The sequence below is a fragment of the Gilliamella sp. Fer1-1 genome, assembly GCF_001690825.1.
Classification (GTDB): Bacteria; Pseudomonadota; Gammaproteobacteria; order Enterobacterales; family Orbaceae; genus Gilliamella; species Gilliamella apicola_C.
This window is the reverse complement of the sequence record NZ_LZGX01000104.1, coordinates 1-57,671: the sequence shown is the minus strand read 5'-3', so window position 1 is coordinate 57,671 and position 57,671 is coordinate 1. Positions and strand designations below refer to the sequence as shown.

Sequence of the window (57,671 nt, the reverse complement as noted above, 5' to 3'; positions counted from 1 at the left end):
ATTGAAATGTGATTGGTCGGCAAATAAGTTCACCTATTAATAGGTATTTAGTTTTTCCGATAATAGCTGAATATCGTCAGAGCAATATGAAAAGCAATATTACCTTAATGCCAAATTGATTGAGGCGATTACTATCTAATATTTTGGCGAAGATCAAAACCTACTTGATGGTTAAAATTAAGTTTTCTTATCTCTTTTCAACCAAACTTTTAGCGTGTCAATATAGTTGTCAAAATAATTAACTTATTAATATTAAAAGCATTTACATTGGTAAATAGAAAGTTTATTGGATAATGTTATATACATTACTTCAATAATCTGTTGAGATAGAAAAACAATCATATATAATTCATAATCATTTTGTAAATAACATCACTAAAAGTTTTAATAAGTTGCATTTAAAGGAGAGAAAACGCCATGGAAAACAAGCTTAATCGCCTGCTAGGTCAATTAGGTGAAGGATTAATGGGTGGATTACTTGATAGTTTAGGGGGCGTTAGCCATAATCGCTATACCTTAACCGTTGACGGGCTGACCGCACCGATTTCAGTTTTGCATGTTGACGGTGATGAGCAGTTAAATCAACCTTGGCATTATGTGGTTACCTTTACCAGCCCTGACAAAACCTTATCGCCCGATGCGTTCCTTAATCAAAAATCGACTTTCTGCTTTAATCCTGTTATTAACAAACCATTAACTTCCGCTATTCGTTCACTAAGCGACTTGCCGGCCGTGACGAATAAACGCACCTTGCATGGGGTCATCACTGAATTTAGCCAGCTATCAGTCAATAAAGATGAAGCTCATTACCAAGTTGTGTTATCTTCGTGCTTAGCACGGCTGGCTGTGGGGAAAAATAGTGCCCTATTTCAAAATCAAAGCGTGGTCAGTGTGGTTGAAGAAGTGCTACGCAGTCACGGTTTTACCGGCATTGATTACCGGTTAGCGCTCAAAGATAGTTATCCTGAACGGGAGTTTATCACCCAGTGGCAAGAAAGCGACCTGGAATTTATTCAACGCTTATTGGCCGATGTCGGTATCTGGTTTCGCTTTGAAACCCATGCCGAGCATGATTGTGATGTGATGGTGTTAAGTGATTATGAACAAGGCTATGTACAGGTGGCCAATATCGACTATAAACCGCCGAGTGGCATGGCCGATACGGGCATAGAAAGTGTTTGGGATATCACCTTACATAGCGAAGTGGTACCCGCCTCAGTGACCGTTCAAGACTATAACTACCGTGATGCCAAAGCCGATTTACTCACCGATATCAACACCCAACCGAAAACCTCCACCACGCAAGGCACTGATTACCGTTACGAAGAGCATTATAAAAGCGGGCAAGGTCAGCAGAGTAAGCCAAATGATAAAGCCGTTAACTCCAACCAACCACAAACCGCTAACCTGTCACCGCAAGATGACGGTATTGAACAAGATAACGGCATTGAAAGCGGTCAATGGTATGCCAAAATCCGCCATGAACAGGCGATTAGCCAGCAAATTATCATTAAAGGTAAGAGTAATCGCTATAACCTTGCTCCCGGTCAATGGATTAATATCAACGGCAGTCCGCTAACGAATATTAATGACGGTATCCTCATTTTAAGTGTACAAGGGCAAGGTAACCGTACTGATGCCTATGCACTCACCTTTACCGCCATTCCCTATCAAGCCTTAAAACCCTATCGCCCCGCGCCCATACGTTGGCCACAAGTCAGTGGCACCTTACCCGCACGGGTCACTAGCCCTGATAATGACACCTATGGCTATATTGACACTCACGGGCGCTACCGAGTTAAATTTAACTTTGACTTAAAAGCGTGGAAAAAGGGCACTGAAAGCCTATGGGTACGCTTAGCCAAACCTTATTCGGGTAACACTTATGGTTTTCACTTCCCGTTAATTGACGGCACGGAAGTGGCGATTGCCTTTATGAATGGTAATCCAGATAGGCCGTATATCGCCCATGCCATGCACGACAGCGCCCACCCTGACCATGTGACTACGGTAAACAAACACCGCAATGTCATTCGCACCCCCGCCAACAACAAACTGCGCATGGATGATAAACGCGGGCAAGAGCATATCAAACTCGCCACCGAATACGGCAAAAGCCAACTTAACCTTGGTCACCTTGTTAACGAAAAAAAAGCACAACGCGGTGAAGGCTTTGAACTGCGCACGGATGAATGGGGCGCAATTGCTGCCAACAAAGGTTTATACTTAACCACCCAAACCGAGCCGAAAGCCCAAGGCAAACAACTGGATATGCAAGCGGCAATAAACCAACTTGAAAATGCCTTATCGATTGCCAAAGCCCTACAAAATGCCGCTACCCAGTCCGACGCACACAGCGCAGATACCGACAGTCAAGACCAGCTTAAAGCCAACTTAAGCGAGCTAACTCAAAGTGGCCTACTGGCCTATGCGCAAGAAGGCATTGCCTTAACCAGCCCAGAAAACATCCAACTGACAACAGGCAATAGCTTAACCCTAACCAGCGAAAACCAAACCGATATCACCGCATTAAAAAACATCACCGTATCATCTGGCGACGCAATAGGGCTATTTGCCCATAAATCAGGCATGAAGCTATTTGCTAACCAAGGCGATATTGAGGTTCAAGCCCAAAATGCCAACCTCAATATGGCGGCTAAGCAAGATATAAAAATAGACAGTGTTGATGGTGAAACACAGATAACAGCTACTAAAGCGCTGACCCTAATCTGTGGCGGCTCTTATATCAAAATCAGCAGTGCAGGCATTGAACTGGGTACACAAGATAATATTTATCTTAAATGTAATGTCATGCAAAAGATGGGGGCACATAATATGTCAATCACAAATAATTTAGCCGACGAAGTAAAATGCCAAAATACGCAAAATCAACAGGCTAACGATCAGCAAGCTACAATCGATATCGAATAAAAAGGTCAAAGTATGTTGAGATGTGGACAAACAACCATTGATTTAAATAAATTATCGGATAATGCCTTGGCAATAACACGAATACTTGTTGATGAGTCGCAGGTTTATAAAAACCGTTGTTTAGCACTGCTTGATCCATTTTTAACTCCAATTGATGAGCCCTTTATGAAATACTTTCATAATCAACTTCGATTATATAAAGTACCCATAAGCCATCCATCAGTATTAAAAACAAAGTGTCCATGGCTAATAGAACTGGATCTTAGAGACAAATACGAGCAAGCCGTATTAAGTTTTATGCTTGATCGAGCACTCAAACAGCTAGCTCCGCAATCGATTGCTGTAGGGACAGGTCAGCAATATTGTGCTTGGTTATTTACCCATAAAAAAACCGAAAGTATAGCCAAAGATTTAGGGTTACGCACAATCCAAAAACGAGGGAGAGATAAAAATATACTGCTACGATACTACGATCCCGCTGTCTTTTTTCAGCTAATGAGTATATTAGACAGCAAACAACAAAACAAACTATTAGGCAATATTGAAAAATGGGCAATGCTAACTCGACAAGGTACCCTTAATATTAAACAGCAGATCGAACCCGTACAATTCTCCTTAATGGGTAGTTTATGGATCACAACCGATCAACATCAAAAATTGGATTGTATTGGAATTAATAATCAAATTATTCGTTCAGAACAAATAAAACATCCAGCAAAAAATATTGATGAAATTCAATCATTACAAAAAATTACTCCTTGTTTAATTCGTTTAATGAATAACAATATTCACGAAAAAGAATTAAAACTTGAATGGGCAAAATTGGCATTAAAATGGGGGCATGATTTTGATTGTCACCCCAAAATTGAAAGTAAAATCAAGCAATGTACGGATCTTGGTAAATATTATCGACTTTTGGGCGAATTGAATAAAATAAGATCAGATAATTGGCAAATATATTTACAAGAACTGAATGAAAAATAAGGGATTGATGAGGATTAGACATGAGTGAACAAAGCGAAAAAAAACAGTGTGATTGCCAAAGAGAAGGACTGGCTATTTTTCCTACCCGTTATACGGTAGTTCCTACTTATATTAAAAGTGCTTGTCCAACATGGGCAAAGTTAGACGGAGTAACCACTGTTTCCTTAAATAAGGATTACCAGTATCATGTTCGCCGAATTAGAGCTGGGTTTATTTATATTTATTTACCTTCAGACGCAGACGGTTCTAATGAAGACAGTTCTAATGAAGACGCTAGCTCACAAAGTGAATCCGCACAAGAGGAGTTAGAAAACCGTTATTGGTTAATTTATAGTGTTGATGATGAAGGTCGGTTTACTAAATTAAATGGCATGCAGTCGACAAAATCGGTTGATGTGAACGAAAACGGATCCTACCACTGCCCAAACTTATTAAGTAACCCTACGTTAAATGCTTTTCTTACTATACCGAACCCTTCGCGTTACAGTAAAGTTTATATTGCTTATAGTGAGTTTCCTTGGACTGTTGAAGCGATGCAAGAATATCGCAAAACACCAACCCCACGTATGCAAGAATTAGATATTGAGGCTTGGCAAAATAAAAACTATAACCAAGAAAGTGCCACTATTGCCTCAGGACGATCAATTACTGATATTTTAGATTTTAATTTTGATTTTATCCAAAAAAATGCCTTGCCTGATACAAAACATGAATTTTATCAAAGTGCCCAATCAGTCAATGCTATGCAAGGGCCACTGTGGCTGTATGATAAAAAATCAATTTTATTAAATAACGATTATCAAAAAATCACCCAAATTAACACAACTGAACAACCGTGGGCGATTTTTAAAGCCAATACCAATGAATCGGAGGAACAGCTTTCAGCTGAAATGCACGATTCATATGTACAAAAATTACATAGCACGATGCAAAGTTATAGCGGTGATCATGGGCAACCAATGTTGCTAGCATTGGATGATGCAATAGGGGTAGCGCTCGATCTCAACAACTACTATACCGATATTTTTGGTCACTTGGGTCAATTTAACAAAGAAGCCGATATGGAATTAGATGTTAAAGAGATGATGAAAGTGGTGGAAACCTATTCCGAATATCAAGTAGCGCAAGAAGATTTCAAGTTTTCCCCTACAAATGACGAACTCTATTTAGCGACAGCAAATGGTAAAAGGTTAGCAGATATTGATTACCAAGAAGCATTTTCATTATCACAATTAAAAGATATAAGCGATAAAGAATATGAAAGTATTTCGCAATATAACAAACATAAAATAGGAGGTAAATTTAAAGTAAGGGGTATTATTGATAATATGAATAAGATATATGGTACGCCTAAAGCTGAAGATGGACTTAAGGCACCTATAAATCGTAATTATTATCAATTAGTCAAATCATACATTTTATTGGTTAAAGAGTATTTTTATGGCAAACCGCTTGGGCATGAATACTATTACCGATTTATGAAATTTTTAAAATTGAATTATTTTGGTGAAGGTCCTTCAATATATGAAAGCCCCTGGTATAGCGATCAACTAATTAACGGAGAATACCTAAAAAACAGCATTTATGCTAAAGCTATAAAATATTCCTTGTTTAGTTATGAAGCCCCAATTGAAGAAATTAAGCAAGATGCCAAATTATTGGATAAAGTTTATGAAGCATTGATTAAAGAGTATTGTGACAAAGCAAAAGAACATCAATCACTTCTTTATAGAAAAACACAAAATGAGTTTAAAAAATATAAACGGTGCTTGATTTCTCACCATTTTGAAAATGTGGAAAAAAAATTTAACCAACATATTAAGCAAATTGCCAGTGAACGAGCCAAGCAGCTTATTAATTGGATTAAAGAAAGCCATTATTTAACCTTTGTGAATGATCTATCGTACGAACGTAATATTGAGCTCGACAACAACAGTGCGGTATGGGGTAAATGCCAAACAAAAATAAAAGAAGAATTGAAAAAGGCAATAGAATCGAAAGAAATAGAAGATTATCAAGAAAAAGAGTTATTAAAAATTAACCTTAATGGTTATTATTTTACCGCAGTGGTTAACCGCACTTTTGAAGGGTTAGAACAAACCGAAGAAGGCAATGCCTTTATTGAACAGCTGTTAGATATCCAGCAATTTAGTATTGAAGGCGAAACCTATATCCATATTAGAACCTCGATTGCGGCATTATTATGGCGTACAATCAGCTATGACTGGCAGTTAACTTGGGACGTATTGAAAGAAATATATAACGCAGTAGATGCTAATAAAAAAGAAAAATATGCTGAAGATGCGCTTACAGAAGCAATTAAATCCAACATATCAACCTATATCGTTAATTTACGCAAAGCCAACTTAGTGCTAGAACATATCATGGAGTTAAAGAAACTGCAAAATAAACAGGGGCTAACTACTATTGCGATTGACACCAGCTTTGGTAAACATAACATTATTACCCGTTGGTTTAGCAATTACGACAACCCAGGTACCATGAATAATTACACGTTAAAACTGTATGATAAACTGGTGGCAATGTGTAAACCGATTAACACCTGTTTATACAGCTTAGGGGCAATGATTGCCGAAACCGCTGCCTTGGCGCTGTCCGGCGTTGTTTGGAAAACGGCTGTCACTTATGCGCATATGAAATATCAAATTATGGCGACTTATAAAACCTTTAAAGCGCAAAGCTTTGTGGGGGTGCCTGTGGGGGGGGGCTTGCATGTTTTGCTTAGCACTTACCCTGCTCAAGTAAAAAAAACCTTAAAAGAACTGCGTGACAGTTTAAACAGCGCCATTAAACAGCTTGATAAACGCTTTACCGAACAATTTGTTGAGCTCGATCACCTATTTAAAAAGCAAGTTAATGTGGTGTTTAAAATTTTTTCTGAACAGGCAACTCAACAATTAACCACTAATCAAATTCATCTGCGTAGCGCAAGGTTAGGTTTTTTAGTAGGGGCGTTTGAAGCCTATAACTGGCGATACATTATGAATAAAGAGCCTTCACTATTTGCTAACGATACCGACATTTTATTAGAAAAAGCCATGGCAACTAGTTCGTTAGCAGCCGCTGTTGCCGACACCGTAGCATCAACCATTTTAGCACGTAACCCAAGGGCAATAAAAGGCTTTCGGTATGCTAAAACAGGCTTTGGCGTGTTTACCGCATTAACTTATTTTATCTCTGCGGTTGAAATGGGGATAGGCGCTAAGGACAACTACAAATATGGCAATTCATATGCCACTTGGTCGGGAGGGTTAGCGTGTGGACTAAACACGACGGCTGGTGGATTATATGTGTTATATGGGTTATCGTACCGTTATGAATGGGTACAAACCCTGTTCCGTGTAAAAATTCAGAAACTAATCTTGCGCAAAGGGCTTCAACAAGCCTTTAATTTAGGCGCCTGCCGATTATTACTATTCCGTGTTGCTGGAGCGGTTGGAGGGTTAGCGGCACTATTAACATGGATTTATGAAATTTGTAAAGATAACGATATTCAAATTCATCTTAAATTTTCAGCACTAGGCAAAAAAAGAGATGAGCAAAAATTTACCAATGCCGCGCAACAGGCTAACCATTTTACAGCCATTGCTGAATTAAAAGGTTTTTTTGACGATGCGATCTTTTCCACTCAACAAGCAAATAGTGCGCCGCAAACGCACCCTAAAACCGAAGATCAAAGCGATCAAGATCAATTGCAACACCCCGCCATTATGTTACAAATTGAGCAGGAAGTATTAAAATGGTTGGATTAATGGTTGCACAAGGTGATTTATCATCGCTTTATTAATAAAAAGCGGGTATAGCCCCCGCTTTTAATGCATTCTTAGTTCATCTTCTTCTATCGGTGGGTACCCTGACCATTCATTAGGGTGATTAACCGCCCCCATTTTTAACGCATATTTACGCCATAACTGCGCACGGGGAATATCTTGCTCTTCGCGTTTATAATAGTAACTTAACGACGTTATGATAATGTGGTTGCCTTGAATGGCTTTTTTGATTAAATAACGCTCTTTTAATGTTGATTGTTCGCCAACCGTATTGCCTAGTAATATATCAAAGGTGTCTCTTGGCCAAAGTGTAAAAGCGATAATTCGTGAACCATAGAGCATATTTAAATTGTAAAAATCTTTCAGGTAAAAGAAATTATCATAGATCAAATCTTCATCCCTCACCTTTTCACGAGCACTATTATATTGGGAACGATATTTTATTGTTTGATGTTTTAATTGTGTTCTAAATTTATATTGATTAGACATTATAACTCTAAGGGTATGCCATAAGTTATCATCGGGTTGCAATTGATAGGCTTGCTCAAGTAAGGTAAAGGCTTTATATTCATCGACTTTGGTACCTAAGCCTTGCATATACATAAACGCTAATGTCCTTATTGCTGGGACAAACTGTTGGTTTGCTGCTTGTTCATAAAGCGTAAAGGCATGATTTTCATTTTTATCAACCCCAATACCAAATAGATAAAAATAAGCCAAATTGGTTTGCGCTAAAGCATGCCCTTGGTTGGCGGCTTTTTGGTACCATTCAATGGCTTTTTGTAAATCAGGCTCGACCCCTTGGCCATATTCACTCAAGGGGTAAACTCCACGGGGATAATACTCAATGGGTAAGCTCATTTTGTCGAATCGGGCAAATTGTGCTTCGATTTTAGGTAGTTCAGGGTCGATATTGTTGCCATTTTCGTCAAAAATATACAATCGAGGCGCTTTACCGCCTGATGCGTTTTCGTAAATATAACCAATACTATTTTGAGCATCGGCATTGCCTTGAGCAGCCGCTTTTTCAAACCAACTTAAAGCAATCGGAAAGTTGTTTAACTCATCACGGTACATTGAGCCTAAGTTATATTGTGCTTTAGCCAGTCCCTGAGCGGCCGCTTTTTCAAATAATAGCCGTGCTTTAGTGTGATCCCCTTTTTGGTAAAGCAAATTATCGCCGTAAAAAATTTCGCCCAAGGTGTTTTGGGCAATGGCATCACCACTTTCAGCCAGTTCAGTGCACAATTTAATGTTTGCTTCATCACGTGAAAGTTGGCAAGTGGGTTGCTCCGAGGCGCTAGGCATCAAGCGAGTTTGGGTCGCATTGGTATGATGATTGCCCTTGGCAAAAGCCGACATCGCAAATAAGGCAACACCAAACCCCAATACCGCATAAGGGATTTTTTTCATTTTCATTCCATTTATAACGATTTTTGATGAATTTTAATATGGTTAACCGCGCTAATTGTATAGCAAAAATTGGTGGTAACAAATTAAAAAACAAACAATAAATACCTTAAAAAATCGAAGATCAAAGCGATCAAGATCAATCGCAACACCTTGCAATCATGTTACAAAAACAATTAAAAGCGAATATGATCCGCTTTTAATGCATTCTTAGTTCATCTTCTTCTATCGGTGGGTACCCAGACCATTCATTAGGGTGATTAACCGCCCCCATTTTTAACGCGTATTTACGCCATAACTGCGCACGGGGAATATCTTGCTCTTCGCGTTTATAATAATGACTTAACGACGTTATGATAATGTGGTTGCCTTGAATGGCTTCTTTGGTTAAATAATGCTCTTTTAGCTTTGACAGTTCGCCAACTGTATTGCCCAGTAATACATCAAAGGTGTTTCTTGGCCATTTTGCATAAATGTGTATTTCCCACCCTTTCTGCATATTTAGGTTATAAAACCCATTAAGAAAATGAAAGCGATCATAGATCCAATCTTCATCGCATACCTTTTCACGAGCACTATATTGGGAACGATATTTTATTGTTTGATGTTTTAATTGTGTTCTAAATTTATATTGATTAGACATTATAACCCTAAGGGTATGCCATAAGTTATCATCAGGGTGCAATTGATAGGCTTGCTCAAGTAAGGTAAAGGCTTTATATTCATCGACTTTGGTGCCTAAGCCTTGCATATACATAAACGCTAATGTCCTTATTGCTGGGACAAACTGTTGGTTTGCTGCTTGTTCATAAAGCGTAAAGGCATGATTTTCATTTTTATCAACCCCAATACCAAACAGATAAAAATAAGCCAAATTGGTTTGCGCTAGGGCATGCCCTTGGTTGGCGGCTTTTTGGTACCATTCAATGGCTTTTTGTAAATCAGGCTCGACCCCTTGGCCATATTCACTCAAGGGGTAAACTCCACGGGGATAATATTCAATGGGTAAGCTCATTTTGTCGAATCGGGCAAATTGTGCTTCGATTTTAGGTAGTTCAGGGTCGATATTGTTGCCATTTTCGTCAAAAATATACAATCGAGGCGCTTTACCGCCTGATGCGTTTTCGTAAATATAACCAATACTATTTTGAGCATCGGCATTGCCTTGAGCAGCCGCTTTTTCAAACCAACTTAAAGCAATCGGAAAGTTGTTTAACTCATCACGGTACATTGAGCCTAAGTTATATTGTGCTTTAGCCAGTCCCTGAGCGGCCGCTTTTTCAAATAATAGCCGTGCTTTAGTGTGATCCCCTTTTTGGTAAAGCAAATTATCGCCGTAAAAAATTTCGCCCAAGGTGTTTTGGGCAATGGCATCACCACTTTCAGCCAGTTCAGTGCACAATTTAATGTTTGCTTCATCACGTGAAAGTTGGCAAGTGGGTTGCTCCGAGGCGCTAGGCATCAAGCGAGTTTGGGGCGCATTGGTATGATGATTGCCCTTGGCAAAAGCCGACATCGCAAATAAGGCAACACCAAACCCCAATACCGCATAAGGGATTTTTTTCATTTTCATTCCATTTATAACGATTTTTGATGAATTTTAATATGGTTAACCGCGCTAATTGTATAGCAAAAACCGTAGTAACAAATTAAAAAACAAACAATAAATACCTTAAAAAACCGAAGATCAAAGCAAGCAAGATCAATCGCAACACCTTGCAATCATGTTACAAAAACAATTAAAAGCGGATATGATCCGCTTTTAATGCATTCTTAGTTCATCTTCTTCTATCGGTGGGTATCCTGACCATTCGCTAGGGTGATTGGACGCTCCCATTTTTAACGCGTATTTACGCCATAATTGCGCACGGGGAATATCTTGCTCTTCGCGTTTATAATAGTGACTTAACGACGTTATGATAATGTGATTGCCTTGAATGGCTTCTTTGGTCAATATGCGCTCTTTTAATGTTGATTGTTCGCCAACTGTATTGCCCAGTAATATATCAAAGGTGTCTCTTGGCCAAAGCGTAAAAGAGATAATTCGTGAACCATAGATCATATTTAAATTGTAAAAATCTTTTAGATAAAAAAATTTATTGCAAATCAAATCTTCATCACTGGCGTGTTTTTTATCACTAATTTTGGAACGATATTTTCTTTCTTGATGTTTTAATTCGGTGTTAAAGTCATATCGATTAGACATTATTACATCAATCAATTGCCATAAGTTATCATCAGGTTGCAATTGATAAGCTTGCTCAAGTAAGGTAAAGGCTTTATATTCATCGACTTTGGTACCTAAGCCTTGCATATACATAAACGCTAATGTCCTTATTGCTGGGACAAACTGTTGCTTAGCGGCTTGTTCATAAAGCGTAAAGGCATGATTTTCATTTTTATCAACCCCAATACCAAATAGATAAAAATAAGCCAAATTGGTTTGCGCTAAAGCATGCCCTTGGTTGGCGGCTTTTTGGTACCATTCAATGGCTTTTTGTAAATCAGGCTCGACCCCTTGGCCATATTCACTCAAAGGGTAAACTCCACGGGGATAATATTCAATGGGTAAGCTCATTTTGTCGAATCGGGCAAATTGTGCTTCGATTTTAGGTAGCTCAGGATCGATATTGTTGCCATTTTCGTCAAAAATATACAATCGAGGCGCTTTACCGCCTGATGCGTTTTCGTAAATATAACCAATACTATTTTGAGCATCGACATTGCCTTGAGCGGCGGCTTTTTCAAACCAACTTAAAGCAACTGGAAAGTTGTTTAACTCATCACGGTACATTGAGCCTAAGTTATATTGTGCTTTAGCCAGTCCCTGAGCGGCCGCTTTTTCAAATAATAGTCGAGCTTTAGTGTGATCCCCTTTTTGGTAAAGCAAATTATCGCCGTAAAAAATTTCGCCCAAGGTGTTTTGGGCAATGGCATCACCACTTTCAGCCAGTTCAGTGCACAGTTTCATGTTTGCTTCATCACGTGAAAGTTGGCAAGTGGGTTGCTCCGAGGCGCTAGACATTAAGCGAGTTTGGGGCGCATTGGTATGATGATTGCCCTTGGCAAAAGCCGACATCGCAAATAAGGCAACACCAAACCCCAATACCGCATAAGGGATTTTTTTCATTTTCATTCCATTTATAACGATTTTTGATGAATTTTAATATGGTTAACCACGCTAATTGTATAGCAAAAATCGGTGGTAACAAATTAAAAAACAAACAATAAATACCTTAAAAAAACCGAAGTTCAAAGCAAGCAAGAACAATCAAAACACCTTGCAATCATATTACAAAAACAATTAAAAGCGGATATGATCCGCTTTTAATGCATTCTTAGTTCATCTTCTTCTATCGGTGGGTATCCTGACCATTCGCTAGGGTGATTGGACGCTCCCATTTTTAACGCGTATTTACGCCATAATTGCGCACGGGGAATATCTTGCTCTTCGCGTTTATAATAGTAACTTAACGACGTTATTATAATGTGATTACCTTGAATGGCTTCTTTGGTTAAATAACGCTCTTTTAGCTTTGACAGTTCGCCAACTGTATTGCCCAGTAATACATCAAAGGTGTTTCTTGGCCATTTTGCATAAATGTGTATTTCCCACCCTTCCTGCATATTTAGGTTATAAAACCCATTAAGAAAATGAAAGCGATCATAGATCCAATCTTCATCGCATACCTTTTCACGAGCACTATATTGAGAGCGATATTTGGTTTTTTGGCGCTTCAATTGAGTATTAAAGTCATATCGATTAGACATTATTACATCAATCAATTGCCATAAGTTATCATCAGGGTGCAATTGATAAGCTTGCTCAAGTAAGGTAAAGGCTTTATATTCATCGACTTTGGTACCTAAGCCTTGCATATACATAAACGCTAATGTCCTTATTGCAGGGACAAACTGTTGCTTAGCGGCTTGTTCATAAAGTGTAAAGGCATGATTTTCATTTTTATCAACCCCAATACCAAACAGATAAAAATAAGCCAAATTGGTTTGCGCTAGGGCATGCCCTTGGTTGGCGGCTTTTTGGTACCATTCAATGGCTTTTTGTAAATCAGGCTCGACCCCTTGGCCATATTCACTCAAAGGGTAAACTCCACGGGGATAATATTCAATGGGTAAGCTCATTTTGTCGAATCGGGCAAATTGTGCTTCGATTTTAGGTAGTTCAGGGTCGATATTGTTGCCATTTTCGTCAAAAATATACAATCGAGGTGCTTTACCGCCTGATGCGTTTTCGTAAATATAACCAATACTATTTTGGGCATCGGCATTGCCTTGAGCGGCGGCTTTTTCAAACCAACTTAAAGCAATCGGAAAGTTGTTTAACTCATCACGGTACATTGAGCCTAAGTTATATTGTGCTTTAGCCAGTCCCTGAGCGGCCGCTTTTTCAAATAATAGCCGCGCTTTAGTGTGATCCCCTTTTTGGTAAAGCAAATTATCGCCGTAAAAAATTTCGCCCAAGGTGTTTTGGGCAATGGCATCACCACTTTCAGCCAGTTCAGTACACAGTTTCATGTTTGCTTCATCACGTGAAAGTTGGCAAGTGGGTTGCTCCGAGGCGCTAGGCATCAAGCGAGTTTGGGGCGAATTGGTATGATGATTGCCCTTGGCAAAAGCCGACATCACAAATAAGGCAACACCAAACCCCAATACCGCATAAGGGATTTTTTTCATTTTCATTCCATTTATAACGATTTTTGATGAATTTTAATATGGTTAACCACGCTAATTGTATAGCAAAAATCGGTGGTAACAAATTAAAAAACAAACAATAAATACCTTAAAAAATCGAAGATCAAAGCGATCAAGATCAATCGCAACACCTTGCCATTATGTTACAAATTGAATTGGAGATAGAGTAAAAAGTATTAAAATGGATGATTTTGTTGTTTTTCAGACTCAACAATAAAAAAACGGGCGGTGCCCGTTATTTATTGCGTTACATTATCTTCAATAGGTGGGTAATCAGGCCAAAATTCTGGTTTATTGACTTGTCCCATTTTTAATGCATATTTGCGCCATAACAGCGCTTTTTGGATATCACCGCCTTCTCCTTTATAAAAATAACTTAGTAAAGTCATTGTATTATAATAACCTTGGATGGATTTTTTTATAAAGTAACGTTCTTTTAATTTCAATAGATCGCCTGTATCTTTGCCTAACCAAACATCTAAGGTATTTCTTCGGTTTTTCGTTAAAATAAACAGATGTGAACTATTCAGCATGTCTAGATTGTAGAAGCTTTTAAGTCCATATAAGGATCCATAGATCAAATCTTCATCACTACCTTCTCCAAGAATGTAATAGCTAATTCTAATAGTTTTTTGATCTTTATGCTGTAATGTGGTTTTTAACCCATAATGTCGATACATTACGTTATAAAAAAAATCCCATAAGGTTTCATCAGGTTGTAGTTGGTAGGCTTGCTCAAGTAAAGTAAAGGCTTTATATTCATCCGCTTTGGTGCCTAAACCTTGCATATACATAAACGCTAACGTTTTTATTGCTGGGACAAACTGTTGGTTTGCTGCTTGCTCATAGAGTTTAAAGGCGTGACTTTCATCTTTATTGACCCCGATACCAAACAGATAAAAATAGGCCAAATTAGTTTGCGCTAGGGCATGCCCTTGGTCGGCGGCTTTTTGGTACCATTCAATGGCTTTTTGTAAATTAGGCTCTAGTCCTTGACCATATTCACTCAATGGATAAATGCTACGTCGGTAATAATCAACAGGCAAGTTATTATCAAACTTTGCAAACTTTGCTTTAATATTGGGGATTTTTTTGTCTGTATTTTTACCGCTTTGATTAAAAGTATATAGCCGAGGAGGGGTACCTCCCGATGCATTTTCGTAAATATAACCAATACTATTTTGAGCATCAACATTACCTTGTGCAGCGGCTTTTTCAAACCAACTTAAAGCAAGCGGAAAGTTGTTTAACTCATCACGATACATTGAGCCTAAGTTATATTGTGCTTTAGCCAGTCCCTGAGCAGCCGCTTTTTCAAATAATAGTCGTGCTTTAGTGTGATCCCCTGCTTCGTACCAAGGTTTAATAGTATAAAAGATTTCACCTAAGGTATTTTGGGCCATGGCATCACCTTTTTCAGTCAGCTCAGTGCAGAGTTTAATGTTTTCTTTATCAAACTTAAGTTGACAAATCGGTTGAGTAGGTTGGTTTTCGCTATTATAAGATGTTGTAGCAAGGTTTTTAGTGTTATCGGCATCACTTGAAAACGATACAAAGCATAATAAAAATGCAGTGTGAAGGATTTTTTTCATTTTTATTCCATTTATTACTATTTTTAATAAATTCTGATATTGTTAACCTATTTAATTATATAGTAAAACATTGTGCTAACAAGTTAAAAAATAGTCAATAAATTCCCCAAAAAACGAAGATCAAAATCGATCTCAATATCCAGTAATCATGTTACAAATTGAGTTAGAGGTAAAGTAAAAAGTATTACAACAGTTGGAGCTATTGTTGTGCAAGGTGATTGTTTTTCCTAATTTTTTAATGTGTATTTACGTCATAACTGCGTACGGGGTATATTTTGCTCTTCGCCTTTACCATAGTAAATTAACGAGGTTTTTATCATGTTATTGTCTTAAATGGCTTCTTTTGTCAAGTGCACTCTTTTAATTTTCATAGTTCGCTAATAATATGTTTAAGGTTACGATTTTCAGCCTCTAGTTCTTTTAAACGTTTAATGTTTCAAGTTTCTATACGCTCTATTTTTCCCACCATTGATAAAAAGTTAAATTGTCCACACCCTATTTGCGGGATAGTGCTTTAATGGGAACGCATGCCTCAGCTTCTTTTCAAATAGATACGATTTGATGTTTAGTCATTTTTTCATAATTAAATCTTTTTTTACTTTTATCATAGAGAATTTTCTATTTTTAGTTGTACTATTTTAGGGGGATAGTTACATTTAGGGGACAGTTACATACAAAAAGTTATAACACTTGGGTTGCGAATTTAATAAGTAAATATGGTTATAAAACGAAATGAATTTTAGTTAAAAACATGCTGAGTTCGGATATCGAGATTAGATATGATGTCTTAACAATATATCCCAGTTATCATGAAAAATTTGAGGGATAGGCAAGGGGCGGTTTCACAGATGATGACAATGTTGTTTTACCAATTAATAGTACGGCGGAAGAAATCGGAGCTGGATTAAGACGGATTTTAGTTGTTGCTGTTAATTTAGCTAATCTAGTTTTTATATTTTTGTTAAAGGTGAATGTTAACATTGTCACCAAACTATATAATTATGAGCGGAGAATAGTAATTTTAAGCTGATTTTTACGCATTGTGCATCCTATTTTTCATTTGAAATATAAAAGAATACACAAACCTAGTACGTATAAAAATCATTCAGAAAAACCATTGATTTTATTGAAGTTTTTATTATTGAAAAATAATAGCAAATAATAACATTACTTCTTTTGCGACAAGGCTATTTTATGATGCACTGCCCGATATATTTAAATATTGGGCGTATGTGAATACTAACTTTTTTGTAACGAATATTTGCTTTGCACTAACTGGCTATTAAAGGCTATTAAAGGCTATTTTAGCTATTTGCTATAGTCTTAATAAGCGTCTTATCAACCATATAATCATCTTCTTTTTAAAACAACCCGCAGATCTTCACCTACCATCGTAGTCGATTCGAACTGAAAGTTGGGTGCCATGGATAATTTTTGTAAATTAGGCAATATACACATATCTTTCGAATTATGCCCAAGTAATTTTGGCGCATAATAGATAATCAGTTCATCAACTAAGTCTTGCTCTATTAGTGCGCCAGCTAAGTGTGCACCAGCTTCAACCCAGACGGAATTTATGCCTTTTTTTCCAAAAAGTGTTAGTAAATGAACTAAATCAATATGATTTTGGGGAGAAGATTCAATAATTAATTGAGTGTTGGGTTTATTGATCGCAATATCTTGTTTGCGCACTACCCATATTTCGCCCAGTTGCTTAAAAATATTTTCTTCGCCTGTTAGTTGATTCTGACTATCGATAATGACTCGTATGGGTTGTCGAATATTTTCAGGAGGATAAATTTGTTTTATGTCATCAGGCAATTGTGCATGCCTGACTGTTAAGCTCGCATTATCCGTTTGCACCGTCATGCGAGTGCTCAATATACAACTTGCTTGCGCTCTGTATCTTTGTACATCTTGCCTTGCAATACTTGATGTTATCCATTTGCTTTCACCTGATGCCATAGCGATTTTACCGTCTAGCGAGGCAGCTAGTTTAAGTTGTACATATGGCAATCCAGTTCGCATTCGCTTTAAAAAACCTTTATTAAGCGATTCAGCTTGAGCGGCTAATACTCCAACAATAACCTCAATTCCCGCATCACGTAATCGTTTAATTCCATTACCTGAAACATTAGGGTTGGGATCTTGCATAGCAATCACAACACGTTTAATTTGCGATCTAATTAAGGCATCAGCACAAGGAGGAGTTCGCCCAAAATGACTGCAAGGTTCCAATGTCACGTAAGCGGTTGCACCTTGTGCGGCTTTTCCAGCCATGTTAAGTGCGTAAACTTCGGCATGTGGTAAACCTGCTTTTTGATGATAACCCGTGCCAACAATCTGATTATTTTTTACGATCAGGCAACCGACATTAGGATTAGGTGACGTGGTAAAACGACCCAACTTAGCGAGCTCAATAGCTTGCTGCATATAAAAATAATCGTTATCGTTTATTATCATTTAGGGTGTTATTTCTGTTGTAATTTGGCAATTTCATTACTAAATTGTTCGATATCATCAAAACTAAAATAGACCGATGCAAAACGGATATAAGCTATTTTATCAAGCTTTTTGAGTTCTTCAATAACGTAACGACCAATTAATTTCGCTGGTATTTCACGTTCGCCTGTTGATCTAATTTTTGATTTTATACGTGTAATAGCATCTTCAATCGAGTCAAAGCTAACAGGGCGTTTTTCTAAAGCTCGTTTTATACCATTGCGTAATTTATCTTCATTAAATGGCTCACGAACTTTATTACTTTTAATGACATTAGGCATAATTAATTCAGCAATTTCAAATGTGGTAAAACGCTCATTACATTCAACACATTGTCGTCTTCGACGTACTTGAAAGCCTTCACTAACAAGTCGAGAATCAATCACCTTAGTATCATTTGCATTACAAAACGGACAAAACATAATAATATCCTTATAATGACACAATTTAGATTACAATAGCTCAAAATTTTGATTTAAACAAGATTGATTAGTATTTTCTATTCTTGATGAGACGCATATTTTAGCGTTAAGAATAAGGAAGCTATTTAATGAGTAAGATTAGCTAAGCGATAAAGTAAGACAATTAAGAGCATTATCACTCAATGAATTAAATGCCGCCGATTTTTTGGCGGCAGTACAAAATTTACCATTCTAGTTTCATTAAAAAATTACGTAATTTGGTAAAATCATTCGGCATATAATGGGAAAGTAGTGTCATATCTGCTCGTTCAGCTAATGCGTTAGGAAGTGCAATTTGCTTGCCAAGAATATTTTCAACGACTTCTTTAAATTTAGCGGGGTGCGCAGTACCTAAAAATAAGCCATATTCACCCTTTTGTAACTGATCACGTAAAGCACGATAAGCAATTGCGCCATGAGGTTCGGACAAATAGCCTTTTTGATCGAGTTCACAAACGGTTTGTTTAGCAACTTCATCAGAAACCGCCGCATGAGCCAGTGATTTAAGATCCCAACCTTCACGCTGATAAATTTCTTCAATTCTAGGCCAGTTATTGGGTTGACTAACATCCATTGCATTAGATAGCGTTGCAATTGTTGCATGTGGTTCCCATTTACCCGTTTCTAAATATCGAGGTACTGTATCATTCGCATTAGTTGCTGCAATAAAACGCTTAATTGGTAAGCCCATGGTTTTTGCAAGTAGCCCTGCGGTTAAATCACCAAAGTTGCCACTTGGAACCGAAATAACTAATTGCTCACGTTGTTTGGGTGTTAATTGAGCGTAAGCTTCAAAATAGTAACATATTTGAGCGAGTAATCGGCTGATATTGATCGAATTAGCAGAGTTCAAACCAATTTTAGTTTTTAATTCTTCATCATCAAATGCCTTTTTCACTAATGCTTGGCAGGCATCAAAATCACTTTTGATGGCAATGGTATGAATATTATCACCAAGTGTACAAAAGAGTTTTTCTTGTAATGGGCTGATTTTTCCTTCAGGGTATAAAATAACGGCCCGAATATTCGGCAAATGATAAAATGCATGGGCGACAGCTGCGCCTGTATCGCCAGATGTCGCAGTTAAAATAGTGATTTTTTTATCTGCTGCTACTTGAACTAATGCTTGTGCCATAAATCGCCCACCAAAATCTTTAAATGCTAGTGTGGGACCATGATAAAGCTCTAATGAGCCAATATCTGCTTCAACGGATGTTATGGGGGCAGGAAATTGAAAAGCATTTTTAACTAGTCTGTACATATCATCACTGCTAATTTCATCACCAATAAAAGCAGATAATATTTTGGCGCTACGAGTAACAAAATCAAGATTTAATAATGATTCAATTTCGTTTATGGAAAATTTAGGGAGTTCTTGGGGAAAGAATAGGCCTTGGCCTTTTCCTAATCCTTGTTGTACCGCTTGAGAAAAACTAACTTGTTCTGAATGATCTTTTAAGTTATATAATTTCATAATTATGTTCCGGTTATCTTTAATCTTTAATCTTTCACTTTTACTGCTATCAGCTTGAACAGTAAAAAGTTAACGTATTTTTTAGATTTAGTCCTGTTTTTATAATAAATAAACTTAAATAATTCTTGCGCCTAGGGGATCTATTTTACAAATATGGGTAAAGCCTTCATCATTTTGTAAATAACAATGTTTAAGCAGTAATTCAATTTGTTGTGCCGTTTCAAGTTGATCTGCAATGACAAACATTGTTGGACCTGAGCCAGAAATTCCCGATGCTAGAGCTCCGAGCTGTTTGACCCGTTTTTGTATTTCATCAAAGCTAGGTAATAATTGTTTGCGGTAAGGTTCAGCAATATTATCAACAAGCATTGCCGAAGCCAATTTAGGTTGTTTGGTATAACAAGCATGCAAAAAACCACCCACATAGCGACCGTGTGCTACGCAATCCGCTTTTTGATATTGAGCCGGTAATATTGCTCGTGCTTCAGCGGTTGAAACCTTAATACCGGGGTATGCCATCACCCAATACCAATCTTCAAAATGAGGTATTGATTCGCTAATTATGCCTATTTCATCAAGGATAAGTTGCATTCCACCTAAATAGCAGGGTGCCACATTATCATAATGTACGCTACCCGAAATGCGTCCTTCAAGCTTCCCCATCATTGTAAGCATTTCAAACTCATTAAATGGTTTATCAAAAAACTCATTTAAGGCAACAAATGCGCCAACCACAGAGCAAGCACTTGATCCTAATCCTGAACCTATTGGCATATTTTTTTCAAGAGTCATACTGACGGGCAATGTTTTACCCATTGCTTGACAAAAATACTGCCAGCATTGATAAACAATATTGTTTTTGGGATCATTGGGGAGGTTTTTCACAAATGAGCCTTTGCTAGTTAACAAAAATTTGCTAGCAGGTTCAACAGTGATACAATCGCCAAGCATCACACCACTAATAGGGCTAATTGCTGCACCTAATATATCAAAGCCAACACTAATATTAGCCATTGATGCAGGCGCATAAACAGTTAAAGATTTATGATTCATTTAGCCTCCTATTTTGCCTGATGTGGTACGTAAAATATCAGCAAAAACACCCGCAGCGGTAACATCATTACCAGCGCCATAGCCTCGTAATACGAGTGGTATAGGTTGGTAATAACGCGTATAGAAAGCTAAGGCATTTTCACCATTTTTGACTTTATAAAGAGGATCTTCGCTATCAACGGCTTCAATCTTAACATGGCATTGCTTGTTTTCTATACTGCCAACATAGCGTAGAACTTTGCCTTTTTTTGCGGCTTGTTCTGATTTTTCTTTAAACACGGCATCCAATTGTGGCAATTGTTTCATAAACTCATCAAGGCTACCTTGTGTATACTCAACAGGTAGAACAGATTCTACATTGATTTGATCAAGCTCTAATTGTAATCCTGCTTCTCGAGCTAAAATTAATAGTTTTCTCGCCACGTCAGTGCCTGATAAATCATCACGAGGATCAGGTTCAGTAAAACCTTTCTCTTTAGCCAATTTAGTTGCTTCAGACAATAACATGCCTTCATCAAGTTTACCAAAGATGAAAGAAAGTGAACCTGACAATATACCTGAAAATTTAATAAGCTCATCCCCTGCATTGAGTAGATTTTGTAAGTTTTCAATAACAGGTAATCCAGCGCCAACATTAGTATCGTACTGGAATTTTCGTTTACTTTTTGCCGCTTCTTGGCGTAAACGCAAATAATAAGCCATTGAACTGGTATTGGCTTTCTTATTTGGCGTGACGACATGAAAGCCATTTGCTAAAAAGTCCGCATATTTATCAGATACTTCACTACTTGATGTACAATCGACTAGAATGGGGTTGAGTAATCGATTATTTTTAGCAAACTCAATAATTCCGTCTAACGTGTAACTATGTTCACTTTGTCTGATTTGATCTCGCCAATTGGTCAGATCAATACCATCACGGTTAAGGACATTATGTTTAGAATTAAATAGCCCACAGACACGAAGATCGATCTGTTTGTTTTTCAGCCATTTTTGCTGGCGATTAATTTGATCAATAAGTGCGCTACCAACGCCACCAACACCAATAACAAATACATCAAGCATTTTGTCCGTACCAAATAACATTTGGTGAGCAACTCTTACGCCCATTATGGCAACATCATTATCAACCACAACAGAAATTGAGCGCTCAGATGAACCTTGTGCAATGGCGACAATATTAATATTCGCTCTGGCTAGGGCTGTAAAAAAGTTAGCTGATAAGCCTCGTAATGTACGCATACCATCACCGATAACTGAGATAATTGCTTGTTTTTCAATGACTTCAATAGGTTCAAGTAAACCATCTTTTAGCTCTAGGAAAAATTCATCATTTAATGCCTCTTCAGCTCGGCTGAGCTCAGTTTGTGGTACACAAAAACTAATACTATATTCTGATGAAGATTGGGTAATAAGCACCACTGAAATGCCGGCATAAGACATGGCAGAAAAAACGCGAGCCGACATACCCACCATGCCCTTTAAGCCAGGGCCAGAGACGTTAATCATTGCCATATTATTTAAATTAGTAATGCCTTTTACTGGTGTTGTTGAATCAACAACATTGGCACCGATTAATGTACCTGGTGCATCAGGATTATTTGTGTTTTTAATTAAGCAAGGAATTTGAAATTGAGCAATAGGTAAAATAGTTCTTGGGTGAAGAACTTTGGCGCCAAAATAAGAAAGCTCCATTGCCTCTTGATAAGATAGAGTCTTAAGGAGTTTTGCATCAGGCACAGTACGGGGATCACAAGTATAAACACCATCGACATCAGTCCATATTTCACAACTATTAGCACGCAGACACGCAGCTAGTACCGATGCAGAGTAATCCGAACCATTACGCCCGAGAGCAACGAGCTCACCTTTATCATTACCCGCAGTAAAACCAGACATTAAAATTATATGATTTTGGGGAATATGCATTTCACTAAGTCGGCGTGAAGACTCTGCAATATCGACGGTTGATTCTAAATAGTTGCCTTCAGCAATTAGCATTGCTACTGGGTTTATTACAGTAACTAAATGCCCCTTAGCCTTAAGCAGTTCTTCCATAATGGCAATAGAGAGTTTTTCGCCACGGCAGATAATTGATGCATTAATGCTATCTGGGCATTGGCCTAATAAAGCGATCCCCTTAAGTAGTTGCTTAACATTGTTTAATTCATCAAGTGCAAAGCGCTTCATCTGTTCATAAGCAAAATTAGGTTGTGCTTTTGCAATTCCTTCTAGTAAATTAGCAAAGATTTTTTCAGCATCACAGATATTATTTTGTATATCCTGCCCAGCAACCGTTTTTTCTACCATTGCAACTAAATGATTAGTAATTTTAGCTGGTGCGGATAAAACAGTTGCGTTTTGCTCTTGTTTAGCATTATTTTCGATAATCTCTGCAACGCGTAAAAAACGTTCTGCGTTAGCGACAGATGTTCCTCCAAATTTTAAAACTTTCATATCACACCTTTACTTATTGTTCTAATTTATGCCTGTTACCATTCAAAATACCTTTTACCTAAAAACATCAGTGGTTTAAAAGTAGTAATAAGAAATCAAAATATTAAAATTTTATCTTTCTTTACTCTTATGGTTTTTGAACCTGTTTTTATAAAAACTAAAAACCCGCCTATTTTGGCGGGTTTTTTATATTTTCAAGGAAAAATTAACCCGCCCTATATTGAATAATAGTGCTTAAGGTGCTAATAATGTTTGAAATCATCATTATCATTTTCATCATTTTCCTAATTAAATTTATTTTTTAAACGTTAAAAACAAAACAGCCTGACATTTTCATGTCAGGCTGTAATTTTAAAAAAACTTTTTGCTATTTTCGTACTCATTAACAACTTTATTCAATGCTTGATAGATACTTTCAGTATCTTGCTTTTTTAACGCTTCATCAAGAATGTTAAGATACGATAACATTAGCTTTTGATTGTCTTCTGCAAACTTTGGTGATATCTCCTGATCTTCATATAGCATGACATAAGTGCGTGCAAATCCAAAAATCAAAAAATAGACCGCTGCGTTTTTTGTATCTTCTTGAATTAATGTTTGCATAGCATTACGCAGTTTTACATAACTGTCTGTGCCTGGTAAACTTGCCGCAAATGTTTTAGTTACTTCAGTAAATACCATTACGATTAACCTCAATCAAAACCACAAGAAAAAAGAATAGCAACCCTAAAGCAGAAGTGCAAGTCTATTTTGTTCTTCAAATCTATTTTTTATTATTAAAGGGAGCGAGCATTTATAATTTACCTCCACAGTCAATACGTTTTAATTACTCACTTTCTTTGTAAAGTGCTAATCCTGCTGGAGCTTGAGCAACTGGCATTATCTCTAGTGAATTGACATTAAAATGTGCTGGCGTATTAACTAACCAAGAAATGGTATTTGCAATATCTTCTGGTGTTATATAATCAATACCTTTGTATACAGCGGCTGCTTGATCATTATTGCCATGAAACCTGACATTAGAAAATTCGGTGCCTCCACATAACCCTGGTTCAATATTGGTGACTCTGATTTTTTTTCCTAAAAGATCAGTGCGTAAATTAGCGCTAAATTGTTTTACAAATGCTTTTGTTGCACCGTATACATTTCCACCTTTATAAGCATAGGTACCAGCTACTGAGCCAATATTAATAATGTAACCAAAGTTGCGCTCAACCATACTAGGTAAAATTTGATGAGTTAAATGAATTAATCCCATTATATTAGTTTGAATCATTGTTTCCCAATCATTGAAATCAGCTTGATAAGCTGGTTCTAATCCTAAAGCCAATCCTGCATTGTTAATTAAAATATCGATAGGTTGAAATGCTTTAGGAAGCTGTAACAATATTGATTCTATTGCATCTTTTTTTGTAACATCCAAAGTTAAAAAGGTAAAGTTTATTCCTAATTCATCTGCTAATTTTTGTAACTTATCTCCACGTCGAGCAACACCAATCACTTTATAGCCGTCAGCAACGAGCTTACGACAAATTGCTTGACCAAATCCGGATGAAGCACCTGTAACTAAAGCGATATTCATAATAAGCCTCCTTATCGGTTAAACAACGGTTTACGTATATTTCCATAAACTGTGATATGCATAAACAAAAAAGATACAAATAAAAATAGAGTAAAGCACATAATTTCTTGAAATGATTTTACAAAATATTTATTTAATACCTAAAAAAAACCCGCTAATTAAGCGGGTTGATATTTAATATTTCATGTAGCAGGTTCTTCTGCGGGTTCTTCATCTTTCAATGGAACAATCAATGTATCGATATGTGTATTATTAATAAGTTGACGAGCAGAAGACATTAACTTACTCCAAAAGTCTTGATGATGGCCACACACGACAAGATCAGCGCCATATTCGTGAATTGCTTCAATTAATACTTGGTCAAATTCTCCATTTCCTGAAAGAGTATGAGCAATAGGATAACCCGCATCGTCGGCCAATTTATTTAAAGCAACGTGCGCATCTTGAGTAATTCGGTCTTTCATATCATTCATATTAATATCAACCAAACCAGTATAAAGATCTGAATAATTAATACCAACATGAATCAATGATATTTGAGCATTATATGGTCTAGCCATAGAAACAGCTTTTTCGACAAGAACTTCACTTTCAGGTGATAAATCTACTGCGACTAATATATGTTTATAAGCCATGATATTTTACTCCTTCCTATTTTTAAAGCCCAAATAAATTGAAAACCAGTTCTCTATTTTTACTCCTAAATTAATTTTTGAGCAAGCCAAAAAAGTGATCCAGATAGCAAAATTGAAATTGGAAGTGTTAAAATCCAAGTTAATGCGATACTTTTGATTGTTTTACTTTGTACTCCACCGCCATCAACAATCATCGTTCCAGCAACTGAGGAAGAAAGAACTTGGGTTGTTGATACTGGCATGCCAGTATAGCTTGCAATTCCAATTGATAAAGCTGTTGTGATTTGTGCTGATACTCCCTGAGCATAAGTCATGCCTTTTTTACCAATTTTTTCACCAATAGTAATAGCTACACGGCGCCATCCTATCATTGTTCCAACTGCCAATGCTGAAGCTACGGCAACGATAATCCAAACAGGCGCATATTCGACAGTTTTAAGCAGATCATTATTCAAAGATTTTAAATATTGTTTATCTTCTGGTGTCACGTTAGGTTGTTTAGCAACATGCGAAACCGTGTCAGATAAACAGAGTAATATACGTCTAGTTTGTGAACGTTGTTCTACCGTAAGTGACTGATAATCACTAATTTTATTGAATAAATTATTAGCAATCGCTAATGTGGTATATGAACGCGAATAATCACAATGATATTTATTCAAGTCGCCTTCTGGAACACTCGTATCTAACAGTGGTTGTTTACCTATTATCGTTGTTAAATCGTCATTATGGGTAACAAAATACTCTTGAATATTGTGAATAGCATTACGAGTATTTGTAATATCATAGGTAGATGCACTCATGTTAACAATAAACCCTGCTGGAGCTATGCCCATCAACACTAACATCAATAAGCCAATACCTTTTTGGCCGTCATTGGCTCCATGAGAAAAACTTACGCCAGCAGCCGAGATAATGAGCATAATACGAATCCAAAAAGGAGGTTTCTTCTTGCCATAGAGTTTTTCACGTTGCTCTGGCGTCATAAATATTCGCTCTCGTTTTTTACTACTTTTTTTACTTTGTCCTTTACGAGTCCAATATTTTCGTAGTAAAAATATCATTAGACCTGCAATCACAAGGCCAACAGCAGGGGAGACAATCAATGATAAAAAGATATGAATCATCTTAGGAATATTAAGTGCATTTATTATTGATGTATCCATAATAAATGCGTTAGCAATTGCCACGCCAATAATTGAACCAATTAGGGTATGTGAGCTTGATGCAGGGATACCCACATACCATGTTCCAAGATTCCAAATAATGGCTGCAAATAAAATAGAAAAAACCATTGCAAGCCCATGAGCAGAACTTACATTAAGTAATAAATCAGTTGGCAATAGATGGACTATAGCATAAGCAACACTTAGCCCACCAAGTAGAACACCAAAAAAGTTGAACATGCCCGCCATAAAAACAGCGAGTTGTTCTTTTAATGCTCTTGTGTAGATTACAGTCGCAACGGCATTAGCTGTGTCATGAAATCCATTAATTGCTTCATAAAAAAGGACAAAAAACAGCGCCAAAAATAAAAATAGAATGGTCGAAAATTCTAATTCAGCAAATAGAGGTAACATAATATATCTTTCTGTTGTTAATATCGGCCCTATTATCCTTGAGAATAGGGCAATGAGCAAAACAAATTTTAAATTTTTCGTTTTGCATAACGCTCAGCTAAAATAGCACAAACCATTAATTGAACTTGATGAAAAATCATTAATGGTAAAATGATTATCCCTGTTATAGACATTGGGAAAATAATACTAGCCATTGGAATGCCGCTTGCTAAGCTTTTTTTCGAGCCACAAAATACAATAGTAATTTCGTCTTCTTTACTAAAGCCAAGTAATCTTGAAACATAGGTTGTTATTAACAAGACAATAGTTAATAACATAATAGAATAAAAAATAATTTCTAAAAGTGATAAAAAGCTAATTTGAGACCAAATGCCATTTGCGACGGCATCACTAAAGGCAACATATACAACTAATAAAATTGAGAGGCGATCAATTTTAGAAATAATACTTTTATATTTATCCACCCATTTACTAATGAAATACCTTGATAAATGACCCAGTATAAATGGCAACATAAGTTTAAGCATGATAGAGATAATAGCATCTAGCATATTCATAGAATTCGAGGCTTGGGTATGCATCAATAAGCCAACCAAAATAGGGGTAATAAATACGCCTAAAAATGTTGACGCTGAGGCGCTACAAATAGCCGCAGCAACGTTACCTTTTGCTATGGAGGTAAAGGCTATAGCGGATTGAACAGTTGCGGGTAGTACACAAAGATAAACAAAACCTAAATAAAGATTTTGCGGTAAAAAAGTGGGAACCAATATTTGCATCATTACTCCTAGAACAGGAAAGATAACAAAAGTGGTCATAAAAATAACTAAATGTAATCGCCAATTTTTTATACCAATAACAATCGCTTGGAAAGAAAGCTTGGCACCGTGCATAAAAAAGAGCAAGCCAATAGCAAAGGTAGTCAGATTTTCAAAAAAAACTTTAGTCTGCCCTTTACATGGTAAAAAACTAGCTGTAATTACGACACAAATTAACGTTAACAGAAATGGATCGATTTTAAAACGTTGTAGGATATTCATAGTTTTGCTTTTAGTCTAATTAGTAAAAAAAATCGCCACGATTGTGGCGATATTTATAGGTAATAATTTTATTCTAAGAAACTACGAAGCACATCGGAACGGCTTGGATGGCGCAACTTACGCAAGGCTTTAGCTTCAATTTGACGAATACGTTCACGTGTAACATCAAATTGTTTACCTACCTCTTCTAACGTATGGTCTGTGTTCATATCTATACCAAATCGCATACGTAATACTTTCGCTTCTCTTGGCGTTAGCCCTGATAAAATATCACGTGTTGCACTACGCAAGCTTTCAGATGTCGCTGCATCTAACGGTTGCTCAAGAGCAGTATCTTCAATAAAGTCACCTAAATGTGAGTCTTCATCATCCCCAACTGGTGTCTCCATTGAAATTGGCTCTTTAGCAATCTTAAGCACCTTACGAATTTTGTCTTCTGGCATTTGCATTCGTTCGGATAACTCTTCAGGCGTTGGTTCACGACCAATTTCTTGTAACATTTGGCGTGAAATACGGTTTAATTTATTGATTGTTTCAATCATATGTACCGGAATACGAATTGTTCTTGCTTGGTCAGCAATTGAACGAGTAATGGCTTGCCTTATCCACCAAGTCGCATAAGTCGAGAACTTATAACCACGACGATATTCAAATTTATCGACCGCTTTCATCAAACCAATATTACCTTCTTGGATAAGATCCAAGAATTGTAACCCACGATTCGTATATTTTTTTGCAATGGAAATAACTAAACGCAAGTTAGCTTCCACCATCTCTTTCTTGGCGCGACGGGCTTTAGCTTCACCAATAGACATCCGTCTATTAATATCTTTAATCTGTTCAATAGATAGACTAGTTTCTGTTTCAATTTGTTGCAATAAGTTAACCTGAACTTGGATTGGTTCTTCAAACTGTTTCAAACTTACAGCAAATGCGCCTTTAGCTGTGAGCGCTTTTTCATACCAACTCATATTATTTTCGTTACCGGTAAAATACGTCATAAACTGTTTTTTCGGCATTTTGCATTGTTCAACACAAAGCTTCATAATCACGCGTTCATGTGCTCGGACTCGCTCCATCATACTGCGCATATTATTAACGAGAATATCAAACTGCTTAGCGACTAAACGAAATTGCTTGAATATTTCTGATAGATTTTCGATCTCTTTTTGTGCTTTGTTATGAGCTCGGCCATATTTTTTGATCGCATCAGACGTTTTATCGTGTTGCTCTTTTAATTCAGCAAATTTAGCTCTGGCAACTTCAGGATCAATAGAAACATCATCATCGGTTGAAGAGTCTCCTTCTTCATCCTCATTTTCATCGTCACTATCATCAATTTCAATTTCAGATTCACTAACTTCTAAATCTTCTGGCAATTCGTCTGTCACTTCTTCAGCATTTGGGTCAACAAAGCCTGTAATCAAATCAGATAAACGAACTTGGCCACTTTCGATTAAATTATATTGCTCTAAAAGATAAGTAATTGCTTCTGGATATTCTGATACTGAAGTTTGAACTTGATTGATACCATCTTCAATACGTTTAGCAATATCAATTTCGCCTTCGCGTGTTAGTAGTTCAACCGCGCCCATTTCTCGCATATACATACGAACAGGATCAGTTGTTCTACCAATTTCTGATTCAACATTAGATAATACTAAGGCAGTTGCAGCTTCAACAGCCTCTTCATCAGGGACATTATCTGAAAGTAATAGTTCATCAGAGTCTGGGGCTTCTTCAAGCACTTGAATCCCCATGTCATTAATCATTTGGATAATATCTTCAATCTGATCTGAATCAATAATCTCTTCCGGCAAGTGATCGTTGACATCAGCATAGGTTAAATATCCTAGCTCCTTACCTCGAATGATCAGGAGTTTTAGCTGTGATTGAGAATTTTGCTCCATAAAAGGTATCCACTTTAGTTATTTGGTCATCTATATTATATATGTAGACTAATAGTTGGAGTCTACATATAGCCTATATATTTAGTCTTTTCTTGATAAAACAAGTATTAAAGTCGCCAATTCTTTTTTCTCTGCGGCACTTAAGCCAGAGACTCTCTCTTTTGCGATCAGTTCATCTTGCCTTTGGGCGAGTATATTATCATACAACTCTTTTAAAGTATGTGAAAAAGTTGAGCTTATTTCATCATCTTGATAATGGTGCTCCCATGTTGATAAACGGCTTAACTGTTTGTAAAACGGCCTGTCTATGCATTCTGTTAATATTTGTGCTGTTGTTATATTGGGATAACGTTGGCATAATTCAAGCAATTCGATAAAAATCTCAATTCCAGCCATGTTAACTTGACGAATTGCATTGAGATCAGAAACTTGCTCAGCAAGATTTGGGTATTGAAGTAATAAACCAATTAAAATGCGCATCGTAGTTAATTTTATTTGTGTTCTAGGTGTATTTTCATTGGCTTTTTCATCTTTTTTAGAACGATTTTCATTTAACAATTGTTCTAGTTGAGAAACATCAAGTAAACCTAAATAATTACCTAATTTTTGTAATAAATTTAATCTGAAAGCTTTTGCTCTAATTTGATCAAGCAACGGTAAAGCTAGCGAACTTAATTTCGCTTTTCCTTCAGCCGTTTTTAAATCAACTTGCTTTAAAAGCTCATCAAATAAAAATTTTGATAGATTTGGCGCTTCATTTAAATATTTTTCAAAACCCTCTTTACCAACTTTACGCACAAAAGTATCCGGATCTTCATCTTGAGGTAAAAAAGCAAAGGTAATTTTCTTTCCATCGATTAAACAAGGTAATAAAACGTTCAAAGCTCGCCAAGCAGCGTTTCGTCCAGCATTATCACCATCATAACAAAATATGACCGAATCTGTAGCTCTAAACAGTAATTTAATATGTTCTTCTGATGTTGCCGTGCCTAAAGCGGCAACAGCATAATCAATGCCATATTGAGCAAGCGAAACCACATCCATATAACCCTCAACCACTACAAGTTGCTGAGGGTTACGATTAACCTCAAGTGTTTCATAAAGTCCATATAACTGAAAACCTTTATGAAAAATAGGAGTTTCTGGCGAATTAATATATTTTGCAGGATCATTAATGATAGTTCGCCCACCAAATGCTATAACATTTCCTTGCCTATCTCGAATAGGAAACATGATTCGCCCGCGAAAACGGTCATATTGGTTACGGCTATCATTGGTTACTAACATACCCGCTTGCTGATAAAGTGCAGCTTCAGCTTTTGTTTTAACCACATTTTGTGATGTTAATCGCCATTCATTAGGCACAAAACCAATTTTATATCTGGCGATAATTTCGGCATTAAGCCCTCTTTGTTCAAGATATTTATGGGCTTCTATGGATGTTGGCAAGGCCAATTGCTGTTGATAAAAATTAGTAATTTTAGCCATTAATGCATACAAGTCACGGCGCACATTTCTAGATTCGATATGCTTTGATTGATCTATTTGACTATTATCAGTATCAATATAAGGTACCTGAATACCTTGCATGCTAGCTAATTCTTCAATAGCTTCAGGGAAAGATAACCGTTCATATTGCATTAAAAAATTAACAACAGATCCAGAGGCACCGCACCCAAAACAATAATAAATCTGCTTTTTCTCATTAAGTGAAAAAGAGGCGGTTTTCTCATCATGAAAAGGGCAACAACCAAAATAATTATTCCCTTTTTTTTTCATTTTGACGCGCTTGCTAATGACATCCAAAATATTGGTTCGAGCAATTAGATCTAAGGTGAAATCGCGAGGAATAAAACCTTTCATGATAAATTTTAACCAATTTTGCTGTTACAGAAAGGCAACAAGCCGTATTAAAAATACGGCTTGTTAGAATTCTTTATATTAGAAGATAACAAATTGATTTTAATATCAATTCCAATTTTCAGTATAAATAATTTTAAAACTATTAATATAGACGAGTGCGACGAGCGTTTTCTCTTTCTAATTTCTTAGCATGACGTTTAACAGCTGCAGCTTTTGCTCGTTTACGAATAGTGGTTGGTTTTTCGTAAAATTCACGATTACGAACTTCAGCTAAAACTCCTGCTTTTTCACAAGAACGTTTGAAACGACGTAATGCTACATCGAAAGGTTCATTTTCACGTACTTTAATTACTGGCATGTGCCTCTCACCTCAAATTTGTTTAATATCACAAGGGACTAAAATTTAGTGCGTAATTTTACTCCTAATCGATATATGTTGTAAAGTAAAAAATAGAATTATTATCAGACTACAAATTAATTTGCTAATCAAAATATAGCGTCAGATAATAAATCAAATCTCATTAAGAATAAACAGGAGTTTTTCATGCCATCATTTACAGGTCAATACCCACAACGTCGCTTACGTCGTAACCGAGTTCATGACTTTAGTCGTCGTATGCTTGCTGAGCATAGCTTAACAGTTAATGACCTAATTTATCCAGTCTTTATTGTTGAAGGGAATAATACAACTGAACGGGTAAGTTCAATGCCAAACGTTAATCGAATGAGTATTGATGTATTATTAAAAGAAGCGGAACAAGTAGTTAAATTAGGGATTCCTGTCCTTTCATTATTTCCTGCTATTGATCCGGTAAAAAAATCATTACTAGCGCAAGAAGCGTATAATGAAAATGGGTTAGTACCAAAAGCTATCCGAGCATTAAAAAAAGAGTTCCCAGAGCTAGGTATACTCACCGATGTTGCTCTTGATCCTTATACTACACATGGACAAGATGGAATTATTGATGAACACGGATATGTACAAAATGATATTTCCGTTCAAACGCTTACTAAACAAGCGTTAATGCAAGCAGAAGCAGGTGCTGACATTATAGCACCAAGCGATATGATGGATGGACGCATTGGTGCAATACGTGATGAACTAGAAAAACAAGGCTTTGTTAATACGCAAATTATGGCTTATTCAGCAAAATATGCATCAAGTTTTTATGGACCTTTTCGCGATGCGGTCGGTTCTGCTAAAAATATAAAAGGCAGCAATAAAAAAACTTACCAACTCGATCCAGCGAATAGTAGTGAAGCATTACAAGAAATTTATCAAGATTTAAGTGAGGGTGCAGATATGGTCATGGTTAAACCAGGCATGCCTTATCTTGATATAGTTCGAAGAGTGAAAGAAACTTTCGCTGTGCCCACATTTGCTTATCAAGTATCTGGGGAATATGCCATGTTAACAGCAGCAATCCAAAACGGTTGGTTAGATGAAAAATTAGCAATTATGGAATCTTTACTTTGTTTTAAACGCGCTGGTGCAGATGGTGTTTTAACCTATTTTGCTAAACAAGTCGCTGAGTGGTTACATCAAAAATAACAATATTTGTTTAAATGTTGATAAATCCTTTTCTAGTTCAAGGTGATTATATAAAGAAGCTAAATTAATTAGCAGTTTTGTTGTTTGTTTATAATACTTTTATAAACAAAAGTTACCTTTTATCAATATGCAACAACACTGAAAGCCCAAAATAAGCCATGTTGTTTTTATTTCGGCTCGCTAAGATTCTCTTATTTTAAAAAAGATTTGAGTTATCAACTAAAATGAGCGAGCCGATGTATGGGAAAAATTGATTAAATCATCAATTAGTATTTTTTCCCAGTTTTGGGCGATTGACTCATTGTGGGATGAGTAGCTCCAACTTACCATCATCGTCAATGAGCATAGCTTTTAGTTGTAGCCATTACGCTGATCGCAGATGGCTGCCTAATTTTTTATGATATTTATCATGGCATAACTATTCGTCCATCTCTGAATTAAGGCGCTTTTCGATAGCCAGTTTATTAAAAATAACCATTAACTTATCTAAGTCGTCTTGAGTTTTTCTATTGTTAGCTAATTTTGCTAGTAGATATTATGAATATTTTTTATCCATTTTTATTTGTCTGTTTTTTATATTACAATATGTTAACAATAACTCTACTAGCTGCACCACAGTCAGTTGATTATTATGCTTATATCGGTTTTAATGCACATCCTTCCGCTTGGATTTTAAGAGAAAATTAAAATGAGAATCATCTTAGCATCAACATCTCAATCACGTAAAAAAGTGCTTGAAAAATTAGCTATTCCTTTTGAATGTGTGCCACCGATTTGTGACGAGACGCCACTTAAAGGCGAATCAGCCGAGCAGTTAGTCGTTCGTTTAGCCCAAATGAAAGCACAATCATTAGTTACTAGCTATCCCAATAGTTTAATTATTGGTTCAGATCAGGTGGGGGTGTTAGACGGTAATATTGTTTGCAAACCGCATACGGTTGATAATGCCCGCAAACAGCTTCGACAAAGCAGTAGTAAAGCTTTCTATTTTTATACTGGTATGACAGTAATTAATACCAAAACTCAACAACAAACCACCATTTGCGAACCGTTTAAAGTGACCTTTCGACATTTAACTGATTCAGAAATTGATGCCTACATTAGCAAAGAGATGCCTTTACAATGCGCTGGTAGTTTTAAATGTGATGAGTTAGGTATTACCTTATTTGATAAACTAGAAGGTAATGATATTAATTCGTTAGTCGGGTTACCACTGTTAAAACTAAATAAAATTATGATTGAAATGGGTTGTAATCCACTATTGTTGTAAAGCACACAAGTTAAATTCCTCCATTTTGACTTAGCGTTGTGTTAATCGACTTATTTAATCAATAAATTTTCCAGCCGACATTTTCAAAATTGTTTGGCTATAACTAGCTACATCATTATCATGGGTGACAATTAATAAGGCTGTGCCTTGCTGGTTAATTTCGGTTAATAGTTGCATGATATCCGCCGAGCTTTCGTCATCAAGATCACTGGTTGGTTCGTCAGCTATAATGATTTGTGGACGACAAATTAATGCACGTAAAATAGCAACTCTCCGCATTTCACCACCAGACATATTGGCGGGATAAGCATCTTGTAAATAACTTATTTTAGCTTTTTTAAGCAGGCTTTGTGCGTAACTTAGGCTGTTATCATTGGAACGCTTAGTTAAATAGAAAGGCAAGCGGATATTATCTAGCGCAGTTAAATTAGGGAGTAAACTACTACCTTGTGGAATATAACCAATATGCTGATTGCGAAATGCCGATACCTGTTGATCATTAAGTTCAAATAAGTTGGTTTCATTAACGGTGATCTTGCCTTGTGTTGGTGTGAGTAATCCTGCAATCATGTTAAGTAATGTTGTTTTACCGCTGCCCGATTTACCCATAATGCAAATAAAGTCATTTTTTTTCATTGAAAAACTGACATTATTTACTGCTGAAAAGGTTTGCTGGCCACGGTAATAATCTTTACGTAGATTTTTGACATTTAGTAACATTATTCGCCCTCTCTAAGCGTACTGTAAGTATCAAATTTAGTCATAGATAATGCACTATAGGTACTTGATAACGGGGCAATGATTAACGTAAGAATAAAAACTATTATTGCATATAATAGTGCATCAAATAATGAAATATTCATACACGGCAAACCGATTGATTGACAAATTAATAAGCTAAATGCATAGAGTAACACTGTTGCGATTATGATGCCGGCAATACCACCTAATGCACTGATTATTAAAGATTCTCGTAACAACATTTTGACTAGATCACGGCGTGAAGCGCCTAATATTCGTAATAAACTGATTTCGCGTTTCCGTTCATTAAGTGAAGATGAAAAAATAACAAAGATCACAATAATTGCCAGAATCCAAAAAATAGCCGATAGACTATAAACAATAGTTGAAAAGCTGGTTAACCATTTAGATATATTGCTTAACATGCCTTTAGTCATGATAAAGTCAATATTATAGTCAATAGCATATTTAGGCATAATTTGATTAACAATGTCTTTAGACTGATAATCAGAATTAACTTTGATAAAGATTGACGAAGCATAATCTGCAAAATGGTCAATATCGCCCTCAATTAGCTTAGCTTCTTTCATTAATGATTGCGCTGCTTGCATGGTCATAAAGACTGACGTGTCGAAGCCCATACCGGTACTATCCATTTTTGCAGCGATTTTAAATGGGTGATTAAAAAACATGATTTCACTGCCTGCATTAGCACTAATTTTTGAACCGACAACGACTTGATTGTCAGTAAGAGGTGCTGAGAGTTGTGATTGCAACCAAGGTTTAATCACAAAATCACTATGCTGATCAAAACCAATTAATTGGACTTTAGATGAACAACAACCTGCATTTAGCGATGCAATAAATAGTTGTGGTGAAATAGCATCGATGCCTTTGATCGCTTTTATTTTATCGATCAAATCAACTTTTAAATAAAAACTACTCGGTTCACCACGCAATAAGGCAACTTCTAAATTTTTTTCATAACCATGGGGGACAATAAGAATATCAGCTCCTAACCGATTCGCCATGCCAGTAATACCCAAGCTAAGGTTTTTCATTAGCACGCTACCACCAAACAGTGTTGCAGAAAAAAGCATGATAATGATAATCAAACAGCAACTGCGAAATGGTCGTCGCTGTATATTGCGCCACGCTAAATTTGCCATAGTGATCGGTTTTTCTTGCATGTTAACTTCCTGCTGGTGTAATTAAAAAGTATCTTTTTTTATGCCGAATAAAGATAAATAAGCGTTTAGCCTTTAAAAGTTAAATTGTCGATTTTTAGTCTTTTTATTTAAATAATAAGTGTTAATGATAGCAATAATAAATAATAAACTAGATAATAACACTAAGGCTGGTTTTGCCCCCATATTACATCGCATCATTTCGTTAGAGCAAACGCCAATTAAAATGGTTGGAATTGCTATGGCTAATAACGAAATACAGGCAAGTGCCATGTTTAATCCCATGCGAACAAAGGCAGTACTGCTAATTAATAGCAATGTGCCAATAGTTATCACTAAACAACCAATACCGATTTCAGCTCTGGCTGTCCAAAAACATTTCATGATTTTTCCTGTACTAGCATGCATGTGCCCACTATGCGCAAGCTCACTACTAGTGCTACTCATTGTATCAATCGGTGTGGTTACAGCTTCAGGCGGTGGACAAACTGGCAATATATATAATGGAAATAAAATAATTAACACACCAATAACGATAAAAATACTTGACGAAATAATACGATTTTTCATATACGATAACCCATTGTTGATTAGTTGTTTATAACACGCGCAATTTTGCCGTGCTCAAGTACTACTGTAGTTTGAGCATGTTTTGACACTTCTGGAGAGTGAGTAACGACTATTATTGTGCTACCTTCTTCGTGTAGCTGATGCAGTAAATTCATGACCATCGTTTCATTACTTTCATCTAGATTACCAGTTGGCTCATCGGCCAAAATTAATTTGGGGTAATTAATCAATGCTCTGGCAATACATACGCGCTGCTGTTCACCGCCTGATAGCTGCCTTGGTAAGTGTTTAGCTCGTGCAGCAAGCCCAACTCGTTCTAATGCTTGCATAGCTTCTTTTTCATCAACCATGCTGTGATAATATTGTGCAACCATCACATTTTCTAAAGCAGTTAAATATGATACTAAGTGAAATTGTTGAAATATTAGTCCTATCTTATCTCGGCGAATTTCGGTCAATTCGGGCAAAGAAAGTTGAGTAATATCTTGCCCATCCAAAATGACTGAGCCCAATGAAGGCTTATCCATGCAACCAATGATATTCATCAAAGTGGTTTTACCACTGCCTGATGGTCCCATAATTGATAACCATTTGCCTTCTTCAACCGTTAGATTCACTTCAGACAGCGCATGGAGCGAACCATAAATCTTAGACACATTGTTTACTTCGAGTATATTCATACTTTATATCCTATTCGCCACGCAACACTAACGCAGGCTCTATTTCAAGTGCACGTTTTACTGGAATTAAACATGCAATGACTGTTACTATCGTTGAAATAATAATCGTGGTTGGGATTAAATAAAACTCAATAATAACGGAGCGCCCAAACACACTACTGCTTATGATTTGAGCAAAAATAAGCCCGCAAATAGCACCTATAATTCCTCCTACGACACCTAAAACTAATCCTTCAGCTAAAAACTCTTTGGCAATACTTATATTATTTGCGCCTATTGCTTTTTTAAGACCAATTTCTTGACGGCGCTCCATAACCACTGTCATCATGGTGGTAGCAACACAAATCATGGTAAGTATCAGCACGATAAAAGTAACTAAGTAAAGTAATGAAGATAGTTTACCTAATACCGAAGATTCCGATTTTATTACCCATTTAATTAAATGAGGCTCAAGTGTTGTCATTTGGTTTTTAATGACTTCAATGTAGTGTTGTAACTCAGATTCTGTTGCAGTAATACTGACTTCAATAACTTCAGCTTGTTCGTTTTCTTCAAGTAGTTGTTCTAGCGCATGCAAGTCAATAAAGATAAAACCATCTTCTGCCCGTCCTGTTTTAACAATACCCGTAATTTTAAGTTCTTCATCAAAACGGGAATCTTGTTTTGATTTACCCAAAATGGGCATAGTGTTGCCAACGGTTAATTTTGCAAAATTAGCAATATCGGTACCAATAAGTATTTCATGTGAATTTTGCGGTAATGTTCCTTCAATACGCCAATAGGGGCTGGTTTTAGTAATTTGTTTAAAGTCTGTTCCCACAATCGTATAAGGTTGCTGATTGCTACGAATTAAATCATAACGAAATGGCGTGACGCCAAGCAATTTATCTTTTGGTAGAAGGTTTACCGCTTTATTGACATCAGCTATTGCCACAGTTGGTTGATTATTAGTTGGCAATAATAGAAGATTGGCGCCATAAGAACGAAATTCTTGTCCCATTTGCCGTGGTATATCATAACAAAGTATAATCATACCAAGCAGTACAGTCGCACCTATGGCAACACCAAGTAAAGCAATAGTGATGCGCGAACAACGGCGAATAAGCGAACTCAGCACCATTTTAATGATAAAGCGTTTATTGTTATTGATCATAATACTTACCTTTCATCTTATCGGCCATGTAACACATCGGTTGGGCGTAAAAACATCATAATACGTAATGCGGGTAAGCTACCTAAAAAAGTGATTAGGCAAACCATAATTATAACTAACGGAACAATGATCATTTTAGGTTCAACAAATGAACCAAATACGGTATAACCTATAATTTGCGCAAAACCAAGGCCAATAAAATAACCCAAAATGCCGCCGAGTAAGGCAATAATCAAAATTTCAGTGAGTATTAACATAGCAACAGCCGTATTGGTTGCGCCAAGCGCTTTTAATAAACCAATTTCGGTACTTCGCTCTATTACATTGGCTGTTACCAAATTCGAAATAGCTAGAGCAGAACAAACTAGTGATAAGATAGTGAGCAATAACATTAATAATTGCGTTTTTTGTAAAATAGAGCCTTCAGACACGGCAACCTGCATAATGGCCTTTACACGCACATTGGGCATTAACTCTTCCAATTGATAAGCAATTGAGCTGATATAAGCGGTGCAATACCATGTATCCCACTCTGTTCTGGATAAGCTATTTGGATCTTGTGCTGCTTTTCTGGCAAGTTCGTTTTCAGGTGTGGTTAATGCGCTGACTTCAACTCGTTCAACCAATCCTTTTTTATTAGCAAGATCTTGTGCCACAGGTAACGAAACAAAAAGCTGCGTATCTTCAATTCCACCACTATGAAAAATATTATTAATTTTCAATGTGATCTTTTTGTTTGTTTGAGGTGAGACGATATCGATTGAGTCTCCTAGCTCTAAATTCCACTGTTTAGCAATAGATTCCCCTACCATAACGGCTTGTATATTATCATCTGTTATAGTGTTACCTTCAATTGCCCACCATGACTTCATGGCTAATATACCTGTATCAACTTGATCACCTGTCGGTATATTAAGGTGTTTATTAAACCAAGTTCCAACTACTGTAACAGGTTTATCGTTAAAAATAGCTTGAGTTGTTAAAAAAGGCGCAAAATCAACAATATTGTAAGCCCAAAAAATCATTTTAATTTTCACAAGATCTTCTTGCTTAATATATTGTAATGTCTGTTGCCTACCATTATTGTCGAGTTGATACATTTCATTAATAATGGCATTACCACGAGGAACAATGTTTAAATTAGCACCATAAGCTTTTAATTCTTGATTAACTTTATCGCCAACATCAAACATTACATTTAACATAGCAGTAGCAAGCGAAACACCTAAAGCGATAGTTAAAGCAATAAGCAAGACTTTCTTTTTTTGGCGAACTAACACGCTTATTAACATTCTGCTAAACATTATCCAATTCCTTTTAATACGTTTTTATTTAAAACGACTTTTTTCTGCTTCAAGATTAGCAGGACGGATCACCATGTTACCATCAATAATTTCATATTTAAGTGGTACAGGATTACAACCACCAGGAAATCCAATTGTGGCAATATTCATCACTACATCACATAAAATACAAACCACTTGATCACCCCGTTGGTAATAACCACTTGCTCCACAAATATCACAAGCATCAAATCCAACACCATAAGCATTATCGCTTTTTTTTATGATAATAAAGCGAACTAAGGTACCATCGGTTGCTTGGTAGCCATAACGATGTAAATTACCATCATTGACTTTATCAAGAGAAATAACAATTAATCCATCACTATTAGGCGATATTGGTTCTGCTGGTGTAAGTTCTACTCCTTTTTCAAAAATATAACGAGCACGCGTTACGGTATAAGCGGTTATCGCCGAACCTGCCATAATCAATAGCGCATTTCTTCTATCGTTGCGCAATTGCGCTTTAAGTTTGCGAATTTGAGCAGGGTTGCTGCCTACTAATGAGGTGGTTTTTGACTTTATGAACAAGATTAAAGCTAAACCAAGCACAATTGCCATAAAAATAAAAGTGAAGCAATTAACATGGCTAAGGATAAAAATGACTAATTCCATCATCCATGGTTGTGATGAAATAAAGCGCCTAACAATTAGAATTTGTAGAATATTAATACTGTTTTGGATAGTGAAAATAATGATAGACAGTGAAGTAATGACAAAAACAAATTTAGCAGATAAGCGATCGCAGACGCGGTAAATAAATAATCCTGTTAGCAAAACAACAAGCAAAGAAAAACTATAACCAACCCATTTAAACAAGTAATCATTATTAAATATAGAATCCATCCCGACTGAAAATTCGAATGGATAGAGTATTAAATTGGGTAAGAACTGGGCACTTATCGAGCCGATACCAAGCGTAAATAGGAGTGAAAATAAGATTATGCCAACGCAGTTATCAATAGTTTTTTGTAAGTAAATGCTAGCCATTAGTGGTATAGCAATTATAACCCAAAGCGTAATTACTCCAAGATCATAAAACTCACGAACCGCCAAGCCAGTATTACGTTTTAAAATGGCATAAATCAATGATGCTATCAATCCCAATATAAAACCGAACAAAATACTCTTTTTACCATAAGGAAATGTTGATTTTACAATCGCTGCACTTAGTAGTGCCATCATCATTACAGGAACGAAAGTATTATCGGTAATATTAATAAGATATTGAAGCATATTTATTGCCTAGCTATTCCAAATGTTATTGGTGAGCACAAGCTCACCATAACTGATGATCAATTATTAAATATAATTATACTTAGTTTTTTCTAATAATTACCATGCACGCGGGATATAATCAAAGTCCCAAGAAACTTCGATTGGCTTTTTCCAAAAACGCCCCTCGACACCGGTTTCTTTATCTACGTGTAACAAATAACCTTGCTTTTCTGGATTTTCAATAATAAATGTAACTTTATATTTACCAGCACCGTCAAGCTTAATATTATTACCATAATGAGGACCATCCGATGCATTCATTGGCATAAAGTTACCTTCGATAGCTTTATCACTGCCTTGTTTTTGAATTTTATATTTAACGGTTAAATAAGGTACAAAATCACCGACACCATAACCTAAATTATTACCTTCAGCAGCCGAGATATCCGCTTCAATATGCATATCTGATTTTGATGCAGGAAGCCCCCCCATACTAGCTGGCTCCATATCCACTGGTTGAAAATAAACAGCACCAATGTGTAATGGGCCAACAGTGACTTCATCACCAATTGGAAACTCCTCAAATCCTTTTTGTTCACCTGGTGTTGGCGCCGCTGCGTGAGCAAATGAAGATAAAGCAAGCATTGAGGCAATACTCGCTGATAAAACTAATTTTTTCATTGAAAACTCCTTCACGTTGTTTTTGACTACTTTTTATTTTCATAATATTTACGCAATATTCTAACCATACATTCCAAATGCTTTGAATTAAATAATATTAGCCATGCTTACCATTTTTCATTTTTATGGTTGCATTGAAATTTGTAATACATAACTGACACTAACACAATAAATACCATAACAACTTGTGGTAATAAAGTTTCGATTGTTGGGTAAATACCTAATACTTCAATAGAGTGCACAAAATCAACAGGCGTAACAGTAATAATATCTGCTTCTTGGAGTTCTTTTACTCCACCTCCAGCAAAAGCTATCGCCATGATATACATCAAAATACTCGTGCCTATAAAGAAAGGTCTGATTGGTAACTTCATAGTACCAAAACGAATAACAACAAAAATAATTGCAAGAACAATCGTTCCTATCACAAGTCCATACCAAACCATATGTATGTGTTCTTTAGCTTCAGTAATCATGGCTTGATAAAATAAGATTGTTTCTGCTCCTTCACGAAAAACAGCTAGAAAAGCAGCGAAACCTAAAGCTAAACAACTACCAGATGAAACAGCAGTTTGTACTTTTCCTTCAACATAACTCTTCCAAACTTCAGCTTCTGCCTTTGAAAACATCCAATTACTAATAAAAAATAACACTATAGTTGCCAAAAGCATAGCAACGCCTTCAATAATTTCTTGATTTGCACCACTGATATCAAACACAGTATAAAGAGCAATAGCAGCTAAAATACTGGCAAAAACTGCAACAATTGCGCTCATATATACCACTTTGACCATAGCAATATTACCAGAACGCACTAAATAAGCTGATATTGCTGCAATCACTAAAATAGCTTCAAGACCTTCTCGAAAGATGATAATAAACGATGCGAATAAAACACGCCAGCCACTCTCTTTTTTACCATCCAATTCGTTAGCATCTTGATGCAGCATTTTTAAAATAGTGTCAATTTCTGCTCGAACAACTTTATTGGGAGCACCATTTGTCATTAATCGTTTAATTTTAGCAAATTGGTATTCGGTATCAGTGCCTCGTTTGCCCGAAATATAAGACATAACAGCACGCTCAACACCATGTTTTTCATAAAAGCCAAAATAAGCTTCATTAACGCGGGCTTTTGCACGTTCAGCATCTGTCATGAAATAGATATCATAAGCATCATTTAAAATTTCATCCATTTCATCAACAATGGCATTCCAACTTTCATACTTTTTTGCTTGTGCATAAGAGGTTGGCGCAAAAGCAATTAAGCTTGCAATAAATAATAAAACCAGTGTTAAATATTTTTTCATAATTATTTAATTGCCTTTTATTTTCCTAATATCAGCATACCAAGAGGCTTGCGATCTTCAGGCAATTCTAGTGCTTGAATTATGGCATCTGACTTGATGGAATGAATATAACGAGCATTTAATTTCAATGCTGCCGCAGCTAAATAAGCATTCTGACTCATTGCGCCAACAGCAGTATAATTAAAGTGAGCACTTTCTTCGGGATTTATATCAGCCAATACATTAGCATCTGACACAAAAATTAATGAATAGGCGGCTCGCTTAGTAAAATTTTGCAAACCAATGTCGGCGCGAATATCTTTATTATTAATTTCTCTTAAATAATGACCTTCCCACTCATATAAAAAAGTGCCTTTTTCACTAGCAATATAAATTCGTACATAAGGAGGCTTACCTTTAACCATTGGTACTGTCCATCCTGTTTTACCTCGGTTCAACCCACTTGCTGCCCAAAGCACTTGTGAAAGTTCCTCATCAGAAATCTTACCAGTAGGAAACCCGCCACCAGATGTTGAAGCACGTTTTTTTAAGCTTTCAAATAAGCTCATTCCATCTTTTATTTGTGGCTTAGGTAATGAAATATCGGCATAACATAACGCGAAAGGAATCAACGATGATAATAGAATTAAAGCTAATTTTCGTACATAACATGACATAGTAATACCTAATTATTTGACATTATTGGCGATATCTTATTGCTAACGGTTTCAATTATCAACATCAAATGCTAATAATTATCATTTGATATATGAAAAGTCTGCTTTTGCCATTAGCACTTTTCAAGTTAGGCTATGAAGATAATGTGATAAATTAAACAGCATTAACCGATATTTTTATTTTTTTATGTATTGAGTATATACTTTAGCAAAATTGATTTTTGAGAAATTGAGTAACAAATCTTATGCCATTATCGACATTCATTGTTTTACCTCTTTTTATTATCACAATTGTTTTTGCCTCGCTCTTTAAAAAGAAAAAATGGCAATTTTTAATCGTAACTTTATTAACGATTTTTATTGTAATGGAGCTAACTTCTATCTACTTTAGTGGTGGATTTATTGATTATCAGTTTTATGTGAATTTAAATATAAATGATATTATAGAAGGGCTATTTATTTTTAAATTGCAAGCAGTTTTGGTCATTGTAGTCTTTTTTTCTTTCATTTTTTTACTATTAAAACTCGCTAATTGGTGTAAAGGGAAATGCCGATTATTGCCTCGTGCGTTACTCGCTGTTATCGCTATATTTTCAATTAGTTACCACAATGGACCATTAAGCCGGTTATATGAAATATATCAGGTTACTAGTGCTCCGCGCGAACCATTTGAGCAAGCATTGCAATCACTCAACATGACTAATTACACCAATAAAAACCAGCTTGTTAGTCAACAAGGTAAAAATATTATTGTGTTATCATTAGAATCGTTTGAACAAGGTTTTCTCGACTTTGAAGATATTACACCTAATTTACGGCATCTTCGCCAAGATTATACTTTTTTTACCAATATGCCAATGAGCCCTGGAAGCACTTGGACGACTGCTTCCATGTATACTTATATGACAGGCATGCCATTTTTAATTGGCGGTTACACAACATCCCCATTAATGCGTGCAAACCAAACAAACTTAGTTAGTTTGGGTGATGTGCTAAAACAAGCTGGATATCAAACCCGTTATGTGATGCCTAGCCCTGATTTTGCTGGTATTGGGCATACTGCTGAGCTTTTGGGTATGCAAGTCATTTCGGAAAAAAATTACGTTGGGCAATACCCAGCAGCACCATTTGGATTATATGACAAAGATATTTTTGATGTTGCGCAAAAACAGATTACACAAATGCGTCAAAATAACCAACCATTTGCCTTATTTGTATCAACCGTTTCAACTCATGCTCCAAATGGTTTTGATGACGAAAGAATGAAATCAATTATTTCACCCAAACCAGATAATATGTCTTTTGTTGCTGCTTCATTAGATCATAATTTAGGGTTATTTATTCAACAATTAAAAGATAAAGGGGTATTAGAAAACACTGTATTTTATATTTTCCCAGATCATTTAATGATGGGATCTGGTACGCCAACCATTAATCGCCTTTCACAAAAAGAGCGCAAGCTTTATCTATTAACTAACGCAAGTATACAAGATCTACAAAAAACACCCGATCAAACCATTTACCAAATTGATTTGCCTCGTTTAATTTTAAATGGGGCACAAGTTGCAAGTAATGGCAAATTTCTAACTGACTATTTATCTGCCCCTAATTTTGATAAAAAACAGTTTATTGAAAAAAATAAAGCCAATATCGCAACGATCAATAATTCAGCACAGGTATTTAAATAGGTGCCGAAAATGGGGGTTGATACATTGCTTTTAGTTGGCTCGACCAGTTTTTTAGGGATGATTTCGCTTGGGTCTGATTTCTTTTTAGTGTTAAAAACAGCTTAAATTATCGCCGAAAAACAGCGTTATTTACTTGTTTAGATGTGATCACGGCTATTTTGATTCATATTAGCTATTGCGTTGCCGGTCTTGCGGTGCTGATTGGCACCATTCCATTGCTCTATAACACGCTACGCTATGCTATGCTGGTGCCGCTTACCTTATATGGCTTGGCTTTAAAGCATTATTTGCCTCTAATGTGACCACTTGCTTAGTTGGCAAACAACTAACTAAGCAGCTAATTTCAGCAAAATTGGCTTTTATGCAAGTTTTTTTATGTAATATACTTAATCCTAAAGCAACGTTATTTTTTCTAGCAATTTTTACGCAAATGCTTGATGCTGAATCATCAACGATTGATAAACTTATCATTGCATTTATCATTTGGATTGAAGCCTTTTTTTGGTGGCCTTTTGTGGTGTTTGTTTTTCAAAATCAAACAATACAATGGCGTTATTTTAAAATTCAATCTATTTTCGATAAATTATTCGGTAACATTTTAATTACATTAGGCGTAATAGTTGCTTAAAGTTGCTTTCGGACTTTAAGTTACTCTAATGTTGTGAACTCATATTTACTTTCAAGCACCTGTTTACCTGAAAGGTTTTGACAAAAAGACTTTCTTTTTTTGAATATTCGATCGTTAATTGTTAAACTGATAACAATTTAGCTTTTATAATCGATTGCTTTTATTTACCGATTTTACATTCACCGGACACTGATTTTTTTATTCGACAGGCTAATTGAAAATGGATAAATTATTACAATATGGTCGAGAAGTTCTTGAACTAGAGTTACAAGAAGCGGAAAAGTTACCTAATCGGCTTGGCAAAGATTTTATTAATGCATGCCAGCTTATCTTAACCACTAAAGGTAAGGTTGTTGTTTCAGGTATTGGAAAATCAGGACATATTGGAAAAAAAATTGCTGCATCGTTAGCAAGTACGGGCAGCCCCGCTTTTTTTATGCATCCTTCGGAAGCCTTGCATGGCGATTTAGGCATGGTAACAGCCAATGATGTGGCTATTTTAATCTCTTATTCCGGACGGGCAAAAGAATTTAATATTATTCTGCCTATCCTCGCTGCAATGAATGTACCTGTAATTGCAATTACTGGCGGAGTTGATTCACCATTGGCTAAATCAGCTCAAGCTGTTTTAAATATCTCGATAGAAAAAGAGGCCTGCCCAATGGGATTAGCGCCAACATCAAGCTCAACCAACACATTATTGATGGGTGATGCGCTGGCGATTGCTGTAATGCGAGCTCGAGGTTTTAGAGAAGAAGATTTTGCTCGTTCCCACCCAGCAGGTAGTTTAGGTGCTAAATTACTTAATCATGTCAGAGATGTGATGCGAACAGGCGATCGAATACCTAAAGTTCCACAAACAGCAACGGTTCTTGATGCTATGCTAGAATTAAGTCGAACAGGTGTAGGTTTAGTTGCAATCTGTCAGAATAATAATAAAATAATTGGAGTATTTACCGATGGCGATTTACGTCGGTTATTATTGAAAAATGGTACATTACAAGATAGTATTTTGGATGTTATGACCAGCCCTGGATACCTTATCCCTGATAATTGGAAAGCGGTTGAAGCATTAAAATCCTTTAATGATTATAATATTACTGCTGCACCAGTCGTTAACAATGAGGGTGAATTAGTCGGTGCTTTAAACATTCATGATTTGCATCAAGCTGGTATTAGCTAAAACTATTAATAAATACCTATTGCCAAAAGGTACTATCTATTGAGATAATTACCGACCTAAATTTTTGTCGTTAGACGGAGATCAAAGGAAAAGTTACACAATTGAGTTTTGTATGATTTTTAATCAATTCAAATTGATGTTGTGTTGTATATTTTAACCAAAATTAATAGATGATGAAACTACAATGGCAGAAAAGCGAAATATCTTTCTAATTGGCCCTATGGGGGCAGGAAAAAGCACAATAGGCCGACAAATTGCGCAACAGTTAGGCATGGATTTTTTTGACTCAGATCAAGAGATTGAGAAACGTACTGGAGCCGATATTGCATGGATTTTTGACCTAGAAGGAGAAGAGGGATTCCGTGCCAGAGAAGAAAAAGTCATTAACGAATTGACTGAAAAACAAGGCGTAGTTCTGGCAACTGGTGGTGGTTCTGTCTTATCAAAAGAGACACGCAACCGATTGTCAGCACGTGGAATTGTTGTTTATCTTGAAACAACCATTGAAAAGCAAATGGCAAGAACACAAAAAGATAAACGCCGTCCATTACTGCAAGGTGGTAACACACCTCGTGAGCTTTATGAAGAACTTGCAGGTGAACGTGAACCTCTTTACAAAGAAATTGCCGATATTACCATTAAAACTGATGAACAAAGTGCCAAAGGTGTTGCCAGTTATATTATTGATAAAATAGAACAGATTTAAGCAACTTATTTTGGATGTAATAGCTATTAATGAAGTAATAAACCTTTTTATAGGTTAAGGAGTAAGTATGCGTGTAGATAAAGATGACCGTTATATTTCAGAGCAACCGAGTAAGGACTCTACGCCTTCATTAAAGTTGCTAAACCTTCTTCAAAATTTTCCAAAGAAAAAATTAGCTATCTTCGGTTCGGTAGCCATTATTCTTCTATTATTGCTTTGCTTGATTGTTTTTTACTCTTCTCGCAAAAATGAAGTGACAGCATTAACACCACCTACCGTTAATGATGTTACGGCAACAGAAGAAACTAACAGTTTGATTTCGAATGGACAAAGTGGCGCGGTTGTTAATGGATCTCAAACTGAAAGTTCTGATAATACAGATGATAGTTTAAGCTCAATAGATAATCTAAATTCTGAGGCTAAGGGACACTCTAATACTATTACAACACAAAATAGAAGAACTAACGCTGGTATTTCTAATAATATAAATATTTCACAATCAACTAATACTAAGAAAAATAATAATGATCATGATAAGAAAACAGTTAATCGTAAAGAAGAAAAAGCTGATTTAGGAAAAAAAATTAAAATAAGTAATGATCATTATGTTATTCAGCTAAGTGCATCCAAATCAGTTGAGGGTTTGAAAAAATTTATTAAACAAAACAATATAACTAATTACCATATATATAAAACTGAATATAGTTCAGGAACGTGGTTTATTTTAGTAAAAGGTGATTATTCATCAGCTAATGAAGCACGTAAAGCTATTAAATCTTTACCATCAGCACTCTTAAAAGATAAACCATGGGTTAAATCGGGTGCGGTTGTTAATAAAGAAAAAATAGAAAAATAATAAGTAATATCGTTTATTTATCCAATCAACGACAAATAGGAGTATCCGTTGAAGAAGCAACGAGCCTTTTTAAAATGGGCTGGAGGAAAGTATGAGCTTGTGGACACAATCAAACGGTATCTTCCAGAAGGCGATCTATTGATTGAGCCTTTTGTCGGAGCTGGTTCTGTGTTTTTAAATACAAACTACGAAAACTATATTTTAGCGGATATCAATCAAGACTTAATTTCACTATATACCTTGTTACAATCAACTCCAGATCAATTTATTCGTGATCTCAGATTGCTTTTTACTACTCAAAATAATCAACCTGATGCGTTTTATCAGCTTAGAGATGTATTTAATCATAGTAAAGATCGATATTTTAGATCATTATTATTTGTTTATTTAAACCGACATTGTTATAACGGCCTATGTCGTTATAACAATAGTGGATTATTTAATGTGCCATTTGGGCGTTATAAAACCATTTATTTTCCTGAAAAAGAACTTTATTTTTTTGCAGAAAAAGCACAAAAAGCGAAATTTATTTGCGCACCTTATCATGAGGTCATGAAGAAGGCAGAAAGAAATTCGGTTATTTATTGTGATCCGCCCTACATATCCCCAAATCAATCAGTAGGGTTTACAGCTTATTATTCAAATATTTTTGGATTTGAAGAACATAAAAACTTGTCGAAATTGGCTGAAACTATAGCATATAAAAAAAATATACCCGTGCTAGTATCTAATCATTATACTGATTACACAATGACTCTTTATAGCAAAGCAAGCGAGCTTTATCGCGCAGAAATGCGTCGTTCAATTAGCTGTGCAGGTGAGGGTCGTAAAAAAATTGATGAGATTTTAGCGCTCTATAAAAAGTCATAATCAGGCTTGAATATAAAATGAGTTATCATGAGGTAGGTTATGAGAAAATTTATTATTGCTCCATCAATATTGTCAGCTGATTTTGCGCGCCTTGGTGAAGATGCACAAAAGGTCATTGACGCTGGAGCCGATGTTATCCATTTTGATGTTATGGATAACCATTTTGTACCTAATCTAACAATGGGAGCGATGTTTTGTAAAGCACTGCGAGATTATGGCATTAGCGCACCTATTGATGTGCATTTGATGGCATCCCCTGTTGAAGAGCTAATAGTCTCATTTGCTAAAGCTGGTGCTACTAATATCTCTATTCATCCAGAAGCGACGATTCATTTAGATCGTTCATTACAATTAATTAAAGATCATGGTTGTACGGCAGGTATTGTACTAAATCCAGCCACACCACTGGATTATTTAGATTATGTCATGGACAAAATTGATATTATTTTGTTGATGAGCGTTAATCCTGGCTTTGGGGGGCAATCTTTTATTCCCGCAACCTTGAAAAAATTACAACAAGTTAAACAACGTATAATTGCATCAGGATTAAATATTCGTTTAGAAATTGACGGTGGGGTAAAAGTAGAAAATATTGCTGAAATAGCTAAAGCAGGTGCAGATATGTTTGTTGCTGGTTCGGCGATCTTTAATCAGCCTAATTATAAAACAGTTATTGATGCAATGCGTAAGGAGCTAGCAGGAGTTATACATGAATAAACTAGACAATATTCAAGCGATAGCATTCGATTTAGATGGTACATTAGTTGATAGCGTACCAGGGCTAGCATTGGCGACACAAAATATGCTAGCGGAGTTGAATTTACCAACCATCAGCAATGAGCAGATCAAAAATTTCGTTGGTAATGGTATTGATGTCATGCTAGAACGTGTTTTTAAAGCCATTAGTATTGAGCCATCAAAAGAACTATTCGCCAAAGCCAAGATATTATTTAACCAACATTATGATAAAGTTATTGATGCCGAAACTAGGCTGTTTCCGAATGTTAAAGAAACTTTAAAAGTGCTTTATGATAATCATTATCCACTTGCATTAGTGACCAATAAGCCAGCCCAATTTTTACCTGCATTACTAGCGTCATTAGGCATAAAAGAGTTCTTTTCGCTAGTGCTTGGCGGTGGCGATGTGATTAAATTAAAACCACATCCAGCGCCTTTGTATCAAGTAATGGCGAAATTTGGATTGTTTAGCGATCAGTTACTTTTTGTTGGTGATTCGAAAAACGATATCACTGCTGCGCAAAATGCCAACTGCCCAACTGTTGCCTTAAGCTATGGCTATAATTATGGCGTTTCAATTGCTACTAGCAATCCCGATTTTTTATTTGACGATTTTAAAGATATATTAACAATTCTACCTCAGCCAAAAACTGATGCAAAAAAATAATGAGTATAAATTAGGAATAAATTATGAGTAAACCGATTGTATTTAGTGGCGCTCAGCCATCAGGGGAACTAACACTTGGCAACTACTTAGGTGCTTTAAAAAATTGGGTGTCTTTGCAAAACGAATATGATTGCGTTTATTGTATTGTTAATCAGCATGCAATTACCGTACGTCAAGATCCAAACAAATTACGTAAAGCCACATTAGATACACTAGCGCTTTATTTAGCTTGTGGTATCGATCCACAAAAAAGCACTATTTTTGTACAATCGCATGTGCCTGCACATGCAGAGTTAGGCTGGGCTTTAAATTGCTACACCTATTTTGGTGAACTCAGCCGTATGACGCAATTTAAAGATAAGTCATCACGCCATTCAGAGAATATCAATGCAGGGCTATTTGATTATCCTGTGCTTATGGCTGCTGATATTTTACTCTATCAAGCAAACTTAGTTCCTGTTGGTGATGATCAAAAACAGCATCTTGAACTATGCCGTGATATTGCTATGCGTTTTAATGCTCTTTATGGTGATATTTTTACTGTTCCTGAGCCGTTTATTGCCAAGGTTGGTGCGCGCGTTATGTCATTGCAGGAGCCGGCTAAGAAAATGTCTAAATCAGATGAAAACCGTAATAATGTGATTGGGTTACTCGAAAATCCAAAAGACATTGAGAAGAAAATTAAACGTGCGATGACTGATTCTGATGAACCACCTGTAGTACGCTATGATCTTAAAAATAAAGCTGGTGTTTCAAATCTACTTGATATTTTAACTGGTGTGACAGGTAAACCTATTGCCGAGCTTGAAAAAGAGTTTGAAGGTAAAATGTATGGTCACCTCAAAACAGAAGTTGCAACGCAAGTCATTGACATGTTAACTACCTTGCAAGCTAAATATCGTGAGTATCGTGACGATGAGCATTATCTATTTTCAATCATGCAAGATGGGGCTGAGAAAGCACGTTCAAAAGCCGAGCCAACGTTGAAAAAAGTCTATGATGCAATCGGGTTTGTATAATTGCAAAATCAATAACAGATTGCGACTAAAAAATGAATGATATGCAATGGCTTTAATAACTAAGTAAATGGATAATGGTTAAAGCCATCTAAATATATAGGCTAGTTATGAAGATTATTATTCTTGGTGCAGGACAAACAGGTAGTGCACTTGCGGAATATCTTGTTACCGAAAAACAAAACGATGTTACTGTGGTGGATGAAGATCATGATAGATTGCAATCGCTACAAGAGCGTTTTGATTTACAGGTAATTTGTGGAAAATCATCCTATCCTCAGGTATTAGAAAGTGCTGGCGCTGAATCGGCCGATATGCTTGTTGCTGTAACTAACTCTGATGAAGTCAATATGATGGCCTGCCAAATTGGTCATGTCTTATTTAGTATTCCACAAAAAGTGGCTCGCATTAGAGCGCCTGAATATAATGATGAAAATTATCCTTTTTTCAATAAAGACTGTATTAATATCGATCATATCATTGCCCCAGAAAATCTTATCACTAATCATATAAGTCAATTAGTTCAATACCCTGGCTCATTGCAATTTGCTTCTTTTTATGATAACCGAGTGTGTCTAGTGGCGGTAACGGCTTATTATGGCGGTGCTTTAGTTGGCAGTGAATTATCCGAGCTCAAAGAACATTTACCTCATGTTGAAGCGCGAGTGGTTGCTATTTATCGTAAAAACCGCTTTATTCGTCCGCTTGGCTCAACCTTGGTTGAAGCGGGAGATATGGTGTATTTTATTACGCCACCAGTTAATATCAAAGCTGTAACCAGTGAACTACAACGATTAGAAAAACCTTATAAGCGAATCATTATTAGTGGTGGTGGTAGTGTTGCTGTTGCTTTAGCAAAGCGTTTGGAAAATGATTACCAAGTCAAGTTAATTGAACGCAATGCTGAGCGAGCCGAACTCATTGCCGAGCAACTGGTTAATACCACAGTGTTGCATGGTGAGTCATCCGATCAAGAATTACTTTCACAAGAGCAAGTCGAGCTTACCGATCTTTTTATTGCAGTCACTGGTGACGATGAATCCAATATCATGTCATCTATGCTTGCCAAAAGAATGGGCGCAAAAAAAGTGATCGTACTAATTCAACGCCAAGCCTACCTTGAATTGATTAATGATAGTGTGATTGATATCGCAATATCGCCACAACATGCCACCATTTCAGAACTATTAAGTCATGTAAGACAAACTGGTATGGTTAAAGTCGTTTCGCTAAGGCAAGGCGAATCTGAAATTGTCGAAGTGGTTGCTAAAGGCAATAATGATACATCAAGACTGGTGGGTAAAAATATTAATGGCTTAAAACTACCTTCAGGCGCAACAATTGGAGCTGTTGTTCGTGGTGAAGATGTAATTATTATTAATACTGATTTGATGATAGAAGATAATGATCATCTAATCATCTTTTTGCCAGATAGAAAGGCAATAACAGATATTGAAAAGTTATTACAATAGCTTGTTAAAAACTGATAGTCAGTTCATAATGAATGAGTAAATTTTGACTCGGGGTGTTTTTTGTTTTGACAAAAAACTGAGATTTTACCCGTTGAACCTGATCTGGATCATGCCAGCGTAGGGAAGTCTAAGCCGTCTTAGCTTTAATTTGGCAAATTCTTCCCAATATTTTAGTTCTAAAATAACAGGGAATAAATATGTTAGACAATAAGCCATTTCAATTAGTACAAGCAACGCCTTTTATCCATCATGTAAAACAACAAAACCCATTAGTGCATTGTATTACAAATGATGTCGTGCAAAATTTTACCGCAAATGTGTTACTCGCTATTGGCGTATCACCAGCAATGATTATTGCCAAGCAAGAGGTGGAATCATTTGTCGCCATTGCGGATAGTTTATTGATTAATATTGGCACCATTAACAGTAGCACAGCCAAAAGTATGTTATTAGCAACAACCCAAGCTTTGCAAACACAAACTCCATGGGTACTTGATCCTGTCGCTGTGGGGGGGGCGCTTGATTATCGAACTCAAATTGTATGTCAATTACTATCATTAAAGCCAACAGTCATACGCGGTAATGCATCAGAAATATTAGTACTAAATGGTGAAAATGGATCATCGAAAGGACCTGATGGTCAAAACTCAACGACATCTGCTGTACATGCAGCCAAAGCACTTGCACAAAAATATCAAACGATTGTTGCAATGACGGGGGATATTGATTATATCACTAACGGCAACATCTTATATAGCATTACTGGTGGGGATATTGCTTTAACAAAAGTAACAGGAACAGGCTGTGCACTATCTGCTATGGTAGCTGCTTTTATTGCCAATTCACCAGATCCTTTATCAGCTACCGCCTCAGCTTGTTTTATGATGAAAAAAGCAGGTCAACGTGCCAATAAACAGCAAGGATTAGGTACCTTTGCGGTATCATTACTAGATCAACTATCTCTATTTAATTCATTACATCAATAAGGGACAAGATGAAAAAGCAATTAGATTTAACGCTTTATTTGATCCTTGATCCATTATTATGTGGTGGTATTAGTGGCATGGTAAATACCACAAAAATTGCTGTTTCCAATGGGGCAACTGCAGTACAGTTAAGATCTGAACATAAGTTTAGCGGTAAAGATTGGTATTATGCCGCATTAGCATTGAAAGAAGCGCTGAATGAAACGCCCGTACCACTGTTTATTAATGATCATGTCGATATTGCTTTAGCCGTTGATGCCGATGGTGTACATATTGGACAAAGTGATCTTCCTGTTGATGTTACTCGTCAATTAATTGGCAGAGATAAATGGTTAGGATTTTCGATCGCTAATCGACGGCAACTTGATAGCGTTCCATGGCATAAGGTTGATTATATTGGTATTGGTCCTATCTTTCCAACCGCAACGAAAAAAGATGCAGGAGTAGCACTGGGAACCGAACAATTAATTGAACTAATAGAACTAAAGCAATGTCCTGCTGTAGCTATTGGCGGTATTGATGAAAATAATGTGACTAACGTTATTCAAACAGGTATCGACGGCGTTGCTGTGGTTTCAGCTATTTGTGGTAAACAAGATATTGAGCAAGCGACGTTATCGCTCATTACTCAAATCAAGAAGGCTAAATAGGGTATACATTATGACAACAATTGCATTAACCATTGCTGGGTCAGATCCCAGCGGTGGCGCAGGAATTCAAGCCGATTTAAAAACTTTTTCGGCACTTGGGGCTTATGGCATGTCAGTTATCACTGCATTAACGGCACAAAGCACACGAGGGGTTGATGCGGTATTAGCTATTACCCCTGAATTTGTTGCAGCTCAATTCAATACGCTATATCAAGATATTCAGATTAATAGTGTAAAAATGGGAATGCTAATGAATAAAGAGATAGTTATAGCTGTTCACCACCTTCTTAGCATAAATTCTATTCCTGCTATCGTCTTAGATACTGTAATGATAGCTAAAGGAGGACATCCCTTGCTCAAATCTGATGCCATAACTGCTATTCGTGAGTTATTATTACCCTTAGCAACCATTGTTACTCCTAATATTCTTGAAGCAGCAGCACTACTTGATTGTGGTGAGGCCAAAAACGAAGATGATATGCAAAAGCAAGGGGATGAATTACTCAAATTGGGTTGCAAAGCGGTTTTAATGAAAGGCGGGCATTTGTTAGGTAGTCAAAGCCCTGATTATTTGATAACCCAAGATAATGTAATAAGAATAACTTCTCCACGAATTCAAACTAAAAATACTCACGGAACAGGTTGCACACTATCTGCAGCAATTACCGCATTATTACCCAAATATAATTTAGTAGAAGCCGTAATGCAGGCTAAAAATTATTTGCAAGGAGCCATTAGCCATGCTGATAATTTAAATATTGGTAACGGAATTGGCCCAACACACCATTTTTACCGTTGGTGGTGATAGCACAATAAATAGTCTAAAAGGGATTTAAGTTGTCAGCTATTACATATAACAACAAATCCCATATTTCAACTAATGCAAATCTTTTGCTTCACTTGTGCTACAGGTAAGTGTTCCTTTTTTTCCTTGTTCATCTTCAAAATAATCAGCCCAACAACTTTTCATTGATAAATCAATTTTTTTTATTAGCTCAATTCTACTGCCATTATAAGAGCAACTAACATAATAAGGTTCAACATCAGCTTTAAAATCGACTTCCCATATTAACTCATGTTTCTTACCTTCAACTAATCCTTTTGCTGGTTTTAAACTGACCTTTCTAGAAGGTTTACCGTGATAAACAATCATGCTACTAAACGATACCGTTAAACTATTTATATCATCAGAAACCTCCCATCCATTAGGCCTGTTTTCAACTTTTTCTTTAACCTTGATGTTTTGTGGACAATCAATTTGATAGGCATTAACAAAAAAAACCGCTCCAAACCAAGCCATAATAGCTAGAGTAACACTCAATATTTTCCTTTTCATATTATCTATCCTTCTAACAATTACCTATTAATAAAAATATAAAAGCATTCTAAGATTTCAAAAAATCATGCTAATATCTTAAATAAAAACAATTATAATTATTTATAAGTCATTAAGCTATTTTCACCATGTTATCTAAATTAAACGAGTTTTTTATTATTTCTGTTTTGGAGTAAGTTTTTAGCAAGGTAGCATGACGGAGATATCGCCAAAAAAGCCCTATACCATAAAATAAGACTCATCACTATCATACAAAACTCAAACTAAAAATATCCACGATACGGATTGTACACACTTTACCAAAAGTGCAGTATTATTTCCCCAATGTAGCAATCTAGAAGAAGCCATAAAACATTTGCAAGGGGCAATTAATTTAACCATTGGCAAACGTATTGAGCCTACACATTATTTTTATCAATGATGGTAACAAATAAATGATTAGCATTAAGTTGATTTAAGACGTTTTATATAATTCTATGAAAAGTATTATTAGAACATTAAAACTTAAATTAAAATAATGTATTGAAAAAATAAAC

At 36.2% G+C, this 57,671-nt stretch carries 47 protein-coding genes and 1 riboswitch; of the genes, 18 read left to right on the top strand and 29 right to left on the bottom strand.

Features of this window, described 5'->3' with window-relative positions; translation table 11 throughout:
* The first annotated feature begins 417 nt into the window (after positions 1-417).
* From A9G28_RS11375 to A9G28_RS11365, 3 genes are read left to right on the top strand one after another with little or no spacing between them, the layout of a single operon-like run.
* A complete protein-coding gene (locus tag A9G28_RS11375; protein ID WP_065580734.1) occupies positions 418-2,931 on the top strand; it encodes a type VI secretion system Vgr family protein in 2,514 nt (837 codons plus the stop codon).
* A 12-nt stretch (positions 2,932-2,943) separates the two neighbouring features.
* Complete coding sequence (locus tag A9G28_RS11370; RefSeq protein WP_065580733.1) at positions 2,944-3,915, top strand: DUF4123 domain-containing protein; 972 nt, start codon at positions 2,944-2,946, stop codon at positions 3,913-3,915.
* A 20-nt stretch (positions 3,916-3,935) separates the two neighbouring features.
* A complete protein-coding gene (locus A9G28_RS11365; RefSeq protein ID WP_065580732.1) occupies positions 3,936-7,688 on the top strand; it encodes a T6SS effector BTH_I2691 family protein in 3,753 nt (1,250 codons plus the stop codon).
* 60 nt (positions 7,689-7,748) lie between these two features.
* Here A9G28_RS11365 and A9G28_RS11360 read toward each other — a convergent pair whose 3' ends face one another.
* The 18 genes from A9G28_RS11360 to rpsU all read right to left on the bottom strand — a co-directional run bounded on the left by A9G28_RS11360 (position 7,749) and on the right by rpsU (position 32,336).
* Positions 7,749-9,119, bottom strand: a complete 1,371-nt coding sequence (locus tag A9G28_RS11360) for a tetratricopeptide repeat protein (protein ID WP_065580731.1) — start codon at positions 9,117-9,119, stop codon at positions 7,749-7,751.
* Positions 9,120-9,315: 196 nt separating this feature from the next.
* Positions 9,316-10,683, bottom strand: coding sequence for a tetratricopeptide repeat protein (locus A9G28_RS11355; RefSeq protein WP_065580730.1), 1,368 nt, complete (start codon positions 10,681-10,683; stop codon positions 9,316-9,318).
* 195 nt (positions 10,684-10,878) lie between these two features.
* A complete protein-coding gene (locus A9G28_RS11350; protein WP_065580729.1) occupies positions 10,879-12,246 on the bottom strand; it encodes a tetratricopeptide repeat protein in 1,368 nt (455 codons plus the stop codon).
* Between the two features lie 197 nt (positions 12,247-12,443).
* Positions 12,444-13,811: a tetratricopeptide repeat protein gene (locus tag A9G28_RS11345; protein ID WP_065580728.1), complete on the bottom strand. Its 1,368-nt coding sequence runs from the start codon at positions 13,809-13,811 to the stop codon at positions 12,444-12,446.
* Positions 13,812-14,068: 257 nt separating this feature from the next.
* Complete coding sequence (locus A9G28_RS11340; protein ID WP_065567845.1) at positions 14,069-15,421, bottom strand: tetratricopeptide repeat protein; 1,353 nt, start codon at positions 15,419-15,421, stop codon at positions 14,069-14,071.
* A gap of 1,350 nt (positions 15,422-16,771) precedes the next feature.
* Positions 16,772-17,884 (bottom strand): bifunctional diaminohydroxyphosphoribosylaminopyrimidine deaminase/5-amino-6-(5-phosphoribosylamino)uracil reductase RibD, encoded by a 1,113-nt coding sequence (gene ribD / locus A9G28_RS11335; RefSeq protein WP_065580727.1) that lies wholly within the window; start codon positions 17,882-17,884, stop codon positions 16,772-16,774.
* 8 nt (positions 17,885-17,892) lie between these two features.
* On the bottom strand, positions 17,893-18,345 hold the full coding sequence (gene nrdR, locus A9G28_RS11330) for a transcriptional regulator NrdR (RefSeq protein ID WP_065567847.1): 453 nt from the start codon (positions 18,343-18,345) through the stop codon (positions 17,893-17,895).
* Positions 18,346-18,568: 223 nt separating this feature from the next.
* Complete coding sequence (gene thrC, locus A9G28_RS11325; RefSeq protein ID WP_065580726.1) at positions 18,569-19,858, bottom strand: threonine synthase; 1,290 nt, start codon at positions 19,856-19,858, stop codon at positions 18,569-18,571.
* 114 nt (positions 19,859-19,972) lie between these two features.
* Positions 19,973-20,911, bottom strand: coding sequence for a homoserine kinase (gene thrB / locus A9G28_RS11320; RefSeq protein ID WP_065567849.1), 939 nt, complete (start codon positions 20,909-20,911; stop codon positions 19,973-19,975).
* Positions 20,912-23,368 carry a bifunctional aspartate kinase/homoserine dehydrogenase I gene (gene thrA, locus A9G28_RS11315; protein ID WP_065580725.1) on the bottom strand — a complete coding sequence of 819 codons (2,457 nt, stop codon included), beginning with the start codon at positions 23,366-23,368 and terminating at the stop codon, positions 20,912-20,914.
* A gap of 351 nt (positions 23,369-23,719) precedes the next feature.
* Positions 23,720-24,049, bottom strand: a complete 330-nt coding sequence (locus A9G28_RS11310; protein WP_065567851.1) for a hypothetical protein — start codon at positions 24,047-24,049, stop codon at positions 23,720-23,722.
* Between the two features lie 145 nt (positions 24,050-24,194).
* Positions 24,195-24,950 (bottom strand): SDR family NAD(P)-dependent oxidoreductase, encoded by a 756-nt coding sequence (locus tag A9G28_RS11305; RefSeq protein WP_065567852.1) that lies wholly within the window; start codon positions 24,948-24,950, stop codon positions 24,195-24,197.
* Positions 24,951-25,132: 182 nt separating this feature from the next.
* Positions 25,133-25,585: a universal stress protein UspA gene (gene uspA / locus A9G28_RS11300; protein ID WP_065567853.1), complete on the bottom strand. Its 453-nt coding sequence runs from the start codon at positions 25,583-25,585 to the stop codon at positions 25,133-25,135.
* A gap of 65 nt (positions 25,586-25,650) precedes the next feature.
* Entirely contained in the window at positions 25,651-27,165 is a 1,515-nt protein-coding gene (gene pitA / locus A9G28_RS11295; protein ID WP_065567854.1) for an inorganic phosphate transporter PitA, read from the bottom strand.
* Between the two features lie 68 nt (positions 27,166-27,233).
* Positions 27,234-28,205 carry a bile acid:sodium symporter family protein gene (locus tag A9G28_RS11290; protein ID WP_065567855.1) on the bottom strand — a complete coding sequence of 324 codons (972 nt, stop codon included), beginning with the start codon at positions 28,203-28,205 and terminating at the stop codon, positions 27,234-27,236.
* A 68-nt stretch (positions 28,206-28,273) separates the two neighbouring features.
* Positions 28,274-30,115, bottom strand: a complete 1,842-nt coding sequence (gene rpoD, locus A9G28_RS11285; protein ID WP_065567856.1) for an RNA polymerase sigma factor RpoD — start codon at positions 30,113-30,115, stop codon at positions 28,274-28,276.
* A gap of 81 nt (positions 30,116-30,196) precedes the next feature.
* Positions 30,197-31,978 (bottom strand): DNA primase, encoded by a 1,782-nt coding sequence (gene dnaG / locus A9G28_RS11280; RefSeq protein ID WP_065567857.1) that lies wholly within the window; start codon positions 31,976-31,978, stop codon positions 30,197-30,199.
* A 142-nt stretch (positions 31,979-32,120) separates the two neighbouring features.
* Entirely contained in the window at positions 32,121-32,336 is a 216-nt protein-coding gene (rpsU, locus tag A9G28_RS11275) for a 30S ribosomal protein S21 (protein ID WP_034882800.1), read from the bottom strand.
* A 186-nt stretch (positions 32,337-32,522) separates the two neighbouring features.
* On the opposite strand from rpsU, the gene hemB reads away from it, so the two are divergent.
* Positions 32,523-33,530, top strand: coding sequence for a porphobilinogen synthase (gene hemB, locus A9G28_RS11270; protein WP_065580724.1), 1,008 nt, complete (start codon positions 32,523-32,525; stop codon positions 33,528-33,530).
* A gap of 688 nt (positions 33,531-34,218) precedes the next feature.
* Complete coding sequence (locus A9G28_RS11265) at positions 34,219-34,800, top strand: Maf family protein (protein ID WP_065567860.1); 582 nt, start codon at positions 34,219-34,221, stop codon at positions 34,798-34,800.
* Positions 34,801-34,854: 54 nt separating this feature from the next.
* On the opposite strand, the gene A9G28_RS11260 is transcribed toward A9G28_RS11265, so the two are convergent.
* The 10 genes from A9G28_RS11260 to A9G28_RS11215 form a co-directional block, all read right to left on the bottom strand.
* Positions 34,855-35,520, bottom strand: coding sequence for an ABC transporter ATP-binding protein (locus A9G28_RS11260; RefSeq protein ID WP_065580723.1), 666 nt, complete (start codon positions 35,518-35,520; stop codon positions 34,855-34,857).
* Positions 35,520-36,731 carry an ABC transporter permease gene (locus A9G28_RS11255; protein WP_065567862.1) on the bottom strand — a complete coding sequence of 404 codons (1,212 nt, stop codon included), beginning with the start codon at positions 36,729-36,731 and terminating at the stop codon, positions 35,520-35,522. The genes A9G28_RS11260 and A9G28_RS11255 overlap by 1 nt, the downstream gene beginning before the upstream one ends.
* Positions 36,732-36,803: 72 nt before the next feature.
* Entirely contained in the window at positions 36,804-37,298 is a 495-nt protein-coding gene (locus A9G28_RS11250) for a DUF4418 family protein (protein ID WP_065580722.1), read from the bottom strand.
* Positions 37,299-37,318: 20 nt separating this feature from the next.
* Complete coding sequence (locus tag A9G28_RS11245) at positions 37,319-37,978, bottom strand: ABC transporter ATP-binding protein (protein WP_065567864.1); 660 nt, start codon at positions 37,976-37,978, stop codon at positions 37,319-37,321.
* A 10-nt stretch (positions 37,979-37,988) separates the two neighbouring features.
* The gene (locus A9G28_RS11240) at positions 37,989-39,131 is read right to left on the bottom strand and encodes an ABC transporter permease (protein ID WP_065580721.1); all 1,143 of its coding nucleotides are present in this window, start codon (positions 39,129-39,131) and stop codon (positions 37,989-37,991) included.
* 17 nt (positions 39,132-39,148) lie between these two features.
* A complete protein-coding gene (locus A9G28_RS11235; RefSeq protein WP_065580720.1) occupies positions 39,149-40,435 on the bottom strand; it encodes an ABC transporter permease in 1,287 nt (428 codons plus the stop codon).
* A 24-nt stretch (positions 40,436-40,459) separates the two neighbouring features.
* Positions 40,460-41,710 carry a Fe-S-containing protein gene (locus A9G28_RS11230; protein WP_065580719.1) on the bottom strand — a complete coding sequence of 417 codons (1,251 nt, stop codon included), beginning with the start codon at positions 41,708-41,710 and terminating at the stop codon, positions 40,460-40,462.
* A gap of 99 nt (positions 41,711-41,809) precedes the next feature.
* Positions 41,810-42,373, bottom strand: a complete 564-nt coding sequence (locus tag A9G28_RS11225) for an iron transporter (RefSeq protein WP_065580718.1) — start codon at positions 42,371-42,373, stop codon at positions 41,810-41,812.
* Positions 42,374-42,480: 107 nt separating this feature from the next.
* Positions 42,481-43,683: an FTR1 family iron permease gene (locus A9G28_RS11220; protein ID WP_065580717.1), complete on the bottom strand. Its 1,203-nt coding sequence runs from the start codon at positions 43,681-43,683 to the stop codon at positions 42,481-42,483.
* A 17-nt stretch (positions 43,684-43,700) separates the two neighbouring features.
* The gene (locus A9G28_RS11215) at positions 43,701-44,339 is read right to left on the bottom strand and encodes a nitroreductase family protein (RefSeq protein ID WP_065567870.1); all 639 of its coding nucleotides are present in this window, start codon (positions 44,337-44,339) and stop codon (positions 43,701-43,703) included.
* A gap of 245 nt (positions 44,340-44,584) precedes the next feature.
* Between A9G28_RS11215 and A9G28_RS11210 the strand changes: the two genes are divergently transcribed.
* The 13 genes from A9G28_RS11210 (at position 44,585) to thiD (ending at position 56,604) form a co-directional block, all read left to right on the top strand.
* Positions 44,585-46,027, top strand: a complete 1,443-nt coding sequence (locus tag A9G28_RS11210) for an LTA synthase family protein (RefSeq protein WP_065567871.1) — start codon at positions 44,585-44,587, stop codon at positions 46,025-46,027.
* Between the two features lie 262 nt (positions 46,028-46,289).
* Entirely contained in the window at positions 46,290-46,655 is a 366-nt protein-coding gene (locus A9G28_RS13800; protein WP_218057381.1) for a LysE family transporter, read from the top strand.
* Positions 46,656-46,875: 220 nt separating this feature from the next.
* Positions 46,876-47,838 (top strand): arabinose-5-phosphate isomerase GutQ, encoded by a 963-nt coding sequence (gene gutQ, locus A9G28_RS11200; protein ID WP_065580716.1) that lies wholly within the window; start codon positions 46,876-46,878, stop codon positions 47,836-47,838.
* Positions 47,839-48,022: 184 nt separating this feature from the next.
* Complete coding sequence (gene aroK, locus A9G28_RS11195; protein ID WP_065580715.1) at positions 48,023-48,544, top strand: shikimate kinase AroK; 522 nt, start codon at positions 48,023-48,025, stop codon at positions 48,542-48,544.
* 67 nt (positions 48,545-48,611) lie between these two features.
* Positions 48,612-49,400, top strand: a complete 789-nt coding sequence (locus A9G28_RS11190) for an SPOR domain-containing protein (protein WP_065580714.1) — start codon at positions 48,612-48,614, stop codon at positions 49,398-49,400.
* 48 nt (positions 49,401-49,448) lie between these two features.
* Positions 49,449-50,270 carry a Dam family site-specific DNA-(adenine-N6)-methyltransferase gene (locus A9G28_RS11185; protein WP_065567875.1) on the top strand — a complete coding sequence of 274 codons (822 nt, stop codon included), beginning with the start codon at positions 49,449-49,451 and terminating at the stop codon, positions 50,268-50,270.
* A gap of 39 nt (positions 50,271-50,309) precedes the next feature.
* Complete coding sequence (gene rpe / locus A9G28_RS11180; RefSeq protein WP_065567876.1) at positions 50,310-50,987, top strand: ribulose-phosphate 3-epimerase; 678 nt, start codon at positions 50,310-50,312, stop codon at positions 50,985-50,987.
* Positions 50,980-51,675, top strand: a complete 696-nt coding sequence (locus tag A9G28_RS11175) for a phosphoglycolate phosphatase (RefSeq protein WP_065580713.1) — start codon at positions 50,980-50,982, stop codon at positions 51,673-51,675. Before rpe ends, A9G28_RS11175 begins: the two co-directional genes overlap by 8 nt.
* 23 nt (positions 51,676-51,698) lie before the next feature.
* A complete protein-coding gene (gene trpS, locus A9G28_RS11170) occupies positions 51,699-52,694 on the top strand; it encodes a tryptophan--tRNA ligase (protein WP_065580712.1) in 996 nt (331 codons plus the stop codon).
* A 107-nt stretch (positions 52,695-52,801) separates the two neighbouring features.
* Complete coding sequence (gene trkA / locus A9G28_RS11165; RefSeq protein ID WP_065567879.1) at positions 52,802-54,163, top strand: Trk system potassium transporter TrkA; 1,362 nt, start codon at positions 52,802-52,804, stop codon at positions 54,161-54,163.
* Between the two features lie 39 nt (positions 54,164-54,202).
* Positions 54,203-54,304: riboswitch (TPP riboswitch) on the top strand.
* A gap of 56 nt (positions 54,305-54,360) precedes the next feature.
* Positions 54,361-55,149, top strand: a complete 789-nt coding sequence (thiM, locus tag A9G28_RS11160) for a hydroxyethylthiazole kinase (protein ID WP_065580711.1) — start codon at positions 54,361-54,363, stop codon at positions 55,147-55,149.
* A gap of 8 nt (positions 55,150-55,157) precedes the next feature.
* Entirely contained in the window at positions 55,158-55,799 is a 642-nt protein-coding gene (gene thiE, locus A9G28_RS11155) for a thiamine phosphate synthase (protein WP_065580710.1), read from the top strand.
* Between the two features lie 10 nt (positions 55,800-55,809).
* Positions 55,810-56,604, top strand: coding sequence for a bifunctional hydroxymethylpyrimidine kinase/phosphomethylpyrimidine kinase (gene thiD, locus A9G28_RS11150; protein ID WP_065580709.1), 795 nt, complete (start codon positions 55,810-55,812; stop codon positions 56,602-56,604).
* Positions 56,605-56,676: 72 nt separating this feature from the next.
* On the opposite strand, the gene A9G28_RS11145 is transcribed toward thiD, so the two are convergent.
* Positions 56,677-57,135: an STY0301 family protein gene (locus tag A9G28_RS11145; RefSeq protein WP_141673655.1), complete on the bottom strand. Its 459-nt coding sequence runs from the start codon at positions 57,133-57,135 to the stop codon at positions 56,677-56,679.
* Positions 57,136-57,671: the final 536 nt, after the last annotated feature.

Coding starts and splice junctions, on each gene's coding strand:
- A9G28_RS11350 (WP_065580729.1), bottom strand. CDS start 12,246: ATGAAAAAAATCCCTTATGCGGTATTGGGGTTTGGTGTTGCCTTATTT.
- A9G28_RS11290 (WP_065567855.1), bottom strand. CDS start 28,205: ATGAATATCCTACAACGTTTTAAAATCGATCCATTTCTGTTAACGTTA.
- A9G28_RS11360 (WP_065580731.1), bottom strand. CDS start 9,119: ATGAAAAAAATCCCTTATGCGGTATTGGGGTTTGGTGTTGCCTTATTT.
- A9G28_RS11230 (WP_065580719.1), bottom strand. CDS start 41,710: ATGCTTCAATATCTTATTAATATTACCGATAATACTTTCGTTCCTGTA.
- A9G28_RS11345 (WP_065580728.1), bottom strand. CDS start 13,811: ATGAAAAAAATCCCTTATGCGGTATTGGGGTTTGGTGTTGCCTTATTT.
- thiM (WP_065580711.1), top strand. CDS start 54,361: ATGTTAGACAATAAGCCATTTCAATTAGTACAAGCAACGCCTTTTATC.
- A9G28_RS11240 (WP_065580721.1), bottom strand. CDS start 39,131: ATGATCAATAACAATAAACGCTTTATCATTAAAATGGTGCTGAGTTCG.
- pitA (WP_065567854.1), bottom strand. CDS start 27,165: ATGTTACCTCTATTTGCTGAATTAGAATTTTCGACCATTCTATTTTTA.
- A9G28_RS11225 (WP_065580718.1), bottom strand. CDS start 42,373: ATGAAAAAATTAGTTTTATCAGCGAGTATTGCCTCAATGCTTGCTTTA.
- trpS (WP_065580712.1), top strand. CDS start 51,699: ATGAGTAAACCGATTGTATTTAGTGGCGCTCAGCCATCAGGGGAACTA.
- thrB (WP_065567849.1), bottom strand. CDS start 20,911: ATGAATCATAAATCTTTAACTGTTTATGCGCCTGCATCAATGGCTAAT.
- A9G28_RS11265 (WP_065567860.1), top strand. CDS start 34,219: ATGAGAATCATCTTAGCATCAACATCTCAATCACGTAAAAAAGTGCTT.
- thiE (WP_065580710.1), top strand. CDS start 55,158: ATGAAAAAGCAATTAGATTTAACGCTTTATTTGATCCTTGATCCATTA.
- gutQ (WP_065580716.1), top strand. CDS start 46,876: ATGGATAAATTATTACAATATGGTCGAGAAGTTCTTGAACTAGAGTTA.
- A9G28_RS11215 (WP_065567870.1), bottom strand. CDS start 44,339: ATGTCATGTTATGTACGAAAATTAGCTTTAATTCTATTATCATCGTTG.
- A9G28_RS11305 (WP_065567852.1), bottom strand. CDS start 24,950: ATGAATATCGCTTTAGTTACAGGTGCTTCATCCGGATTTGGTCAAGCA.
- nrdR (WP_065567847.1), bottom strand. CDS start 18,345: ATGTTTTGTCCGTTTTGTAATGCAAATGATACTAAGGTGATTGATTCT.
- A9G28_RS11375 (WP_065580734.1), top strand. CDS start 418: ATGGAAAACAAGCTTAATCGCCTGCTAGGTCAATTAGGTGAAGGATTA.
- A9G28_RS11355 (WP_065580730.1), bottom strand. CDS start 10,683: ATGAAAAAAATCCCTTATGCGGTATTGGGGTTTGGTGTTGCCTTATTT.
- thrA (WP_065580725.1), bottom strand. CDS start 23,368: ATGAAAGTTTTAAAATTTGGAGGAACATCTGTCGCTAACGCAGAACGT.
- A9G28_RS11245 (WP_065567864.1), bottom strand. CDS start 37,978: ATGAATATACTCGAAGTAAACAATGTGTCTAAGATTTATGGTTCGCTC.
- A9G28_RS11220 (WP_065580717.1), bottom strand. CDS start 43,683: ATGAAAAAATATTTAACACTGGTTTTATTATTTATTGCAAGCTTAATT.
- A9G28_RS11260 (WP_065580723.1), bottom strand. CDS start 35,520: ATGTTACTAAATGTCAAAAATCTACGTAAAGATTATTACCGTGGCCAG.
- A9G28_RS11340 (WP_065567845.1), bottom strand. CDS start 15,421: ATGAAAAAAATCCTTCACACTGCATTTTTATTATGCTTTGTATCGTTT.
- hemB (WP_065580724.1), top strand. CDS start 32,523: ATGCCATCATTTACAGGTCAATACCCACAACGTCGCTTACGTCGTAAC.
- thiD (WP_065580709.1), top strand. CDS start 55,810: ATGACAACAATTGCATTAACCATTGCTGGGTCAGATCCCAGCGGTGGC.
- A9G28_RS11190 (WP_065580714.1), top strand. CDS start 48,612: ATGCGTGTAGATAAAGATGACCGTTATATTTCAGAGCAACCGAGTAAG.
- uspA (WP_065567853.1), bottom strand. CDS start 25,585: ATGGCTTATAAACATATATTAGTCGCAGTAGATTTATCACCTGAAAGT.
- ribD (WP_065580727.1), bottom strand. CDS start 17,884: ATGATAATAAACGATAACGATTATTTTTATATGCAGCAAGCTATTGAG.
- A9G28_RS11310 (WP_065567851.1), bottom strand. CDS start 24,049: ATGGTATTTACTGAAGTAACTAAAACATTTGCGGCAAGTTTACCAGGC.
- A9G28_RS11210 (WP_065567871.1), top strand. CDS start 44,585: ATGCCATTATCGACATTCATTGTTTTACCTCTTTTTATTATCACAATT.
- A9G28_RS11235 (WP_065580720.1), bottom strand. CDS start 40,435: ATGTTTAGCAGAATGTTAATAAGCGTGTTAGTTCGCCAAAAAAAGAAA.
- A9G28_RS11175 (WP_065580713.1), top strand. CDS start 50,980: ATGAATAAACTAGACAATATTCAAGCGATAGCATTCGATTTAGATGGT.
- rpoD (WP_065567856.1), bottom strand. CDS start 30,115: ATGGAGCAAAATTCTCAATCACAGCTAAAACTCCTGATCATTCGAGGT.
- aroK (WP_065580715.1), top strand. CDS start 48,023: ATGGCAGAAAAGCGAAATATCTTTCTAATTGGCCCTATGGGGGCAGGA.
- rpsU (WP_034882800.1), bottom strand. CDS start 32,336: ATGCCAGTAATTAAAGTACGTGAAAATGAACCTTTCGATGTAGCATTA.
- A9G28_RS11365 (WP_065580732.1), top strand. CDS start 3,936: ATGAGTGAACAAAGCGAAAAAAAACAGTGTGATTGCCAAAGAGAAGGA.
- A9G28_RS11145 (WP_141673655.1), bottom strand. CDS start 57,135: ATGAAAAGGAAAATATTGAGTGTTACTCTAGCTATTATGGCTTGGTTT.
- A9G28_RS11250 (WP_065580722.1), bottom strand. CDS start 37,298: ATGAAAAATCGTATTATTTCGTCAAGTATTTTTATCGTTATTGGTGTG.
- A9G28_RS11255 (WP_065567862.1), bottom strand. CDS start 36,731: ATGCAAGAAAAACCGATCACTATGGCAAATTTAGCGTGGCGCAATATA.
- thrC (WP_065580726.1), bottom strand. CDS start 19,858: ATGAAATTATATAACTTAAAAGATCATTCAGAACAAGTTAGTTTTTCT.
- trkA (WP_065567879.1), top strand. CDS start 52,802: ATGAAGATTATTATTCTTGGTGCAGGACAAACAGGTAGTGCACTTGCG.
- A9G28_RS11370 (WP_065580733.1), top strand. CDS start 2,944: ATGTTGAGATGTGGACAAACAACCATTGATTTAAATAAATTATCGGAT.
- rpe (WP_065567876.1), top strand. CDS start 50,310: ATGAGAAAATTTATTATTGCTCCATCAATATTGTCAGCTGATTTTGCG.
- dnaG (WP_065567857.1), bottom strand. CDS start 31,978: ATGAAAGGTTTTATTCCTCGCGATTTCACCTTAGATCTAATTGCTCGA.